Genomic DNA, 57671 nt, shown 5'->3' with positions numbered 1-57671 from the left:
CCAGATCCGTGCCGAGATCGAGAACAGCGACTCGGACTACGACCGCGAGAAGCTCCAGGAGCGCCTCGCGAAGCTGGCCGGCGGCGTGGCCGTCATCAAGGCCGGTGCCGCGACCGAGGTCGAGCTCAAGGAGCGCAAGCACCGCATCGAGGACGCCGTCCGCAACGCGAAGGCGGCCGTCGAGGAGGGCATCGTCGCCGGTGGTGGCGTGGCCCTGCTCCAGGCCTCCTCTGTCTTCGAGAAGCTCGAGCTCCAGGGCGACGAGGCGACCGGCGCCAACGCCGTGAAGCTCGCGCTCGAGGCCCCGCTCAAGCAGATCGCCGTCAACGGTGGTCTCGAGGGTGGCGTCATCGTCGAGAAGGTGCGCAACCTGCCCGTCGGCCACGGCCTGAACGCCGCGACCGGTGAGTACGTCGACATGATCGCCGAGGGCATCATCGACCCCGCCAAGGTGACCCGCTCTGCCCTGCAGAACGCGGCCTCCATCGCGGCGCTGTTCCTCACCACCGAGGCCGTCATCGCCGACAAGCCGGAGAAGGCGTCCGCGCCGGCCGGCGGCGGCATGCCGGGCGGTGACATGGACTTCTGATCGACCCGGTCGATCAACCGTCCTGACCGAGGGCGGCACCCCACTCCCAGGGGTGCCGCCCTCGGGCGCGTTCGGGCACGGCCCTGCCTCCTCGGACCGGTGGCTGTGACGCGGGTCACCCGGCCCGGTCATGCGAAGTCCGACCCTGCCTGCCAAGCCCGTCCTCTGCCCGGCACCAAGCTGCCAGCGCCCTGGCCCGGTTCACGTCGCGGCAGCGAGGATTCTGCCGATCGTTTGACCACTCCATTCAGAGAGAAAGGACGTGAACCATGACGAAGAAGGCGTTCTACGAGACTCCGGAGTTCGTTTCCGCCGGCTCCTTCCGCGGTGCCACCGGCTTCCTGGTGTTCTTCGGCAACGACGGTACCGGCCGCGGCTGGCTCTGACGGCACCCGGAGGAATCCGCGATGACCAGCCACGGCGCACCGCATTTCTTTGCGCTTCCCGACCGCGAGGAAGCGGGCGCCGTGGCCCGTCGCCTCCATGGCGCGGCACCCGGTCTGCGGGTGCTCCACCATCCCTCCGGCCGCCCCTGGATCATCGGTGAATGGGCCGACGAGGACATCGCCGTCGCCAGGGCCGGTACGGACGCCGTCGCGCTGATCGGCATGCTGCCGAAGCGGACGGGCGAGCTGTCCCGTCGGGCCGGCCGGCTGCACGGCAGGGCCGCACGGCTCGAGGGCCTGTCCTCGGCGATCCCCGGCAGCTTCCATGTCGTGGGCAGCGTCGGCGGCGCCCTGTACGTACAAGGCACCGCCTACGGCATGCGGCGGGTGCACCACGCCGTCGTGGACGGCTGCCCCGTGGCCGGTGACCGTGCCGTGGCGTTGGCAGACGTGGCCGGTGCCGAGGTCGACCTCACTTCCGTGGCGCTGCGGCTGCCCGAACCGCTGGCCGTCCAGCTGCCCCCGCGCCCCATGTGGCGCGGCGTGACGGACGTGGCGCCCGGTGCGTATCTGCTCGCCCCCGCCGACGGCGCCCCGCCCCGGCACGTCCTCTGGCACAGCCCGCCCGTCCCCGAGCGTACGAAGGCACAGGGCGCCGCGGACGTACGCGAGGCGCTGGCCGCAGCCGTCGCCGTACGGACGGCACGGGACGGCCTGCTGAGCGCGGACCTGTCCGGCGGACTGGACTCCACCTCGCTGTGCGCCATCGCGGCCGGACAGCTCGGCCCGGGTGAACTGATCGTCGGCGGCATTCCCGGCGACGAGTCGGTCAACGACGACGCGCACTACGCCCGTCTCGCCTCCGCGTCCTGGCCGCACGTCGAACACATGGAACTGACACCGGAACAGACACCGCTGTTCTACCAGGGCATCCTCGACGACGGCTGCCGCACCGACATCCCCGCGGGCGTCGCCATGAGCCGCGACCGTGCCACCGCGGTGATCTCCGTGATGGCGCGGCGCGGCTCCCGGCTGCACATGACCGGGCACGGCGGCGACCACCTCTTCTTCCAGTCCGGCGCCTACTGCCACGACCTGATCGCCCGCCGCCCCCTGCTGGCATTCCAGCGGATCCGCGGCTACCGCACGCTCTACGGATGGCGCTGGCGCCCCGTGCTGCGCCAACTCGCCGACCGGCGCTCCTACCGCCGGGCGGTGGCCGCCACCGATCTGACCGCTCCCGGCGACCTCGGCTTCAGCACCCCCCAACTGGCCTACGTCGCCCCGCCGGTGGTCCAGTCCTGGCTCACCCCCGAGTGCCGCGAACTGGTGGCCGCCGGGCTGCGGGAGGCCGCCCGCCACGCCGAGCCCTACGCACCCACACTCGGCCGCCACCGGGAACTGTCCGCCCTGTACTCCGGGACACAGGAGTGCGCGGCGATCGCCGAAGCCGGACGCCGTGCGGGGGTGCCCGTCACCATGCCCTACTTCGACGACGCGGTGGTCGACGCCGCGCTGTCGGTACGCCCCGAGGAGCGGGCCGACCCCTGGCAGTACAAGCCGGTGCTCAAGGAGGCGGTACGCGGCATCCTCCCCGAGCAGTGCCGGGCCCGCACCACCAAGTTCGAAGGCACCGTCGACGCGGTCGGCGGGCTCTACCGGCACCGCGACAAGATCCGCGCCCTGTGGGAGGACAGCGCCCTGGCCAAGGCCGGGCTCATCGACGCCGGCGCGCTCGCCCGGCTGACCGAGAGGCCCGGCACGCCCGACCTCAAGAACGGCGCCGTCGACTCCACCATCATCTGCGAAGCATGGCTGCGCGCAGTCGCCTGACGTGCCCGGCCGGAAGGAAGGAATGCGATGAAGCTGCGCAACCGCCCGTACCTGACCGTCACGGAGACCGAATACGGTGCGGTGCTGCTGGACACCAAGACCGGTGAGTACTGGCAGATGAACCCCAGCGCCGCCACGGCCGCCCAGGCACTGCTGGACGGCGGCGACGCCGATGACGCCGTGCGACGCGTCACCGACCACTTCGAGGTGGACACGGAGCGCGCCGCGAACGACGTGCGGGCCCTGATCGAGGCCATGTGGTCGGCCGGGGTGGTGCAGGAGTGAGCATCACCGTCGCCCTGGACAGAGACCGGGCCAGAAGGCCGCTGAAGCTACGGCTTCTCACCCGGCTGGCGATCTGTGCCGCCCGGTTGCTGGTCCTCCTCAAACCCCACCTGCTGACACGGGTGCTGACCCGGCTCAGCCGGAACGCCGCCGCCGCGGACAGCGCACAGGCGAACGCCGCCCGGGACTCGGTCCTGGCCGCCGGCCTCAGCCTCAACGGCCTGCGCTCCTGCCTGCCGCGCTCGGTATCCATCGCCCTGCTCTGCCGCCTCCAGGGTGTGTGGCCCACCTGGTGCGTCGGCGTGCGGGCGGCACCGCCGTTCGCCGCGCACGCATGGGTGGAGGTGGACGGTGAACTGATCGGGGAACGGGGCCGCTCCGACAGCCTCGCCCGCCTGATCACCGTGGCGCCGGCGAAGGGACGTACACCGGGCAGGAGTTGACGGGAACTCGGCAATGGGGCGCCGGCCCGAAGGGCCGAGGGGGGCGGGCCCCCACCCTGAAGAGACCTGCCCTGCCCCATGGGGGGCGAGCGCCCGTTCCGCGAGGGTCGTGACATGACGATTCCTCGCAGGCCCGGCGGTCGCCACCCCATCTCAGGCGCCGCGGCCCTCACCCTGCCCCTTTTCGCGACCACCCCTCCTCGTCCCCGCGGCACCGGCCGCAGAGGCGGCGACCCCGCGCCCGCATTCCGCCGTCCGTCGGGGGCCGTGCCCCGGCAGCGGGCTCGATCCGCGGCAGGAATGCGGCACTGTCCCGGTCCCGTTGGACCATGCCCGCCCTGGGGGCGCTCAGGATGCGTGCGTCGGCGACCGCGCCCGGATGGTGACCGTCGACGGGGTGGGCCACGGCGCCTACCGGGCGCACGGGGTACGGCGACGCGACCGTGACCCGATTCCTGCTCACGGGAGACCCCCGAGAAGGACCGCTACTGCGCCTCCTGACCCGCCGGTGCGGGGGCCGGCCGCGGTCGGCCCAGGGCGCCGGCCACCAGCAGGTAGGGCAGGCCCAGCAACGCGAAGACAGCGCCGTGCGACGCGTGCGGGGACAGCGCCGCGTAGGCGCCGTACGCCAGCAGGGAGGCGATGTTGGTGCCCAGGCCGGTCAGTGAGGTGATCGTCGCGCGGCTCGGGCCGTTGATCGCCGCCTGGAGGCGTACGTCGGCCAACACGTCCGCGAGCTGGAACACCCCGAACGCGGCGCCGAGCAGCACGAATCCGGCGAGCGTGCCGGACAGCGCGCCCGCGGCGAGAGCGACGGCGGCCACCGCGACCAGCGTGGCCGCCGTACGGTCGGTGAGCCGTTCGCCCGGCCCCACCAGCAGCGAGCCGAGTGTCACGCCCACCCACACCACCAGCACCAGCAGCGGTACGGTCTGCGTCGCGACGCCCGTGGACGCGGCCAGCAGCGGTACGTACTCGTCCAGGACGCCCCACACAGACGTGATCACGACGGCGAGGACCATGGCGCGGCGGACGGGCCTGCTGCCGCGTACCTCGTCAAGGCCGTCCCGCAACGTCGCGATGCAGCCGGGTCGTCGGGCCTTCCCGTGGTGGCCGGTGGCGCGGTGCTCGGGGAGCGTCGCGCCGACCGCCGCGCAGAGCAGGCACGCGGCGATGCTTCCGCCCCAGACCAGCGTCTCGCCGCCGAAGGCGAGCGCGGGCGCGGCGGCGGCGGTCGCCGTGGCGGTCGCGGCCATGCTGACGGCCGCCGCCCGGCCCATGACCCGCCCGTACCGGTCGGCCGCGCCGAGCCGTTCGAGCTCGTCGTGCACGAGGGCCTCCATGGAACCGGAGCGCAGCGATCCGCCGATCGCCCAGAGCGTGAAGCCCCCGGCATAGGCCGCGTACGAGGGAGTGAGGGCCCAGAGGGCGAATCCGCCGGCGGTCAGCACCGGTCCGATCACCATCAGCGCCTTGCGCGACACGACGTCCGCCCACACACCGGACGGCACCTCGACCAGCAGGCCGACGACGCACCAAATGGCGAACAGGGACGAGATCTCGGCGGTGGTCAGGCCGTGCTCGGCGAAGAGCAGGGCGTAGAGGGGATAGAGGAGGACGAAGTCCTCAAGTCCCGCGTAGGCGTAGAGCTTTCGCTCAAGACTGCGGACGCCGGAAGTGCGGGGGCCGAGCGGGCACGACGAAACGGTGAGCATGCGTGTGGTCCTTCTGCGGAACGGACGGGGGACGCCGGGTGCTCACCCGCGCGGCGGCCCTCGACAGCCCGTTCCCGGACCTGAGGCGGTGGATCAATGTCGTCGTCGGCTCATGCGGCCGAGTCTACGCCTGGGAGCAGTCCTTGAGCTTCTCCGTTTCGAGGGCGATGTCCGGTGGCGTACTGGCCGTAGGGCGTGGCAGTCGGCCATGGGATCGCCTCTGGATCGATCTCGTTGGTCGGGCCCGCAGGTGTGGGTAGCACATGGCGGGTTGTTCGTTCATCGGAACGCCAGAGCAGGATGACGCTGCGTGGCAACCCGATCGCGTGGTGTCAACCCGGTGGGGCTCGGGTGGGTTGAAACGGGACGCCCCCCAACATCGCTGTGAAGAGAGCTCGAATCCCGGAACTCGAGCTGAGGGAAATACGGCGACGTCGTCCCGGCCGCGCTCGAGACCGGCGACGAAGGCCGACCGGGCGCCATATGGGCTGCGACGCCCGGCGGTTCGCATTCCTGGAATGATCGTCGTACCACTCCAGGAAGGACGCAGGCGTGACATTCGGGGGACAGAATCCGTACCGGCGGAACGGGCAGCCGCAGCCGGGCCCGGGCCCGCATCCGGGCCCGCCGCCGTACCGTCCGTACGGTCCGCCTCCGTCGCTGTGGCAGCGGTTCCGGGACGACGAATGGCCGCCATTGCGGGAGTTGCTCGCCGAGGTGCGAAGGGTGCCCGGCTGCCTCTTGGCGCTCGGTATGTGCTGTGTGTGGCCCGCGCTGGCCGTCCTGGTGGGGTATCCGCTGGCAAGGTCGGCTCGTCGGCAGGCGCGTCGGCGGTTCCCCGTGAACAGCATCCGCCAGTACCACGACCCCGAGGTGTGGCGTGCGCAGAAGACACGGGCCTGGGTCGCGCTGGGCGCGTCCTTCCTGATCCTGGCCGCCTACGGCACGGAGGCGGACTGGAACGAGGTGCAGGAGCAGTACTTCATCCGGCTGGTGATCACCCCGTGGCTGCTGATGCTCACCGTGCCTCTTGTGCTGCTGGTCCTGTTCCGGCTCGCGCCGCCGTCGGCGCGGCCGGGGATGCGGGCCCGGCTGCGGCCCGCGGTCCGCTCGGTGCTCTGGTACTTCGGGGCGTTCACGTCGGTGCCGGTGCTGTACACGGGTGTGATGCTCCTCAGCGAGAGCTATGCGAACAGCCGCCTCAGCCCCCTGATCACGCTCGCGTTGCTGCTTCCGGCGCTGTGGGTGCTGTTCTTCGTGGTGTTCGCCTCCACCACCGTCGTCCGCACCGCGTTCAGCACGGCCGACGTGCACGCGGCGCTCCCGGCCCTGCTCACCGGCGTCCTGGTGTGGGAGCTCGCGGCCATCAATCTGGCCACGGCCGGGATGCCGCCGGGTCCGCCGATCGTCCAGGTGTGTGCGGTCGTCGGCGGCCCGGCGTCGGTCACCGCCATCGCGTGGTGGGAGCTCACCCGGCTGCGCACGCGGTACGGGGTGACCCTGCGCGGCTGAGTCAGAGGCCGCGCCAGAGCTGGGAGGCGTCGGACGTGTTGCAGCCGCTCGTGATCACGTTCGTGTCGGACATGGCCAGGCACCGGTCGGTGGAGGCGTTCTTGAGGGTGCTGCCGGCGGATGTCGTGGAGCCGATGCGCCAGAGCTGGTCCGAGGAACCGCTGCAGGAATCGAGGGACATGACGAAGTTGTTGGTGTCCGCCGCCAGGCATCTGCCCGAGCCGCTGACGAGGCGGAAGGTGCCGCCGGAGCCGGAGAGGTTCCAGTCGTAGTTGATCTGCCCGCCGTTGGACGACGGAGCGCCGCAAGTAGACGGTGCGGCCTGGACGAGGCCGCCGTTGATGTGCTCTGCCAGGCACTTGCCGTTGGCGGAGTTCGTGAGGCGCTGGTTGCCCTGCGGGGTGTCCGGTTCCGGGGGCTTCGGGGCCTGGCCGCCACCCGGGGTGTTGGTGCCGCCCCCCGAGCCGCCGGAGTCGCCGCCGGGGTCCGTGCCGCCGGTTGCGTCCGAACCTCCGCCGCCGCCTTGGGCAGGGCCGGGGGCCGGGACGCCCGGAGCCGGGCCGGCCGTGGTCGTGCCGGGGCTCGGGGAGCCCGAGGGGGAGAGGGAGGCGTTCGGGGACGGGGTGTTCGAGGGGGAGGCCGGCGGTGAGCCGGTGGGCGTCGGTGGGGCCGAGTTCGCACCGGGGCCCTTGGCCTCGGGGGTCGACTCGAACGGGGCGAGGGCCAGGGTCAGCGTCGTGCCGACGCCCACCACGATCGGGATGACGATGACCAGGGGGACGCGGATGCGGCGTTTCTTCTTCGCCCCTGTGGTGGCGGGAGGCGACTCGGGCTCCGCCTTACGGGGCTCCTCCTCCGGCTCCTCCGGTTCTTCCGGCTCTGCCGCGACCGTCGGCGGGGTCGCGGCGAACGCCACCCGCTCGGCGATCCGTTCGGCGACGGGTGAGGGCCACTCCCATGTCGCTTCTGCCTCGGCCGTCGTCCGTTCGTCGGCGAGGTCGAGCAGTTCCCCGGCCGTCGGCCGGTCCGCCGGGCTTTTGGCCAGACAGGACTTGACGACGTCGAACAGTTCCGGGTCCGTGTCCGGCAGGGTCCCGACGTCGGGTTCGGTGTGGACGATGCGGTAGAGCAGGCCCGGCCCGGAGCCGTCGCCGAACGGAGGACGGCCGTTCGCCGCGTACAGCATCAGACTGCCGAGCGCGAAGACGTCGGCCGCTCCCGTGAGCCGGCGTTCGGCCACGGCCTGTTCCGGGGCCATGTACGCGGGGGTGCCGATGACCATGCCGGTCCTCGTCAGCCTGGACTGGTCCGCCGCCCGGGCGACGCCGAAGTCGATCAGGGTGAGGCTGTCGGTGGTCAGCATGACGTTCGACGGCTTGAGATCCCGGTGCACCATGCCGGTCGCGTGGACACGCCGCAGCCCGGATGCCGCTTCGCGCAGCAGCAGCCAGAGCGCGTTGCCGGTCAGCGGTCCGCCGTTCACGCGCACGGCGTCGTTCAGGGTGATGCCGGGGATGTACTCGGTGGCGAACCACGGCGGTTGGGCGGTGCGGTCGCCGGCCAGCAGCGCTGCGCTGGCACCGGCGGGGAGTCTGGCCAGGTTGTCGAGCTCGTGCCCGAAGTGGCGCAGGAAGTCCCTGTCCTCTGCGAGGATGGGCAGCACCTGCTTGACCGCGGCGTAGCGTCCCGAGGCCGTCCCGAGGTAGACGCGGCCCATCCCGCCGGCTCCGAGTACCCCGAGCAGAGTGAAGGCGCCGATCCGTCGCGGGTCGCCCGGCTCACGGGGCGTGGCCCCGCTGCCGCTCAAACTGGAGTTTTCTTCTAATTCCCTGCTCACATCCGCAGGTTAGCGGAGACGGTACGGCTTCAGTAGGCTTCGATCAACTCCGGGCAACTTCCGTCAACTTGGGCCCACCTACTCCCGGGTGAAGGTGCCGAGTCCCGTCTCGTCGAGGCTCTCGACGCGGACCTTCGACGCCTTGCCGCCCGAGTCGACGGTGAACATGACGCCGGAGCGGCCGACCGCGTTCTCGCCCACGGTGACGAAGCTGAACGTGTTCCCGTCGTAGTGGGTCAGGGGGAAACGCAGCGGCTTCGGGCCGAGTTCCATGGTCAGCCCGCCGTTCGTGGCGGTGACCCTGAGCGCGCCGTAGTAGTCGTTGCGGTAGGTGCCCGTGTAGGTGTCGACGGGCTGTGCGTCGGCGGCGCCGGACGGCTGCCTGGCGTAGTCGGTGGGGGAGCGGGCCTCCTGCTCCTCCTGCTCGTAGACCTGGCCGATCCTGGTGAGCCAGTCGCCGGTCGGCTTCCCGTACTGGGCCGTGTCGTAGAAATTGAACGCGATGGAGTCCGCGAGGCCCACCGGCTCCCCGTTGGTGAGGACGACGATGCCCAGCTGTTCCGCGGGCAGCATGGTGACATTGGTGTTGGCGCCGAGGCCGAACGCGCCGGAGTGGCTGAGACGGAGCCGGCCCTGGTCGTCGTAGCCGACGTTCCAGCCGAGGCCGTAGAAGCCGGTGCGGTCCGCCGGGCCGGCCGGGGGCTGGGCGACGGACTCGGGCCAGTGGGTGCGGGTGAGCGGGCCGGCGGGGACGATCCGCTCGTCGCCGAGCCTGCCGTTCGCCAGTTGCAGGCGCATCCAGGTGGCCATGTCCTCGGCCGTGGAGCTGACGCCGCCCGCGGGGGACTGGGCGTCGGCGTCCCGTACGTACTTGGCCTGCCAGGCGTCGCCCTCCTTGACGTGGGTGACCGCCTTGTTGCCCGCCTTCTCGTAGTCGTCGAAGCGAGAACTGGTGGAGTTCATGCCCGCCGGTGCGTACAAGGTGTCTTCGGCCAGCTTCTCCCAACTGGTGTTCTTGGCCTCGGCCACGGCCATGGCGGCCGCGGTGAGACCGAAGTTGGTGTACGCGTACGAGGCACGGAACGGCGCCAAGGGCAGGTGGCGCAGGTGGGAGAGGATGTAGTCGCGGTCGTAGCCGAGGTCCTCCAGCAGGTCGCCGCCGTGGTCGGGCAGGCCGCTGCGGTGCGAGAACAGGTCGGCCACGGTGACGTGCTCGGTCACCCACGGGTCCTTCAGCGCGAAGCCCGGGACATGCTTCGCCACCGGATCGTCCCAGCCGATCGCCTTGTCGCCGACGGCGCCTGCGACCACGGTCGACGCCAGCGGCTTGGACAGAGAGGCGAGTTGGAACACCGTGTCAGGTGACACGGGACCCGGCTTGCCGGTCTCCCGTTCCCCGAAGCCCTTGGTGTGCACGACCCGGTCCTTGTGGACGACGGCGACGGCGACGCCCGGGACGCCGGTCTTCTCCATGCCGTCGCGGACGATGCCGTCGAGCTTGGCGACGGCGTCGTTCACCTGCTTGTCGGTGAGCTGGGGCGGTGGCGGTGGTGGGGGCTCTGCGGCGCCGGCGGCTGTGGCGCCGGTCGCCACGAGGACGGAGGCCAGGAGCGTCACTGCGGGAGCCCTGCGTCGGCGGTGGCCCACACGTCGCTGGAGAACCATGCTTCTCATTCAACGCCCGGGAAGCGACTCTGTCGCGGGGAGCGGCCCACCGGCGACCGGGACGGCCGTCGGCCGGGTCCGGCGCGTCCACAGCAGTGCGCCCACCAGCAGCGCCGCGGCGCCCACCAGCCACGGCAGCGGGCCGACCGGCAGGAAGCCGGCGACCAGGCCGGTCAGCGCGGCGACCGACTGGAGCGCGAGCGACTTCACCGACAGGGCGGTCGCGCGGACCGTGCTGTCGACGCGGTGGTGCAGCAGGTCGTTCTCGTTCGGGCCCGCCGCGCCGAGGCCGAGGTAGACAAGGCCGTAGCCGACGGCGGCGACTGCCGACGGGGCCGGGCCGCCGTCCCAGGCGGCCGTCACGCCGAGCAGCACCAGCCCGGTCGAGCCCACCCCGAGAGCGGCCAGGACCGCGTGCTCGCCGCTGCCCGTCAGCCGGGCCGCCAGTGGCGCGCAGTGGCTGCCGACGGCGGTGCACAGGAAGCCGGCGCAGGCGAGCGATGCGTACAGCACGGCACCGGACTCGGGCGCCCCGGTGAGCCGGGCCGCCCGCCCCGGGGTGAGGAGCTCGATGGCCGCGAGCGCCGCGCCGGCGGCGGCCGACGTCAGCAGAACCCGGCGGACCAGCGACTCCGTGACACCGAGCCGCAGCCCGTCCAGCATCGTCGCCGGGACGCCGCGCAGCACCCCGCGCAGCGTGGCGGGCGCTCGGGGCGGCTCCGGCAGGGCGGTCAGCACATACGCGACGTACCCGACGCCGACGGCCGCGCCCAGCAGGCCGGGGACCGAGAGCGGCAGCACGAGCCCGCCGGTCACGTCGGCCGGCCAGGCGACGGGGTCCGCGCCGAGGCTCAGCAGGAGCGGCAGGGCGCCGCCGACGAGGGTGCCGAGGGCGAGCGCGGCGGCGGCGGCCGTGCCACCGCGGGCGAGACCGGTGCGCAGTTCGGCGGCGAGTCCGGAGTGGGCCTGCACGGTGTCCACGTACCAGGCCTCCGCGGGGCCGCTGGACAGGGCGCGGCCCGAGCCCATCAGGAACATCGCGACGGCAAGTGCCCAGACCGTGGTGCCGAGCGCCATCATGGTCAGCGCGGACAGGTTGAGCAGGCCCGCGGCGGCCAGGACCGACCGGCGGCCGACGACGTCGGACAGTCCGCCGGTCGGCAGCTCCATCAGGGACACGGTGACCGAATGGACCGCGAACAGCCCGGCGACCACGGCGAGGCTCATGCCGCGCTCGGTCAGGAGCAGTACCTGGGACGGTATGTAGAGGCCGACCGGCAGCCAGAACAGGAAGGTGACGGCGACGAAGCGGTGGCGTGCGGCGCGCGGGTCCAACTGCCGTTTCACGAACGGTCCTCGGCATGGACGGCGAGGCCTGCGGCGAAGAGGACGACCTGCTCGGCGCGCGGATCGTCCTTGTCGCGGGCTGCCAGCTCGGTGACGGTTCGGTTGAAGGTCTCCCGCAGCTCCGTGAGCGCCTCGGGGGTCAGCCGCACCACCAGGTCGGTGAACCCGGACGGCTCCAGCCACTCGCCGCCGAGCCGTCCGGCGGCCAGGTCCTCCTGGTGCCTGGCGAGGGAACGCTCCAGATGGTCGAGCTGGGCGCGGCGTGAGACGTCGACGAACGCCCGTGCCTCCACGGAGCCGGCCATCGCGGCGTTGCTCCAGCTGGTGACCTCGTGCACCGCCTTCCACCGCCGCTCCCGGCCGTCGCGGTGCTCGGCCTCCTCGATGAACGCGTACTTGGCCAGCACCCGAAGGTGGTAGCTGGTCGACGCGGACGACTCGCCCGTCCTGACCGCCAGTTCACTCGCGGTCGCCGGGCCGTCCATGCGGAGCATGCCCAGCATGCGGATGCGCAGGGGGTGCGTCAGCGCCTTGAGCGCGGCGGCGTCCTCGCGGGGGTCGAGCACGCGGGCGCGATGCTCGTGGGGAAGGTCCTGGTCGGTCATGCGGTGAGCGTAGGGTGACCCACATACTTTGCCAAGAAGATTTTGCAAAAAATATTCGGTAGAGTCGGATCGACGCCCAGGAAGAAGGCGACGACACCGAGCAGAGCAACGACGGTCGTGATGGTCCAGGGCTTCGAGACGCTCGCCGCCTCCACCGTGGACAAGGTCGGCGAACGGTCATGGTGACGCACGACTCGGCGCCGGCACGGCGGGCGGAGAGGGTGGCGACCATCCGCAAGGGGCGCGTGACGGTGAAGCAGCAGACCCGGCTCTGAGCGGGCACCTGAAGACCGGGGCAGGGACCCGGCATCATCTTTGGTCCCTGCCCCGCCACTCAGCAGGACGGGAGGCCGAGGCCGCCGCGCTGACCCGGGTCGATCCAGACAGCGGAGAGGTAGCCGAAGCGGCCGTCGCTCCAGCGGACTCCGTACCAGAGGCGGCTCTCGGCCAGCTGCTCGTTGGTGTCGTCCGCCGAGTCATTGTCGTTGCCGTTGGTGGTACGGGCGCCCTGGGTGCGGCAGATGGCGGTCAGGTGGTCACCGGTGACCACCTCGGTGCCGGACAGGGCGCAGCCACGGGACGCGCAGAAGTTCTCCGTCACGGTGGACAGATAGGCCGGGGTGTCTTCCCGCATCCTGGTGCGGCCGTCCGTGACCTTGTTGAAGACCGTGAGCCGTTCCGCTCGGGGCTGCTGGGGCGGGGTGGCCGGAGATCCGCCGGACGTGCCGGAGCCGCCGGCAGCGGCCGTGCCGCCTGTGTTGCCTCCGCCCCCCGCGCCGCCTGCGTTCGCCCCGCGTTCCGAGCCTCCCGTGCCTCCCGTGCCGCCTGTGTTCGCCGAGCCTTCCGCGGGGCCTTTGGGCGGCGCCCCGATGGTGAAGAACGCCTCCACCGCGCGGCCGGTGCCGAGGTCGACGAGTTCGGTGCTGTACGTGCCGGGTGCGTCGCCCTTGCACGGCCACTTCCATGTCACCGAACCGTCCGCCCCGACCGTGCCGGTGTCCTTGCCCAGACGGTAGAAGGAGCCGTCGGGGCGGGCCGCCGACACCGAGTACTCCTCGCCGGGGGTGAAACCGGAGGAACGGTTGGACAGTTCGCCGCCGTCCGAGGTGCATGTGCCCGTCACCTCGAACCGCAGGGGCTCGGGCGGGGGCGCCGGTGGGTCGTTCTCGTGTCCGACGGAGGCGCACCGCGGGGTGTCCGGCGTCTGGTTGCGGACCAGATCGGACCACACCCAGCCCTCCTTGCCCGCATGGTCGCCCGAGGTGACCGTGACCTTGAACCACTTCGCCGACTTCTCGCCCGGAGGCGGTGTCGTGCTGACCCAACAGTTCATGGTCACGGTGGTGCCGTCGGTCAACTGCTCCAGCACGAGGCAGTCGAGGCCCCACGGGTTCTGCCCGACAGGCTTGTCCGCGCCTGCCTGGGGGCAGCTGCGGAGCATCACGGAGGTCGCGCCGTCCTTGGTGTCCTGTGGGCGGGTGTGGACCGAGGGAGTGGCTGCTGTGGCGTCGGCGGCCCGCTCGGTGCGGATCGGTTCGTCCGAAGCGCGGGCCGAGCATGCGGTGGCCGTCAGGGCCGCCAGCGCGGCCAGGCCCGCGAGGGTGGCGGTCGACCGCCGTCTGAGAGACATCGGGAACTCCTCGGGAGGCAGGGCGGGCGGGGCGGAGGGACGGCGCGCGGCCGGGTCAGCCGACGCTGTCGACGCGGAAGGTGGTGGTCACGGAACGGCCGGAGCCCTCATCGGTCGCGCGGGCCGTGTAGATGCCGGCCGTGTCGCCCTCCTGGCACATCCAGCGGGTGCGCAGGGAGCCCGCCGAGGTGGCGGTGTTCGAGTCACCGATCGTCAGCGGGTAGGGCCGGCCGTCCGGATCGGTGATGGAGATGGTGTACGTACCGCCGGGCGTGAAACCCGAGGAGCGGACGTCCAGTTGATCCCCGGCACGCGTACAGGTACCGGTGATGGACAGTTCGGGCGAGCCCTTGCCGTCACCGCCTCCGCCGTCGCCGGAGAGCAGTGCCGGTACGGCAGCGGCGGTTATGCCGCCGAGGGCCGCGACCATTGCCGCGACGACCGCGGGATGTCTCAGCCAGGGCCTTGGAACCGGCCGGGGGCCGGGCTCGGCGTCGTCGTCCGCGCCGGTCTCCTCGTCATCGGCGGTCTCCGTGGCGGGCGTGGTCGCACGCGCAACCGTCGGACGGCTGCCCGTGGCTCGTCCGGGTGCTGTCCTTGCGGCATGCTGCCCGGCAACGGTGCGGGCCCGGGTGAGGACGTCCGTGCCGCCCGTCACCGCGGCGGGCGCCGCCGGGGCACTTCCCAACTCGGCCCGCAGAAGGCGAAGCTCTTCGTCGTCGCAGCCCGGCACCGACAGCCAGGCGGCGGCCTCGAACCCCTTCCCCGGCTCCTTGACGGTCACGCGCACATAGGTGTGGGGATGAAGGGCAGGACGCTGTCGCACGAGTCCTTGGTAGAGGTCGTCAGGAATGATCAGTACCAGCGGGCGGTGCGGCAGCAGATCGAGTGCCCGGCGGCAGGGCTCGGAGTTCAGCAGACGCGCCACCGTGACCGGCGGTGCGCCGGTCAGGTTTCCCCTGACGATCTCGGAGTAGCCCTCGACCAGTGCCAGCCGCAGCTGCATACGGTACGGCTCGGCGAGGCGGCCGTTCTCCTGCTCCAGCTCGGTGCACAGCGCGGGGGCGTAACGCATGAGCAGGTCGAGTGCGGACGTGCCGTCGGCCCAGCGCATCAGCTCGCCGTCGCCGTGCCGCTGACGGAACACCTGCTCGCGCGACACCCGTCCGTCCCGGGCGGCACGGCGGCGGATGCCGTCCAGCGTCGTCAGGCTGCTCTCGTGGTCGTGGGGCTGGAGGCTGCTCCATCCGCGCAGGTCGTCCTGCGTGATCGGACGTGACGCCGGGCCCTCGTCGTACTGCTTGCTCATCGGCCGGTTTCCCCTCCTGTGGTGCGTACGCGGTCGAGAGGTGGGGGTGATGCATGGGCAGCCGGCACCAGGCGCGTGCTGCGTCGCAGCAGTATGGGCAGTGGGCGTGCGGATCGGGTGTTGCGGCCGTCAACTGACGGGATACGGAGGTGTGCAGGAGGCGGGATACGCGATGTCCCTGAGGCCCGGCAGGTCGCGCACCACCAGGCGGCGGGAGCCGGGATCGACGAGACCCAGTTCCCGCAGCGCGCGCATCGTCCGGTACGCGGTGCTCTCGCTTGCCCCTATCAGCGCACCCCATTCGACCTGGGTGAGGTCCACGCCGATGACCACGCTGTTGCCGTGGGACAGCCGCCCGTAGTCCTCCGCCATCTCCACGAGGACCCTGGCGAGTTTGACGCGGGAGCTCGAGCCCGTGTAGTCGACCCGCCGACGGGTCGCCGTGCGCAGCTTGCGCGCCACCGAGGCGGTGAGCGTCAAGGACACGGCGGGCAGGGCTTCCATGGTCCGCAGGAACGCGCCCCGTTCGAGCCTCAGGGCCACCAGCGGATCCCGGCCGCACACCTCGACGGTGGCGGTCCTGACCGCACCGTCGAGGGCGGCCAGCTCGCCGACCGCGTCACCCGCGACGCGCACCGCGAGCAGCGCGCGGCCGCCCCCGTCGGTGCGCGCACTGACCTTCGCGGTCGATGTCAGCAGCAGGTAGACGTCGCTCCCGTCGTCCCCCTCGCGGATGAGCGTCTCGGACCGGGCGAAGCGGACCACCGTCCCGGCGGTGGCGACGGTGTCCAGCTCGACGGAGTCCAGTTGGGCCAGAAAACTCGGGGCGGGCCAAGCGCTGCGGTACGTACGTGCGAAGGCGCGTACGTCCTCCACCGGGATCCGCTCCATGCTGCCCTCCGGCTGTCGGACCATACGACTTCAGCCAATGGAGCCATTGTCGCCGCCAGTTGCGGAGATGTCCCTGGATTTCCGTCATCACGGGCAGTTCCGCACCCGCGTCGGGCGCTGGTTACTCCTGTGTGGCGGAGAGCGCTGCGCGCAGGTGGCCCGAGGCTCGGGCGAGGAGCGTCGAGGCCGTCGAGGCGTCGACACCGCTGAGGATCACCAGGATCGCGTTCTTCACCTCGCCGTCCGTCGCCTCCAGCGCCGACTCGATCTCCTCGTCGGAGGCGCCCGTCGCCAGTGCCACGATGCGGCGGGACCTCGCGCGCAGCTTGTCGTTGGAGGCGCGGACGTCGACCATCAGGTTTCCGTAGGTCTTGCCGAGGCGGATCATCGTGATCGTTGAGATCATGTTGAGCACGAGCTTCTGTGCCGTGCCCGCCTTCAACCGGGTTGATCCGGTGAGGAGTTCCGGTCCGGTGACGACCTCGATCCCGTGGTCCGCGGCAGCGGCCAGCGCGCTGTCCGCGTTGCAGGACAGCCCGATGGTGAGCGCTCCAAGCCCGCGGGCGTGCTCCACCGCGCCGACCGCGTACGGCGTGCGGCCCGACGCCGAGATGCCGACGACCGTGTCGTCGGCGGTGAGCTCCAGCCCGTCCAGGTCGACGGCGGCGAGTTCCTTGCTGTCCTCCGCGCCCTCAACGGCCTCGACCATTGCGGTCGGCCCGCCCGCGATGAGACCCAGGACCTCGGACGGCTCGGTGTTGAAGGTGGGCGGGCACTCGCTGGCGTCCAGCACGCCAAGCCGGCCGGCCGTGCCGGCGCCCGCGTAGATCAGCCGGCCGCCGCGGGCCATGCGCTCCGCGGTGCCGTCGACGGCGGCGGCGATGGCGGGCAGCTGCGCGGCGACGGCGGCCGGGACGGTCTCGTCCTCGCCGTTCATGAGCCGCGCGATCTCGAGCGTCGGCAGCCGGTCGATGTCGGCGAGCTCGGGCCGGAACGCCTCGGTGGTCAAGCTGGCCAGCTGGGCGCGGAGTTCACCGTACGTGGAGGTCATGAAAGGCGGCTCGGCTTTCTCGGTGCGTGTGGGACTGGTTCAGCGGGTCAACGCCTGCGGGGGGTGTGGCGGTGCGCGAGGGCCTCGTAGGAGGCGGCGAGGGCAGGGGCCGCCGACTCGTACGTACGCTGGGCCACGCCTATGAACAGGCAGTCGACGACGAGCAGTTGGCTCGTCCGGGAGGACATGGCGGCGGGGCGGAGCTCGCTCTCGCGGGCGGTCGACGTGGTGAGGATGTGGTCGGCGTACTGCGAGACCGGGCCGTCGGGGCGGCCGGTGATCGCGATCGTCGTCGCGCCGCGGTCGAAGGCGACGCGCAGCGGCTCGATCACGTCACCCGTGGAGCCGGAGTGCGTGATCGCGATGGCCACGTCGCCGGAGCGCAGTTGTACGGCGTTGGTGACCGCGAGGTGCGGGTCGGTGTGGGCGTGCGCGATCAGACCGATCCGGAGCAGCTTCTGCGCGAGGTCCATGCCGACGAGGGAGGACGCGCCGGCGCCGTAGATGTCGATGCGGCGGGCCGTCGCCGCGGCGCTCACCGCGGCGCCGAGCTGGACGGTGTCGAGGCCGGCGGCGGTGTCGGCGAGGGTCTGCTGCTCGTCGTACGCGAGCTTGGCGACGACGTCCGCGATGGGGTCGTCGACGGCGATGTCGGTGGTGATGGCGGGGGCCCGCCCGGACTCCTGGTGCGCGGCGAGGCCGGCGAGTGCGAGGCGCAGGTCGCGGTAGCCGAGGTAGCCGAGCAGACGCGCCGTGCGGACCACGGTGGCCTCGCTGGTGCCGGTGAGCTCGGCTAGGCCGGTGACCGTGAGGGCCGCGCAGCCGGCCGGGTCGTCGGCGACGGCTTCGGCGACCCGCTGCATCGAGCGGGTCATGGACGGCGAGAGCGTGCGCACCTTGGCCGCGAGGGCGGCAGGGGCGGGAGCGTCGCCGATGAAACTTTCCTTCACTTGATTGGTCACACTTGAAAGGTATTTTCGCGTTTCGGCTGTCGTCAAGACCCGGAGACAATGGGTGCATGGACGACTCGAACCCCTTGGAGAAGGCCCTGCACACGGCCCGCGCACTGGTCCTCGCCGATCTGGCCGCCCGCGACGTCGCCGAGGCCACGGTCGTCTCCATGGTCGAGGACGCCGTCGCACACCGCCGCTGGTGGGTCGAGCAGTGGCCGGAGGGTGTGGCGTACGTCGCCGGTCTTGTCGCCCAGGACGTCCAGGACGCCCTGCTGGAGAAGCACGGCCGCTGGCCGCTCTGCCCCGTATGCGACGCGGGCGAACCGCATGCCCTGGACGTCGAACCGGAGCTCGGTCCCGACCCGCACTGGGTGTGCGCCAAGGCGGGTGTGGTGGTGGCCCCCATAGGCGGGCTGCGGTGACGGTCTACATCGACCCGCCGACCTGGCCGGGGCACGGCCGTATGTGGTCGCACCTGGTCAGCGACGTGTCGTTCGAGGAACTCCACGCCTTCGCCGCCGGGATCGGCTGCCCGTCACGCGCCTTCGAACGGGACCACTACGACGTCCCCTCGCACCGGTACGCGGACGCCGTTGCGGCAGGCGCGGTGGAGGTGTCGAGCCGTGACGTGGTCAGGCTTCTGACGGCGGCGGGGCTGCGCAGGCCCAAGGGGCGGCAGGTCTGACCGCGGTCGCGCGTGCGCCGTGCGCACGGGCCGGTCACCGGCGGCCGACCCGGCCACCACCCCGGTGACCTGCCGTGCAGCCGGGTCGCCACCATGGCGGCGGCGATCGCGACGGCCGTCGTTGCCGCACCCGCCCAGGCCGTCGAAGCGAAGCCGAGGTCCGCGTCGATTGGCCACGCCGCCGAGCCACGGACCTCCCGTGTTTTTGAGGTTGAAGGTTCCTCGTCCGGGCCGCCGGCTCAGGTCCGGCCTCCGCCCGGCTCAGGATGCCGCGAGCAGCTCCAGCTCGACCGTGATGTTGTGGCGTGCCCGCTCCTCCCACTCGCGCTGCCCGTGCGGCGTGCGGAACAGGTGCGGCAGCCCGAGCAACTGCCGGAGCACTCCGGCGCGGCCGTCGCGGAAGGTCTCCTCGGGGACGAAGGCGTACTCCTCGCGGACGGCCGCCGCGTATGCGGCGTACGCGTCCGGGGCGGCAGCCAGGACCGCGAGGTCGGCGTCGCACAGCACCTGGCCGTTGCGGTCGGCCGCGTCGGGGTCGTGGGTGACGGTGAGGCGGACCAGGCGGGCGACCTCGGCGGTGGCCCCGTCGCTCACACCGGCCTCGGGAAGCGCCCGCTCGGCGAGGCGGGCGGAGCGCTCCTCGTTCGCCGAGCGGTCGGGCAGGTAGACCGCGTCGTGGAACCAGGCGGCGAGGCGGACGAGCGCGGGGTCGTCCGCGTACTGCTCGAGCTCGTCGATCCGGTCCAGGACGGCGACGAGGTGATCGGTGGTGTGGTACTGGCGTTGGGGCTCGGCCCAGCGGGCGAGCAGGTTGTCGGCGTACGCGTACGGGTCGATCGCGCAGTCCTCGCTGTCCCGGGCGGCGAGCAGGGCGCGGAGCCAGCGGCTGCGGAGGTCCTCGTGAGCGGGGTGCTGCGGAACGGCGGCCATGCCACTCATTCTGCCTGCCGGCGGCCGGCACTCGGGCGGCCCCGGCCACGTGCGCACCGGGGCCGGAACCGGTCCGTCATCCGGCCTTGAAGCCGCGCAGACGCAGGGAGTTGCCGACGACGAAGACGGAGGAGAAGGCCATCGCGGCTCCGGCGATCATCGGGTTGAGGAGGCCGGCGGCGGCGAGGGGGAGGGCGGCGACGTTGTAGGCGAACGCCCAGAAGAGGTTGGAGCGGATGGTGCCGAGGGTGCGCCGGGAGAGGCGGATGGCGTCGGCGGCGGCGTTGAGGTCGCCGCGGACGAGGGTGAGGTCGCCGGCCTCGATCGCGGCGTCGGTGCCGGTGCCCATGGCAAGGCCCAGGTCGGCCTGGGCGAGGGCGGCGGCGTCGTTGACGCCGTCACCGACCATGGCGACGCTGCGGCCCTCGGCCTGGAGCTTCTTGACGACGTTCACCTTGTCCTCGGGCATGACCTCGGCGATGACCTCGTCGATGCCGACCTCGGCGGCGACGCTCTTGGCGACGGCCTCGTTGTCGCCGGTGAGCAGGATGGGAGTGAGGCCGAGGGCGCGCAGGCGGCGGACGGCTGCGGCGCTGGTGTCCTTGACGGCGTCGGCCACTTCGAGGACGGCGCGGGCCTCGCCGTCCCAGGCGACGGTGATCGCGGTGCGGCCGGCGGCCTCGGCGTCGTGCCTGGCGCGGCCGAGGTCGGCAGGCAGCTCCGTCGCCCAATCCTGGAGGAGTCTTTCGCGGCCGACGAGGACGGCGTGTCCGTCGACGACGCCCTGGACGCCGAGACCGGGGATGTTGGCGAAGTCCTCGGGGGCGGGCAGGGCGCCGACCTTGTCCATCGCCCCGGTGGCGACGGCCTGGGCGATGGGGTGCTCGGAGGCGTGCTCCAACGCGCCCGCCAGGCGCAGCACTTCGGTCTCGGTGGTGGTGCCGGTGGTGTGGACGGCGAGGAGCGTCATGCTGCCGGTGGTGACGGTGCCGGTCTTGTCGAGCACGATCGTGTCGACCTTGCGAGTGCTCTCGAGTACCTCGGGGCCCTTGATCAGGATGCCGAGCTGGGCACCTCGTCCGGTGCCGACCATCAGCGCGGTCGGGGTGGCCAGGCCCAGGGCGCAGGGGCAGGCGATGATCAGTACGGCGACGGCGGCGGTGAACGCGGCGGTCAGGTCGGAGCCGTTGCCGAGCCAGAAGCCGAGCGTGCCCAGCGCGAGCGCGATGACGACGGGGACGAACACGGCGGAGATCCTGTCGGCCAGACGCTGGGCGGCGGCCTTGCCGTTCTGCGCGTCCTCGACCAGCTTCGCCATCCGGGCGAGCTGTGTGTCGGCCCCGACCCGGGTGGCCTCGACGACGAGCCGGCCGCCGGCGTTCAGCGTCGCTCCGGTGACGACGTCGCCGACGGAGACCTCGACGGGCACGGACTCGCCGGTGAGCATCGACGCGTCCACGGCGGAGGAGCCTTCGACGACCGTGCCGTCGGTGGCGATCTTCTCCCCGGGGCGTACCAGGAACCGGTCACCGACCTGCAACTGCGCGGTCGGGATCGTCTCCTGCCGGTCGCCGCGCAGCAGGGTGACCTCCTTGGCGCCCAGCTCCAGCAGCGCCTTCAGGGCGGCGCCCGCCTTGCGCTTGGAACGGGCCTCGAAGTACCGCCCGGCCAGTATGAACGCGGTGACGCCCGCGGCGGCTTCCAGGTAGATGTTCCCCGCGCCGTCACTGCGGGCGATCGTGAACTCGAAGGGGTGCGTCATGCCGGGCGTGCCGGCGGTGCCGAAGAACAGCGCCCACAGCGACCACAGGAACGCCGCCGAGGTGCCAACCGAGATCAGCGTGTCCATCGTCGCCGCACCGTGCCTGGCGTTGGTCCACGCAGCGCGGTGGAACGGCCAGGCCGCGTAGGTGACGACCGGCGCGGCCAGGGTCAGGCTCAACCACTGCCAGTACTCGATCTGCAGCGCGGGGACCATGGCCGTCGCGATCACCGGCACGGCCAGGACCATGGCGGTGATCAGCCGCCGGCGGAGCGGCCGCAGCTCCTCATCCGCCTTGTCCTCGTCCCCCGTCTGCGCCTGCGCCCGGGCCTGCGGAGGCGGTGGGGGCGCGGGCTCGGCGGCGGTGTACCCGGTCGCCTCGACCGTGCCGATGAGGTCGGCGACCTGGACGCCTTCGGCGAAGGTCACCTTCGCCTTCTCCGTCGCATAGTTGACGGTCGCCTCGACGCCGTCCATGCGGTTGAGCTTCTTCTCGATACGGGCGGCGCACGAGGCGCAGGTCATGCCACCGATGACGAGCTCGACGGAGCGGGATTCGGTCGTGGTGGTTGTCTGCGGCATGACGCCCCTCCCTGAGATTCATACCCCTAGGGGGTATACATGACGCCTCCATGTATACCTCCGGCCCGTACAGGATGCAAGGCCGGTCATGGGGCAGGGATCACCATGTGGCTGTCGCCGTGCCCATGGAGCATTAGGCTGGCCATTGGACTAGACCTGTCGCAGCTGGAGGAATGGGTCCCATGAGCAGCAACCGTGCACTCCTGGAGGTGATCGCCCTCGACGCCGAGGACGCGGTCGCCGCCCGGTCCGGAGGGGCCGACCGGCTGGAGCTGGTCACCGACATGGCCGCGGACGGGCTGACGCCGCCGGTCGCCGCCTTCAGGGCGATCCGCGCGGCGGTCGACATCCCGCTGCGGACGATGCTCCGCCTCGCCGACGGCTTCTCGGCCGGCGGACCGGAGCAAGCGGACGCCCTCGTACGCGCGGCGGAAGCGCTGAGGGAGGCGGGCGCCGACGAGTTCGTGCTCGGCTTCCTCGACGACCACGGGCAGCCGGACCTCGTCACGGTCGAGCGGCTGCTGGCGGTGCTGGACGGCTGCTCGTGGACGTTCCACCGCGCGATCGACCGGGTGGCGGACCGGGACGCGCTGCGGAAGCAGCTCGCCGACCTGCCCGGGCTGGACACGTATCTGACGGCCGGGTCCGCGACGGGCGTCGACGACGGCCTCCCGACGTTGCTCGCGGAGGCGGCGCGGGCGGGCGAACCGGGCTACGAGCCCCGCCTCCTGGTCGGCGGCGGCCTCCGTCTCGAGCACGTGCCGCGCCTGATGGCCGGTGGGGTGACGGCCTTCCACATCGGGGGTGCGGCGAGGCCGGGCGGCTGGGCGGCGCCTGTGGACGCGGCGGCGGTCCGCGAGTGGCGCGAGGCGCTGGACGCGTAGGGCGCCTGTTCGAGCGGGCCGCGTCGAGTGGGCGCTGTACGGGTGTTCCCTCCCCGCCCCTTCCCGGCCCGTGGCTTCGCCCCGCCCCCTTCCCGGCCCGTGGCTTCGCCCCGCCCCCTTCCCGGCCCGTGGCTTCGCCCCGCCCCTCCCCGCCCCTTCCCGGCCCGGGGCTTCGCCCGGCCCGTACGCGCTGCGGGCGGGGCGGGCAGCACGTCGGGGCGGTCGGGGACGCCGCTGCCCGGAGCCTGTTCGCTCCCCCGCACCGTTCCGAACCGGGCTCCCCCTACGCGTGGCGGGATGGGGGAACCCTCAGGATCCGTACCGCCGCCGGGGCAGCTCTCCACGGCTGGGACACGGCTGGGACAGCTCGCTCGGCAGAGGCCGCGCATGCAGCACCGTGAGACCGGAGACCGCCCTCGTCAGCGCCACGTACAGCCGCCGCAGCCCCGTCCGCAGGTCCGGTTCCGCTGCCACGATCGACGACGGCTCCTCGAGGACCACGTAGTCGTACTCGAGACCTTTCGCCAGTGACGCCGGTACCAGCGTCAGGCGCGCGTCGGGGGTGGTCTCCTCGCCGGGGGAGAGGTACGGCAGGCCCGCCGACGCGAGTGCCGACGCGAGCGCCGGCACTCGTGCGTCCGCCGCGATCAGGCCGATCGACCCGTCGTGCCGGAGGGACTCGGCGCAGGCGGCGACGACGGCCCCGTCCAGATCGTCAAGGACGGAGCGGACGTCGAGGGAGCCGGGTGTCTCGCGGACGGACGAGACCGCCGCCAGGCCCGGTGACATGTGCGGCAGGAGGCGGGAGGCGTACGCGATCACCTCGCGCGGTACACGGAAACCGGCCGTCAGTTCCTCGACGGCCGCCTCGGGCTTGCCCAGATGGGACAGGGCCTCGGCCCAGGACGCCGTGGCCCAGGGCGTCGTGCCCTGCGCCAGGTCGCCGAGGACCGTCGCCGAGCCCGTCGAGCAGCGGCGGCCGACCGCGCGGTACTGCATCGGCGACAGGTCCTGCGCCTCGTCGAGGACGACATGGCCCAGCGACTGCGTGCGCCGTACCAGGTCCGTCGCCTCGTCGATCAGCACCGCGTCCGCCGCCGACCACTTCGCCGACTTCACGCTCCGGGGCGGCTTCGCGAAAAGGATCGTGGCCTGTTCCCCGGCGGACAGGAGGCCCTCCGCGTGCTCCGCGAGGAACTCCGCGTCGGACAGCAGACGCAGCACCACCTTCGCCGGGTCGACCGGGGGCCAGATCGCCTTGACCGCCTCCTTGACGGCGGCGTTGCGGGCAACCGAGTCCTGGACACGGTCGTCCGGCGCTTCCCCGGACTGCTCCATCCGCACCAGCACGGTGTGCGCGATCCGCTGGGGAAGGGCGTCGCGGGCGGCCCCGTAGCGGATGTCGCGGTCGAGCAACTCGCGGACGATGCCCTCCAGTTCGTACGCCGGGACCCGCCAGCGGCGGGAGCCGCGCACCACGACCACCGGCTCCGTCGGGATCGTGACGTGGGAACGGACCGCCCGCCGCAGGACCTGCGCCATCCTCGCGTCGCCCTTGACGACCGCGGCCGCCGCGGTGTCCTCGCCGCATACGTCGACATGCGCGACCAGGTCGTCGACCGTGGACTGCTTGACCTCCAACTCTCCGAGAGCCGGCAGGACCTGCTCGATGTAGTGGAGGAAGGAACGGTTCGGCCCGATGACGAGCGTGCCGGTGCGCGCCAGACGTTCCCGGTGCGCGTACAGCAGGTAGGCGACACGGTGCAGGCCGACCGCCGTCTTTCCCGTACCGGGACCGCCCTGCACGCACACCGTGCCGGACAGGCCGCTGCGGACGATCTCGTCCTGCTCGGGCTGGATCGTCGCGACGATGTCCCGCATGGGGCCGACGCGCGGCCGTTCGATCTCCGCCTGGAGGAGCTTCGACGTCTGCTCGGCCTCGGAAGGGTCGGTCAGATGCTCGTCCTCGTACGCGGTCAGATCGCCGGCCGTGTACCCGAAGCGCCGGCGCAGGCCGACGCCCTGCGGGTCCTTGCGCGAGGCCCGGTAGAAGGGCTGGGAGACCGGGGCGCGCCAGTCGATGACCATCGGGTCGCCCTCGGCGTCGTGGACGTGCCGGCGGCCGATGTAGAAGCGCCGGCCGTCCTGCGTGGTGGGCAGGTAGTCGAGGCGGCCGAAGAAGAGCGGGGTGTGCGAGAGGTCGGCGAGCGCCTTGATGCGGTCCTCGATCTGCGACTGGAGGACGGCGGCGCTGACCCGGTTCGCGGTGACGTCCTTGATGTCGAGCGACTGGACGTCCTCGCGCATCGCGCGCAGGGCGGACCGCGACGCGGCGAGGTGGGCGCGTTCGCGGGCGAGCGGGTCGTCCCCGTCCGTGGCGGCCGTGGTGGTGGCGGACACGTCGGGTACAGGGGCGTGCGCGGGCACGGGTTGCCTCCGGCTGAGCTGCGGGATCACGACATGGCGGACCGGCCGGTTTCCGTCCGGACGGCGGCGCTCCTCGAAGGCGTTCGAAGGAGGCGGGGAAGGCCCCGGTCGAGCCCGGGGCAAGCCCGCGAGTGTAGTGGGGCCGGTGAACGGGCGCGAACGGATTTCCGTGCGGGCGTCATCCCCGTAGGGGACGCCCCCTGCCGGAAGTAGTACGCGGGGAGCTGTCTGGTTCAGCCCCCAGCCCGATGCTCCGACCGGGTGATGCGCAGCACCATGAAGGCATGACCACAGCGACCTTCACTCCGGGAACCCACCCCCACCACGGCGCCGCGGCGAGCGGCGGGGGCACCCGCCGGCAGCACCGCGTCGGCAGTGCTCTGCGCGCGGTCAAGGTCTTCGCCGGCGCGGTCTTCAGCGTCGCCGTCCTCGGCGAGTACGCGGAAGAGGCCGGCGTCCGCCGCCGCTGAGCGCGGCTGCGCCGCCCGGAACCGGCCTCGTCAGCGACCCCGGACCGCCGGCCCGACCGCGCCCGGTTACGACCCCGCCCGGCTTCGGTTGCGTGCGGCCACGACCCGCTGCGGGTCGCCGCGTTTCGACGCGCTCTGGCTTCGGGGCCGCGCCCGCCACCCGGTCCGGCCGCCCGGCGTCCGGTCGCCCCGGGCGACCCCCCGCGGCCCCCGGCCCTCCGTGTCAGTGGACCGGGTCCTCGCCCGCCAGGAGTTCGTCCGCGTCGACGATCCGGTAGGCGTAGCCCTGTTCGGCCAGGAACCGCTGGCGGTGCGCCGCGAAGTCCTGGTCGATCGTGTCCCTCGCCACCACCGAGTAGAAGTGCGCCTTGTGCCCGTCCGCCTTCGGACGCAGCACCCGGCCGAGGCGCTGCGCCTCCTCCTGTCGCGACCCGAACGTGCCGGACACCTGGATCGCGATCGTCGCCTCCGGCAGGTCGATCGAGAAGTTCGCGACCTTGGACACCACGAGCACACTGATCTCGCCGCTGCGGAACGCGTCGAAGAGCTTCTCGCGCTGGGCGTTCGGCGTCTCGCCCTTGATCACCGGTGCCTCCAGGTGCTCGCCGAGCTCGTCGAGCTGGTCGATGTACTGGCCGATGACGAGGATCTGCTGACCCGCGTGCTTGTGCACCAGCTGCTCGGTCACCCGGCGCTTGGTCGCCGTCGTCGCGCAGAAGCGGTACTTCTCCTCCTGCTCCGCCGTCGCGTAGGCCAGCCGCTCGGAGTCGCTCAGGTTGACCCGTACCTCCACGCAGTCCGCGGGGGCGATGTACCCCTGTGCCTCGATCTCCTTCCACGGGGCGTCGAAACGCTTGGGCCCGATGAGGGAGAAGACGTCCGACTCGCGGCCGTCCTCACGTACCAGCGTGGCCGTGAGGCCGAGCCGCCTGCGCGCCTGGAGGTCGGCGGTGAACTTGAAGACCGGGGCGGGCAGCAGGTGCACCTCGTCGTAGACGACCAGGCCCCAGTCGCGGGAGTCGAACAGCTCCAGGTGGGGGTAGATCCCCTTCCGCTTGGTCGTCAGCACCTGGTACGTGGCGATGGTGACCGGGCGGATCTCCTTCTTCGTCCCGCTGTACTCGCCGATCTCGTCCTCGGTCAGCGTCGTGCGCCTCACCAGCTCGTGCTTCCACTGGCGGGCGGAGACGGTGTTCGTGACGAGGATCAGGGTGGTGGCCTTCGCCTGCGCCATCGCGCCCGCCCCGACCAGCGTCTTCCCCGCGCCGCACGGCAGCACGACGACGCCCGAGCCGCCGTGCCAGAAGCCTTCGACGGCCTGCTTCTGGTACGGGCGCAGCGCCCAGCCCGACTCGTCGAGGTCGATCCGGTGCGCCTCGCCGTCCACGTAACCGGCCAGGTCCTCGGCCGGCCAGCCGAGCTTCAGCAGCGTCTGCTTGATCTGGCCGCGCTCGGAGGGGTGCACGGCGACGGTGTCGGGGTCGATCCGGTTGCCGACCAGCGGCTGGATCTTCCTGGAGCGCAGGATCTCCTCGAGCACCGGCCGGTCGGTGGTGGTGAGGACGAGCCCGTGGGTGGGGTGCTTCGACAGGGTGAGCCGGCCGTAGCGGGCCATGGTCTCCGCGACGTCGACGAGGAGGGCGTGCGGCACCGGGTAGCGGGAGTACTCGACGAGCGCGTCGACGACCTGCTCGGCGTCGTGCCCGGCGGCGCGCGCGTTCCACAGGCCGAGCGGCGTCACCCGGTAGGTGTGGATGTGCTCCGGCGCACGCTCCAGCTCGGCGAACGGCGCGATCGCGCGACGGCAGGCGTCGGCCTGCTCGTGGTCCACTTCGAGCAGGAGTGTCTTGTCGCTCTGGACGATCAGCGGTCCGTTCACGCCACACCCTTTCCCCGGGTTTGCCTCGGGTTTTCGTCGGGCCGGTCCTTCCGTCCGGGACACGGCCAAACAACCAGTGTCCCGCATCGAGCGACTGTCCGGGGAGTGCTCGGGTAGCTGCGTTGTCATGAACACCGATGCCCGGTCCCGCTCCGCGTGGGGCAGAACGGTCCTCCGCGGGGGTCTGGTCGTCTGCGCCTTCGTCGCCCTCGTCGTCTTCTCCGCCGTCCTCGCCCGGCTGACGCTGGCGCCTTCGCACGCCTCCGAGGGCGTGGCGAGCGCGAACATGCGCCCCGGCGCCTCCCTGCGGCAGTACGTCACCGACTACACGTTCCTGGCGGCCGCCCGGCAGATCGGCGGCAACCTGCTGCTCGGCATGCCCTTCGGGGTGCTGCTGCCGGTGCTGGTGCCCCGGTCGCTGCGGCTGTTGCGGGTGATGGTGCTCACGATCGTGGTGATGGCCCTCGTGGAGCTGGCGCAGGGTGCGATCGTCCCCGGGCGGGCCTTCGACGTGGACGACGTGATCCTCAACACCACCGGTGCGCTGACCGGTTACGTACTGCTGGGCCGCCGACTGGGCCGCGCCTGGCGCAGGCGGCGCGGCGAGGCGGAGCAGCCGGACGAACCGGCCGCCCGCTCGTCGGGGTGGCGGCTCAAGTGGCGTCGTCGGCGAGTTCCGCCACGCCCGTGATGCGGTGCAGCGGATACGTCCGCACCTCGTCGGCGGTGTGGTCGTAGGCCGTCACGAAACCGCCCTCGACGCGGACCGGTGCGATGACGCGCTGGCTGGCGGTGCCTTCCGCGTTGACATAGCCGATCCAGAGCGCGGAGCCGGTGAGCGCGGCGGCCTGGACGGTGGCCAGGGTCTCGGCCGAGGTGGTGCGCGGCAGTTCACCGGGCCGGGGGCCGACCTGCTCGGCGGCCGGCTTGCGGGCGACGGTGGCCGCCATATCGCCCGCCCTGATCGCCTTCACGGCCGCGCCGAGCAGCGTCCGGTCCGGCACCGGAGGGCCCTCCGGCACGGGAGAGGGCGCTGTGCGCGGCGGGGTACGGCGGGCATGGGCACGGGTGATCAGCACATCGCCCTCCGCGGACTCGGCGGCCGGCGCGTAGCCCATGGCGCGCAGCCCTTCGAGCAGCGCCCCCGGGTCTGCCTGGGCGGCGAGCACGGTGGGCGCGAGGCGGCGCAGCCCGAGCCCATGGGAGCGCTTGTCGGCGAGGATCTCGCCGAGCACCGCGTCGTCGTCGCAGCGCACATAGGCCGACGCCGCGCCGATCCGCAGATGGCCGTGGCGGCGGGCCACGTCGTCGATGAGGTAGCTGAGCGGCTGCGGCACGGGCGTACGCGAGTGCGTGACCAGGAAGGTGTGCAGGTCCGACGCGGCCTTGCCGGCGTCGAGCGCGCGTCGCACCGACGCGGGCGTGAAGCGGTAGACGGTGGCGCCGCCCTTGGACTCGACGTCCGCGAGCACGGCGAGCGTCTCCGCGAGGGGGCGCTCCAGCGGACCGGGGGCGACGGCGGTGAGGTCCGCCTGGAGGAGGACGTGGTCGAGGGGCTCCGGCAGCAGCGGCGCGAGCGCCTTGACCGCGCGGGCGCGGCGGTCCGCGAGCGCGTCGCCGTCGGCGTGCGCGTCGCCGTCCCCGTCCACTGGTTCCCCGTCGAGCAGGGCCCGCCCGTGCGTGGAGAGCGCGCCGCGGCCGGTCACGCCCAGCAGCTCCGCCTCCGACAGCGTCCAGGTCGCGACCCGGGCCCGCAGGTCCTTGCCCGTGCCCGCCGTGTCACCGCGCAGCGGCCGCTCCCAGCGCAGCCGGGCGAGCAGCGTCTCCGGATCCGGTGCCGCGCCGTGCGGGAGGCCCGCCGCCAGCTTCAGTACGCGGTGGCGCACCTCTGCGGCGACACTGCGGTCCAGCTCCGGGCCGAGGGCGGACAGCGTGCGGCCCTTGGCGTCCTGACTGCCGACGAGTCCGGGCGTGCGGGTCGCCGTCAACCAGGCGACGGCCAGTTCACCCCACCGCTCCGCCGGCGGAAGCTCCAGCCACTCGTCGTACGCCGGGGTCGGCGCATACCGCTCGTCCGCCTCGCCGTCGGTGGCCAGCAGACCTGCGGAATAAGCCAGTTCGAGCCAGAACGCGGCGAGCTGCTCGCTGGTGTCCAGCGCCGCGGCCGTCCGCTTGAGGTCCCGTACGGCCAGACCGCCGGCCCGCAGCACCGCGGGGCCGCCCTCGTGCCAGTCCTTCAACAGGTCCTCGACCGTGGTGAGTGCCGTGAACGCCTGGCCCGCCGCCGTACTGTCCACAATCTGTGGACGGTGTTCCGCAGCCGGCACGACGGCCGGCGGAACCGGCTCCGGCGTCCGGTGAGCACGCCCCGCACGCAGGTGCAGTGCCACCTCCCGTGGCAGCACCACCGTGCGCGCCGAGGCCGGCAGCAGCAGTCCGCGGTCCCGCAGCCACCGCACCGGCGGCGTCGGATCGGCGGTCACCTCCCCGTACGGCGGCCCCCACACCAGCCGGTCCAGGACCGCCAGCGCGTCCGACGGAGCCGTGTCCAGCAGCGCCGCCATCCGCGTCCGGTCGGTGAACAGCGAGGTCAGCGCCGCGACCGCGGACACCGGGTCGTGCGTCGTCGGCAGGCCCGCCACCGCCAGGATCTCCTGGAGCCGACCCGGCGACATTCCGGCGGTGGCCTCCGTGACGGTCGGACCGAGACCCGTCGGCGATGGGCGTGTCGGGGACGGCGCCAGCAGTTCGCGCGCCGTGCGCACCAGCCGCAGCCGGTCGTCGCCGCCCCACACCAAGGCCTGCCGGCGCAACGTTTCGAGGGCCTGCGGAAGCGCCGCCTCCGTGGTCGCGTCACGGTCGTCGCCGGTCATCAGCGCGAGCAGTTCACCGTACGGCGCCGGGTCCGTGGCCACCGCCAGCGCCTCCGCGGTCTGCAGGGCGAAGCGGTCCAGCCGCTCCAGGGCCCGTACGACGGAGGCGCGGGTACCGGCCCGGGTGGCGAGCTGGGTGACGTCGTTCGGCACCGGGCTCAGCAGATCGGGGCGGGCGCGCAGCAGTGCGGCCAGCTCCTCGTCGTCGCGGGCGCGCAGCGCTTCCGCGAGGGTGCGCGGGCTGCCGCCGCTTCCTTCGGGCATGGTCCCCATCCGCCCCACGTTAGCCGCTGGAGCGCTACCGTCGGGGACGGGGCGGCCCGGGAAGGCGGGCGGCCCGTGGCCAGTGCAGGGGAACCGCCGGTGGGGATCGAGAGCGACCAGCTCGTCTACGACTATCTGAGCCGCGTCGGTGACCTGGCCCAGCAGGCCCAGCTCCCGTCCGGTACGCGGATGCGGCTCGTTTCGACACTGCGCAGTGAGATCGAGAAGCAGCGGTCGAAGGTCGGCGGCGACAGCCCGGCGGGCGTCCGCCGCATCCTGGGGCGGCTCGGTACGCCGGACGAGGTGGTGGCGTCGGCGGTGTCGGACGACGGCGGGCCGCCGGGGCGGGGGCCGGGCCCGGCCGCCACGGTCGCCGAGCCCGAACGCGAGCCCCAGCGCCCGCCCGCGGCCGCGCTGCCGCGCCAGCGGGGGTGGCGCCGTGTGCCCCGGCCCCGTAACGCCGACGCCCCGCCGGGGCCCGTGCCGCGCGAGGCCGCGTCGCCGCCGCACCTGGCCGGTATGGACGAACTGGGCCCCTCCGGCTCCGAACCGGACTGGTGGCGCATCGACCCCGGGGCGATGGGCGCGAGCGACGGCGTGGCCGGGTTCGTCGGGGGCGTCGAGATCCCCGAGATACTGAAGCCCCCGCCGGTGTCTTTCGAGGACCAGGAGCCCGAGGCGGAGGAGGAGGCGGAGGCCGGGCCCGACAGCCGCCGCCGTCTGCTGCCGCGTCTGCTGCGCCGCCGGGCTGCCGCCGCCCCTGCGGAACCGGCGCCGCGGGCGGGCTTCGGCAGCCCCGTGCTGCTCCTCGCCGCGGCGCTGCTCGTCGCGGGCGCGGCCCTCGGCCAGCTGATCGCCCTCGGCCTCGGCTGGCTCCTGGCCTACGCCTCAGGCCGTCTGTCCCGCACCGAGGCCAAGCTGGCCGTCCTCGGCATCCCCGGCACGGCCGCGGCGGCCGGCGCGTTGTGGCTGTGGGGCCGCGTCAACGGCCACTGGGGCGAGGCGATCTCGGAGGGCGGGATCCGGGACGCGCTGACGGGGACTTGGCCCTGGGTGCTGAGGGCGGCGGCGGTGGGCTCCGCGGTCTTCCTTGTGTGGCGGGCGCGGCGGACCCGGTAGCGCCTGCGGTGGGCCTGTTCCCCAGCCCGCCGCTTTCCGCTGTCTCGACGTGAGGCTCCGCCCCGCGGCGGTGGCGGAGCCCCCGGACCCGGTACCGCGCTCCGCGCGGTGCGCTCGAACTCCCCTGCGGCGTGGCGGGCCTGAAGGTCCCCCTACCCACGGCCTGGCTGCCGTGGGGACCTCCCACCCCCGCCAGGCCCAGGGGTAAGTGCCCCCGGGGCCGGTGCTGGATTGCGCGCCGCGAGATCGGCATCGCCGGCGTTGAGTCGCGGGGGCGGGGGCGAAGCCCCCGGGACACCGCGCGGAGCGCGGTGAACGGTCCTGCGGTCCCCCACGCCGCAAGGCGCAGAGGGAGAAGCCCGGTTCGGCAGCGGTGTGGGGGAAACGCCTCCGCGTCGGCGGCTGCGCCGCCCGGCTCAGCCCGCCAGATGGCCCTGGAGTTCGTCCAGGATCTCGTTCGCCGCCGTGTAGCCGATTCCCTGGATCCACAGCTCGTCGTCGACGCCGAACACCCTGTCGTTCTTCGCCGCCTTCATGCCCTTCCACAGAGCGCTGTCCAGCGTCTGCTTCTCCTTCGCCTTCTCCGGGTCGCCGTACGTCGAGTGGAAGACGACGTCCGTGTCGGCGAGGTCGATCTTCTCGGGGCTCACGTCGTACGAGAAGCCGTCCTTGGCCTTGTCGGTGATGGCCGGGCGGCCCAGGCCGACGTCGGCGAGGATCGTCGAGATGTAGTTCTGCTTGCCGTAGATGCGGATGTCCGCGCCCTCGACGAAGCGGACGACGTTGACCTTCGTGGCCGCCGCCTTCTCCTTGCCGCCGAGCGCCTCCGTGACCTTGCCTGCGTGTGCCTCGTAGTCGGCGACGGCCTTCTGCGCCTCCGTCTTCTTGCCGAGCGCGTCGGCGTGGAGCTGGAAGTTCTCCTTCCAGGGCAGGCCGGTGGTCTCGGTCATCACCGTCGGCGCGATCTTCTTCAGCTCGGCGTACTTGTCGCCGTGGCGGATCTTGCTGGTGAGGATCAGGTCCGGCTTGAGCGCGGCGATGGCCTCCAGGTTGGGGGTCATCATCTCGCCGACGTCCGTGATGCCCTCGAGCTTGTCCTTGGGCAGGTAGTTCAGGAAGCCGGATGCGGTACCGGTGTGCGTGGCGCCCACCGGCTCGACGCCCAGGGTGATCGCCGAGTCGAGTTCCGCGGTGTCGAGGACGACGACCCGCTTGGGCGCGTCGGGTACCTCGACATCGCCCATGGCCGTCTTCACCTTGTGGGTGCCGCCGGCCTTGCTGCTGTCCGAGGAGTCGGCGTCGTTCTTCGTGCCGCAGCCGCTCAGCGCCACGGCCGCGGTCAGGGCGAGGGAACCGGCGAAAAGGCCGCGTCGGCGAAGCGTGTTGTTCATGGACATGGAACCTTTCAGGCTGACTGCGGGGTGGGCGTGGGGGCTTGGGGAGCGGGGGAGTACGGGGCTCCCGGCACGACGAGCGGCGACCCGGTCACCGGGTCGGGGACGACGACCGACTCCATGCCGAACACCTCACGGACCAACTCGGCGTTGACGATGTCGTCGGGGTGTCCTTCCGCGACGATCCGGCCGGCCTTCATGGCGACGAGATGGTCCGCGTAACGGGCTGCCTGGTTGAGGTCGTGGAGGACGGCGACCACCGTGCGGCCACGCTCGTGGTTCAACTGCCGTACGAGATCGAGCACCTCGACCTGGTGTGCGATGTCGAGGAACGTCGTCGGCTCGTCCAGCAGGAGCAGATCCGTCTCCTGCGCGAGTGCCATCGCGATCCACACGCGCTGCCGCTGGCCGCCGGACAGTTCGTCGACGGGCCGGCCGGCGAGAGCGGTGACGTCCGTACGTTCCATGGCGTCCGTGACCGCGCGCTCGTCCTCCTGCGACCACTGCTGCCACCAGTGCTGGTGGGGCTGGCGGCCGCGGGCGACCAGGTCGGCGACGGTGATGGCCTCCGGCGCGACCGGGGACTGGGGCAGCAGCCCGATCGACCGGGCGATCTTCTTCGTCGGGATCTTCGCCAGCTCGGCGCCGTCGAGGAGGACCGCTCCGCCCTTGGGCTTCAGCAGCCGGCCGAGGGCGCGCAGAGTCGTCGACTTGCCGCAGGCGTTGGGGCCGACGATCACCGTGACCCGCCCGTCGGGGACGGCCAGGTCGAGCTCGTGCACGACCGTGCGGTCGTCATAGGCGAGCGTCAGCTCGCGAGCCGTCAGCCTGCTCACGACGTTCCTCCAGCGGTTCGGCTACGGATGATGAGCCAGATCAGGTACGGGGCACCGATGGCCGCCGTCAGCACGCCCACCGGCAGCTCGGTGGGCGAGAACATCCGGCGGGCCGCGAGATCGGCGAGGACGACGATCACCGCGCCGAGCAGCGCGGAGCACAGCAGCGGGATCTGTGCGGTCCGGGTCGTCCGGCGCGCGATCTGCGGCGCGAGCAGCGCCACGAAGTCGACGGGCCCGGCGGCACCGGTGGCGATCGACGCCAGTACGACCCCGAGCAGCACCAGCCCGAGCCGTACGCGGCCGAGCCGTACGCCCAGCGCGGTCGCGGTGTCGTCGTCCATCGACACCGTGCGCTGGGCCCGGGCCGCCCACAGCACGGCGGGCACCAGCGCCAGCAGCGTCCAGCCGAGCGGCGCGGCCTCCTCCCAGCCGCGGCCGTTCAGCGAACCCGTCATCCAGATCTGAGCCTGCTGGGCGACCAGGTAATCACCCTTGGTCATGAACAGGGTCGTGATCGAGCGGAGTGCGATCGCGAAACCGATGCCGATGAGGACGAACCGGGTGGCGTGCAGCCCGCCGCGCCAGGCGAAGACGTACACCAGGGCGGCGGCGAGGATGCCGCCGGTGACCGACAGATAGGGCAGAACGGTGTACGAGGTGACGCCGAAGGTCAGCACGCCCACGGTCACTGCGCTCGCGCCCTGGCTGATGCCGATGATGTCCGGGCTGGCGAGCGGATTGCGCGCGACGGTCTGGATCAGGGCGCCCGCGACCCCGAAGGCGGCGCCGACGAGCAGCCCGAGCACCATCCGCGGCAGCCGCAGCGTCCCGACGACGAGTTCGTCGGGCGACGGCTGACCCAGGACCACCTTGAGGACTTCCCCGGGCGCGACGAAGCTCTCGCCGACGCAGAGGTAGGCGACGCAGGCGGCGGCGAGCGTCGCGGCGAGGCCGAGGGCGACGCCGGCGGCGCGGCGGTGGAGCAGGAAGCTGCCGCGTCGGCCGGTCCGGACGAGGCCGTAGCCGGCGGGCCGGACGGTGGTGACGGTGTCAGCGCTCACGCGGCGCCCTCCTCGTGTACGGGTCGCCGCTGCGATCTGCGGGCGCCGCGTGGGGCCCGCCCCCACCGCACCCTCTGGGCGCCTGGTGGCGTGGGTGGGACCCCGTCCCGAACCGGGGCTCCGGCCACGGTCCCGCTGCTCCCCCCGGGCGCCGCGCATCGGCGGCGCTGGAAAATCCGGACCGTCCGGAGGTACTCCCCCTACGAGGTCCCCCCACCCACGGCCGCCAGGCCGTGGAAGAAGTTCGCGCGAAGCGCGGTACGCGGCCCGCACGGTGGAAACGCGGCCGCACCGAGCCCGGTATGCCGGCCGGAGGGCGGCACGGGGTACGGGGCCTGCCCCGGTCCGGAACGGGGCGGCTGGAGGAGAGGCTCACGCAGGCACCGCCTTGCGGCGGACCAGCCCGACCAGGAACGGCACGCCGATCAGCGCCGTCATCACACCCGCCGGCACCTCGCTCGGCGGGAAGACGATCCGGCCGATCACGTCGGAGACGAGCAGCATCACCGGGCCGATCAGCGCCGCCATCGGCAGCACCCAGCGGTGGTCGCTGCCGACGATCGCGCGGGCGATGTGCGGCACGGCCAGGCCGATGAAGGCAATCGGGCCCGCCGCGGCCACGCCCACACCCGTCAGCACCGTCGCGCCGACGCCGCCCGCGATCCGTACCGTCGCGACGTTCTGCCCGAGGCCCTTCGCGACGTCCTCGCCGAGGGCCAGCGCGTCGAGGCCGCGGGCGACCGCCATCACCAGGACGGCGCCCACGAGCAGGAACGGCCAGATCTGGTCCACCACTTCGGCGTCGCGCCCGGAGACCGATCCGACCTGCCAGAAGCGGAACTCGTCCAGCGCCGCAGCCTTCGTTGTCAGCACGCCCGTCGTCACCGACACCAGCAGCGCGTTGATCGCCGCACCGCCGAGCGCCAGTTTGACGGGGGTCGCGCCGCCCCGGCCGCGCGCCGCGATCGCGTAGACCGCGACCGAGGCGATCGCCGCGCCCGCGAAGGCGAACCAGACGTACCCGGCCAGCGTGTGCACCCCCGCGAAGGCGATGGCCAGCACCACTCCCACCGACGCGCCCTGGCTGATGCCGAGGATTCCGGGGTCGGCGATCGGGTTGCGAGTGATGCCCTGCAGGGCCGTGCCGGCGAGGGCCAGCGCCGCGCCGACCATCAGGCCGATCAGCGTGCGCGGCACGCGCAGTTCGCGTACGACTTCGGCGTCGGCGCTGTCTCCGCCGTTCAGTACGGCGTCGAGGACGGCGGACGGTGCGACCGGGCGCGCCCCGACCGCGAGGCTGAACAGCACCGCGAGCAGCAGGGCCGTGACGGCGGCGGCCGTCCACCCGATGCGGCGGGCCGCGAGCGCGCGTCTGGCTGACATGGGCACCAATCGGGGGCGAGGACCGGCGCGGTGGACCGGCAAGGTTGGTAAGGCTTGGCTAAGTCTATGCGTCCGAAAATGCGTACCCACGGGTGGGCACAATGACCCCCATGGCTCCTCACCCCGCCCCGCGCCCGCCCACCGCCGGGCCCATCGTCGGTTTCGACCTGGACATGACGCTCATCGACTCCCGGGCCGGCATCCACGCCGCCTACCGCGCGCTGTCCGCCGAGACGGGCGTATGGATCGACGCGGACCTGGCGGTCACGCGTCTGGGGCCGCCGCTGGAGCAGGAGTTGGCGTACTGGTTCCCGGACGAGCAGATCCGGGAGGTGGGCGACCGCTACCGCGAGATCTACCCGGTGCACGCGATAGGGCCGACGTCCGCGATGCCCGGCGCGCGCGAGGCCATAGCCGCGGTGCAGGAGCTGGGCGGGCGCGCGATCGTCGTCACCGCCAAGCACGAGCCGAACGCCGAGCTGCACCTTGCGCACCTCGATATCGCTCCCGACGAGACGATCGGCCGGCTGTGGGCGGAGGCCAAGGGGGAGGCGCTGCGCGAGCACGGGGTGAGCGTGTACGTCGGGGACCACCTCGGCGACGTACGGGGCGCCCGTGTCGCCGGCGCGCTGTCCGTGGCGGTGCCGACGGGGCCGTGCGACGCGGACGAGTTGCGTGCGGCGGGCGCGGACGTGGTCCTGGAGGACCTGACCGCGTTCCCGGCGTGGCTGCGCTCCTACAGCGCGGACCGGGCCGACCGGCTGGATCTGGCCTGACGTCGCTGGGCAGCGATCGACCGCAGCACCCCCGCGGCGGCGACCAGGAATCCGACGCCCATCAGCATGCTGACCGCGTACGCGACGGTCGGGAAGGGGTCGGTGCCCAGGAACAGTGGGGCCACCGTCACCAGTGTGGCCACCGCGCCGACGATGAAGACGATCGCGCCGGCGCGCACCAGCCCGTCACCCGGGGCGGGAGCGGCGGCCTGAGGAGTAGCAGTCATTCGGCCAGGGTAGTTCCCTTGCGCACAGGAACCGATCGGGGACGTCTTGTCACCAGCCTCTGGACCATTAGCCTTGGGGGTGGCGGGTCAGGCGACCCGCTGTAGTGCTATCAAGAGCCGTTTTTCGGCGCCCCAACTTGCGGTGCCCCAGCGCCCACCGAGTACGAGGACGAGGACAGACGTGCCTACCGGCAAGGTCAAGTGGTTCAACAGCGAGAAGGGCTTCGGCTTTCTCTCCCGCGACGACGGCGGCGACGTCTTCGTGCACTCCTCCGTGCTCCCCTCCGGAGTGGAGGCCTTGAAGCCGGGCCAGCGCGTCGAGTTCGGCGTGGTCGCCGGCCAGCGCGGCGACCAGGCGCTTTCCGTGATCCTGCTCGACCCGGCGCCGTCCGTGGCGGCCGCCCAGCGGCGCAAGCCGGACGAGTTGGCGTCCATCGTGCAGGACCTGACGACCCTGCTGGAGAACATCACGCCGATGCTGGAGCGCGGCCGCTACCCCGACAAGGCACAGGGCGCGAAGATCGCGGGTCTGCTGCGCGCGGTGGCCGACCAGCTCGACGTCTGATCGACCGGCTTCACACGAAGGTCAGCGCATCCGGGCCGAGGGGCGGTACGAGCCCCTCGGCCGCGGCGCGCGTCAGCAGTGCGCGGACGGCGGCATAGCCCTCGTCCCCCAGGTCGGCGGTGAACTCGTTGACGTACAGCCCGATGTGCTGGTCGGCGACCGCCGGGTCCATCTCCTGCGCATGCTCGAGTACGTACGGGCGGGAGGCCTCGGGGTCGTCCCATGCCATCCGTACGGACGTGCGCGCCGACTCGGCGAGCAGCCGCAGCGTCTCCTCGCCGAGCGACCGCCTGGCGATGATCGCGCCGAGCGGAATCGGCAGGCCGGTCGTCGACTCCCAGTGCTCGCCCATGTCGGCGAGGCAGTGCAGCCCGTAGTCCTGATAGGTGAAACGGGCCTCGTGGATGACGAGCCCGGCGTCGACCTTGCCGTCACGCACGGCCGGCATGATCTCGTGGAACGGCATCACGACGACCTCGCCGACACCCCCGGGGACGACGTCCGCCGCCCACAGCCGGAACAGCAGATACGCGGTCGAACGCTCGCTCGGCACCGCGATCGTCTTCCCGGTCAGGTCCCCGGAGTCCTCGGCCCGCGAGGTACCTCCCCGTCCCGCCGCCAGGGTCAGCACGAGAGGGCCGCAGCCGCGGCCCAGCGCGCCGCCGCACGGCAGCAGGGTGTACTCGTCCAGCACCCACGGCAGCACCGCGTACGACACCTTCAGGACGTCGTACCCTTCCCCGCGCTTCGCCGGGGAGGCCCCGCTGCGCTCCGCCCATCCGTTGGTGATGTCGATGTCCGCGAAGGTCACGTCCAGCGCGGGCGCGCCGGGCACCCGGCCGTGGGCCCAGGCGTCGAAGACGAAGGTGTCGTTCGGGCAGGGGGAGTACGCGATCTTCAGACTCACGGTTGCTCCTGGAGGACGGGGACCAGCTGGTGGAACGCGTCCCCCAGCGCGGCCAGCGCGTCGCCGATGCGCCAGGCGGCACGGTCACGGGGGCCGACGGCGTTGGAGACCGCGCGTATCTCGACGACGGGCACCCCGTGCGCGGCGGCGGCCTCCGCCACACCGAAACCCTCCATGGCCTCCGCGGCCGCTCGCGGATGCCGGCCCGCGAGCTCGGCGGCGCGGGCGGCGGTGCCGGTGACCGTGGACACGGTCAGCACGGGTGCGTGGGCGGCGCCCAGGGTCTTGGCGATGAGCGCCGACAGCTCGGGCGGCGAGGCGTGGACCGTACGGCCGAAGCCGAGCTCGTCGACCGGCAGATAACCGTCCGGGGTCTCGGCGCCGAGGTCGGCGGCGACGACCGAGTCGGAGACGACGAGCGATCCGACGCCCGCGTGCGGGGCGAAGCCGCCGCCGATGCCGGCGGAGACGACGAGGTCGTACGGCGCGACCGCGAGGGCCGTCGCCGTCGCGGCCGCGGCGGCCGCGGGACCGACGCCGCCGACGAGCACGTCGTACGCGGGTGTGCGGGTCAGCACGTACCCGCCCGGGAGGGCATTCCCGGCGGCCGTGCCCGCGCCCGCGACGGCGGCGGCCTCGGCCGCCACCGCTGTCACGACAAGCACGCGCACGGCGTCGGTCCTACTCCTTCTCGAACTGGAAGTTCCAGATGCCGACGACCTTCTTGCCCTTGGTCTCCATGACGCTGACGGCCGTCCTGGTCGTCGGCTCACCGGTCATCGAGGAGAAGAAGGCGTTGCCGGGGATCGTCCGGTACGTCTTGGTGAACGGCTCCTGCTCCACCGGCTGCGCGCCGAACAGCAGCGTCCAGCCGTTCTCCGCGATCTCCGGGTCGACGCCCATACGGACCTTGTCGTCCATGGCGACCTTGACGGTCTCCGTCGGCTTCTTGGTCAGGCAGTCCTGGATCTCGGACTCCTTGATCGCCTCACCGTCGTTGTAGCAGGCGGCCTCGGCGTGGACGGAGTCCGAACCGATCGTCACCGTGACGAGCGGCGTCGGCTTGTCGCAGGCGGAAAGGACGAGGAGCCCGGCGGAGACGGCACCGAGAGCGGCAGCGGCCCGGCGGCGCTTGCCCGAGAAGAACGCAACGGTCATGAGCCGAAGGCTATCGGGCGCGGTGCGCGCTGCCGCGCGGGGGTGCGCGGCGCGGCGGGTCCCGGTTACCCCGGCCGGGTCGCGCGCGGGGGCGGGCGGCCCCGCGCGTCAAGCACCGGCGGGGCTGCACGAGCAGGCCGCCCGGCGCCCCCGGACACCGCGCGGAGGGTCCGGGCAGAACCCGGTTTCGGGTGGGGTACCACCCACGCTGCGAGGCGCAGGGCAGGGCGGGGAACGGCCCGCCGCGGGCGCACCCGCCCCGTGGGCGCCTCCCCGGACGTAGCGCGCCGCGTGGGCGCCTCCCCGGACGTAGCGCGCCGCGTGGGCGCCTCCCCGGACGTAGCGCGCCGCGTGGGCGCACCCGCCCCGCAGGCGTGCACACCCCGGACGCAGCGCGCCCCGCGGCGCGCACCCGCTCCCGTCTAGGCCACCCGCGCCCGCGGCGCCCCGCCGCGGTGCCGGGCCGCGCCCAGCAGGCCGCGGCACGACGTGAGGGCGCCCGTCGCGACGATCGCCGCCGCCACCGACATGCCCAGCACGCCGTTCAGCGGCAGCACGATGCCGATCGCACCCCCCACCACCCACGCCATCTGCAGCAGCGTCTCCGACCGGGCGAACGTCGACGTCCGGACCTGTTCGGGCACGTCGCGTTGGATCACCGCGTCCAGGGAGAGCTTCGACAGCGCCTGCGACAGTCCCGCCATCGCGCCCAGCACCGCCACCATGCCCGTACCGAAGAAGATCGCCGCCGTGACGGCCGCCGCCAGGACCAGCGTCAGCATCGTGACGATGATCGCCTCCGGCGCACGGGCCTTCAGCCACGCACCGATCGCCGTTCCCAGCGCGTTGCCCACGCCCGCCGCGACGCCGACCATCCCCAGGGAGACCGCCGCCGACTGCCCGCCGAGCGGATGCTCGCGCAGCAGGAACGCCAGGAAGAAGATCAGGAACCCGGACAGCGCGCGGTGCGCCGCGTTCGCCTGGAGCCCGTGCAGTACCGACGGCCCGACCGTGCGCAGGGTCGGCTTCTTCTCACCGTGCGCGATCATCCGCACCGGCGTCTCGCCCTTCGCCGAGTCCACCTTGTGCGGCATCGTGAAGGCCCAGAACGTACCGAGGACGAACAGCGCGGACGCCCCGTACAACGGCCACTGCGGCCCGATCTTCTGCAGCCCCACCCCGATCGGTGCCGCGATGCCGGTGGCCAGCAGGCCGGCCAGCGTCACACGGGAGTTCGCCTTCACCAGGGAGAACTTCGGTGGCAGCAGCCGGGGCACGACGGCGCTGCGCACCACCCCGTACGCCTTGGAGGACACCAGCACGCCGAGCGCCGCCGGGTAGAGCTCCAGGCCGCCCGTCGCGACGGCGCGCGACATCATGAGCGCCAGCAGTGCGCGGGCGAGCATCGCGCCCGCCATGGCCGCGCGCCGGCCGTGCGGGATGCGGTCGAGGAGCGGGCCGATCACCGGAGCGAGCAGGATGAAGGGCGCCATGGTGACGGCGAGGTAGAGCGCCACTCGGCCGCGCGCCTCGTCGGTCGGTACGGAGAAGAACACCGTGGAAGCCAGCGCCACGGTGATCATGACGTCGCCCGCGCCGTTCACCGCGTGCAGTTCGATCAGTTTGCCGAGACCGGATTCCCCCGCGCCGTGCGCGTGCGTGGCCCTGCGGATGCCGCGCGCGGTGCCGGTGATCGGCAGATGCAGCGCGCGTCCGACCGCCCGGCCCGCCCTGCGGACCGGGCCGTCTGCATCGGACGACCTTGCGGCTGCCACCCCGTCATACTGCCCCAACGCCTGCCACCACGAACCGTGATCGAGGCCGCCCGGTGCGGCGTGTTTCCTTCTTGCCGCCTTTGTGACTGCCTGTGCGGGCGGGCCGTAACACCGCTCCGTCGCTGTCGGTTCGTCCCGTGTTGCGACGGGCAGGTGGGCGGCGGGCGTAGGAAGGGGTAGCGTGCGTAGCGCGCCACCGGCGGTTGTTCTCGGCCGCGCGCCTCTTCGGCATCCCGCAGAATGGATGACAATAGGTGTGCCCGGGATCAGGACGGTCCGGGTGTGTGGACGTCGATGCGGCCCTCCGGTCCGCTCCGTGCGCCGCCCTGCCCCGTACCTCTTCATCGGCCGAGCGCATCCGTGAGACGGCGTAGGAGAGAAGCGAGACTAGTGAGTGCTGCGACGACGCGAAGCCGTACCCCCGACCGCCTGTGCGCCGAGGCGGTAGACCTCGCCCGTGAGGCCGCCGAGGAGGCCGCCGCCCCTGGAGTGGTCGGAGAGCATGTGTCGCTCGTCTCCGAGGGGGACCGGGTCGTCACGCACTTCTTCGAGTGTCAGGAACCGGGCTACCGCGGCTGGCGCTGGGCCGTGACCGTCACCCGCGCCTCGCGCGCCAAGGTCGTCACGCTTGACGAAACCGTCCTCCTGCCCGGCCCCGACGCGCTGCTGGCTCCCGAGTGGGTGCCGTGGAGCGAGCGGCTGCGGCCCGGTGACATGGGGCCGGGGGACCTGCTGCCGACCGAGGCGGAGGACCTGCGGCTCGAACCCGGCTACAGCGGCGAGGACGAGCCGCCACCCAACTCGGTTCTCGCCGAGCACCCGCCGTCCCACGACCTGGTCGAGCGGGTCGAAGCGGAGGACGCGGAGCTCACGGACCGCAGGCCCGCGATCGAGGCCACGACGAACAACGGCCGCGGCCAGATCGCGGCGCTGGCCGAAGAACTGGGCATGCGCCGGGCGCGCGTGCTGTCCCGATACGGACTGCACACGGCGGCCGACCGCTGGGAGGAGTCCTACGGCGCCAAGACGCCGATGGCGCAGGCGGCGCCGGCGTCCTGCGTCTCCTGCGGCTTCCTGGTCCCGATCGCCGGGTCCCTGCGGCAGGCCTTCGGCGTGTGCGCGAACGAGTTCTCCCCGGCGGACGGGCGCGTGGTGTCGCTGGCGTACGGCTGCGGCGGGCACTCGGAGGCGGCCGTCATGCCGAAGCCGCCGACGCCGCCGCCGCCGGTGCACGACTCGATGGCGGCGGACGAGTTCGTCCTCCGGCCGGCACGGGACGGCGGCTCCGTCCCGACGGAGCCCGACGGCGAGTCGGAGGACCTGGGACACTCGTAGGCCGCGCGGCCGCCTGCGGCGGGCGTGTTCTGCACCCCGCCCTTCCCGAACCGGGGCAACCCCCGGACCCGGGCCGCGCGGGGCGTACCAGGCTTCGCCTCGTCCGTGCCGCGCCGGGTGCCGAGGCTTCGCCCTGCTGCGCTGGGGCACGGCGTACCGGGCTTCGCCTCGGTCCCGGGCCTCGCGCCGTGTCCTGGAGCTCACCCTGTGGCCCGGCAGCCGTGGGAGCCGCCTGCGCGCCGGACCGTCCCGGCCGGAGTCGGCCGGGCGGCCGCCTGCGGCGGGCGTGTTCCGCACCCCGTCGTCCACCCATGCGTGGCGGGGTGGGTGGTAACCCCGTCCCGAACGCGGGCGCGGAGCCCGTCCCGAGCCCGAGCCCGGGCGCGGAGCCCGTCCCGAGCCCGTCCCGAGCCCGAGCCCGTCCCGAGCCCGAGCCCGAGCCCGAGCCCGGGCGCGGAGCCCGGACACGTGCCGCGCTGCGCGGGGCGTACGGGGCTTCGCCTCGGTACCGTGCGCGCGCCGCGCGCCGTGTCCTCGAGGTCCGGCCCGTGGCCTGCCCGGCCGCGCGCCTGCCCTGCGCGGCGGCTCAGGCGGGGGTTGCGGCACGCCGGGAACGGGGGCCGGGGCGGAGCCCCGCATTCGGGAACGGGCGGTGGGGGAACACGCCCCGCGCAGCGGCCACACACCCGTCACCCGCCACACCCGCCCCGCACGCGGTACCTTCGGGCGCATCAGCAGTCGGGTGCGATCGAACGCCGCCGCCCGAGAGCCGTAAGAGAGCGGAGCACAGCGTGAGCGTCAGGACGACCGAGTGGGCCGACCCGTTCGGGACGGCGCGGCTGCGGCGCGGGGTGCTCGACGCGTGGGGCGCGAGCCCCGCCCGCTTCCGGGAGGACGCGAACGCCGAGGAGGACCTCGCCCTCGGCGGCTACCGGGACCGCCTCGTCGTCGAGCTCGCGCAGAACGCCGCCGACGCCGCCGCCCGCGCCGGTGTCCCCGGCCGGCTGCGGCTGACGCTGAGCGGGAACACGCTGGCCGCCGCGAACACGGGCGCCCCGCTGGACGCCACCGGCGTCGAGTCGCTGAGCACCCTGCGTGCCTCCGCCAAGCGCGAGGGCCATGAGGCGGCCGTCGGCCGGTTCGGTGTCGGCTTCGCCGCCGTGCTCGCCGTCAGTGACGAGCCCGCCGTCGTGGGCCGCCACGGCGGTGTGCGCTGGTCGCTGGCCGAGGCCAGGGAGCTGACCGCGCAGGTGGCGAAGGTCAGCCCGGGCCTCGGCGACGAGCTGCGCCGGCGTGACGGCCACGTACCGCTGCTGCGGCTTCCGCTGCCGGCCGAGGGCAGCGCGCCCGAGGGTTATGACACGGTCGTCGTGCTGCCGCTGCGTGACGGCGCCGCCGTCGACCTCGTCGAGCGGCTGCTCGCCGCGATCGACGACGCGCTGCTCCTGACCCTCCCCGGCCTCGCCGAGATCGTCGTCGAGACGCCGGGCTCCGTAAGGGTGTTGAAGCGCTACGAGCAGGAGCCGTACGTCCGTGTCGAGGACAGCGTGCACGGGGAGCGCCGCTGGCGGGTCGTCGGTCACGGCGGTCCGATCGAGCCCGCGCTGCTCGCGGACCGGCCCGTGGAGGAGCGTCTGCGGCCGCACTGGTCGGTCACCTGGGCCGTGCCCGTCGACGACGAGGGCGCGCCGGTCCGCCCGCTCACGCAGCCCGTGGTCCATGCGCCGACCCCGACCGACGAACCCCTCGGCGTACCGGCCCTGCTGATCGCGTCGCTGCCGCTGGACACGACCCGGCGCCATCCGGCCCCTGGGCCACTCACCGATTTCCTGGTGGAGCGCGCGGCCGACGCGTACGCCGAACTGCTGGGCGCCTGGCAGCCGGTGACGACAGGCGTCATCGACCTCGTGCCCGGCCCGTTGGGCAAGGGCGAGCTGGACGGGCAGCTGCGGGCGGCGATCCTGCAGCGTCTGCCCCGCACCGCGTTCCTGGAGGCCGCCGTCCCGCGCGACGTGTCGGACGAGGACACCGGTCTGCCGGACCGGGTGACCACCGGCGGCCTGCGGCCCGTCGAGGCGGAGGTGCTGGAGGGTGCGGGCACGGACACGGTGCGCGTACTCGCCGAGGTGATGCCCACGCTGCTGCCGGCCGGTCTGGAACGCCGTGTGGAACTGCGCACGCTGGGCGTGGCCCGGGTTCCGCTGGCCGAGGCGATCGACCGCCTCGCCGGCCTGGAGCGCGAACCGGTGTGGTGGCAGCGGCTGTACGAGAGCCTCGCCGGCGTCGACCCGGACCGCCTGTCCGGTCTGCCCGTGCCGCTCGCCGATTCCCGTACCACCATCGGCCCCCGCCAGACCCTGCTTCCGCTGGCCGACACCCCCGCGGACCTGGCCCGGCTCGGGCTGAAGGTCGTCCATCCGGACGCCGCCCACCCGCTGCTGGAGAAGCTGGGCGCCCTGCCCGCCACTCCGCGTGCCGTGCTCACGACGCCCCAGGTGCGGGCGGCGGTCGCGGCATCCCTGGACGAGGGCGAGATCTGGGACGAGGACGCGGACTCGCTCGACGCGGAGGAACTGGCGGAGACGGTCCTCGCCCTGGTCAGGGAGGCCGAGCTGGAGCCGGGTGACGAGCCGTGGCTCGGCGCGCTGGCGCTGCCCGACGAGGACGGCGAACTCGCCCCGGCCGGTGAGCTCGTCCTGCCCGGCAGCCCGTTCGCCTCGGTGATGCGGGAGGGTGAACTCGCCCTGTGCGATGCCGAACTGGCCGAACGTTGGGGCGAACAGCCCCTCGCCGCCTGCGGCGTCCTCGCCAACTTCGCCCTTGTCCGCGCCTCCGACGTCGTCCTCGACCCGGACGAACTGGAGCCGCGTGAAGGCGACTTCGCCGAGCCGGACGACGTGGGCCTGCTGGACGCGGTAGACGTGTGGTGCGAGGACCTCCTCGACCGGCTGCCGGACACGCCGGTGCCGCCGGTCGCCACGGAGATCGTCGCCGTGCGCGACCTGGACCTGGTCGACGACGAGCGCTGGCCGCAGGCCCTCGCCCTGCTGGCGCAGCCGCCGCTGCGGGACGCGCTCACCCAGAACGTACGCGTCCTGCTGCCCGACGGCACCACGGAGACCGTCCGCCCCTACACGGCGTGGTGGCTGCGCGACCATCCGGTGCTCGACGGCCGCCGCCCGGCCGGCCTGCGCGCCTCGGGCGCGGACCCGCTGCTGGAGGGCCTGTACGAGTCTGCCGACACGACCGGCTTCGAGGACGCGCAGGTGCTGCACGCGCTCGGCGTCCGTACGTCGGTGGCGGCGCTCCTCGACGAGCCCGGCGGTGCGGCGGAGCTGCTGTCCCGCCTCGCCGACCCGGACCGGGAGGTGACCGGCCGTCAGCTGCACAGGCTGTACACGGCCCTCGCCGACATGGACCCCGAGCAGGTCACGCTCCCCGACGAGCTGCGCGCGGTCGTGGACGGCGAGGTGCGGGTCGTGGACGCCGCCGACGCGGTCGTCGCCGACACCCCCGACCTGCTGCCCCTGGCCACCGGTCTCCCGCTGCTCCCGGTGGCCCCTACCCTGGCTGCCGACCTGGCGGAACTGTTCCAGGTCCGCCGGCTGAGCGAGACGGTCGAGGCGGACGTCACGACGGAGGGAGAGGAGCACGAGGTCCCGGAGTCCGTCCGCGTCCTGCTCGGCCCGGCCACCCCCAACTCGTACGTCGAGCACGAGGAACTCATGGCGGGCGGCACCGAGTTGGACTGGCGCTGCACTTCCGACGGCGTGCTGCACGCCGCGACGCTGGAAGGTGTGGCGGCCGGCCTCGCCTGGGCCGCGGGCCAGTGGCCCCGCCGGTTCGAGGTCGCGGCGCTGCTGGAGGACCCGTCCCGTACGGAGGAGCTGGCACGGGACCGCTGGTTCGACGCGTAGGGCCGTCGCCTTCGGAGTTCGGCCCGTCCGTTGCCGCCGGTCGACATCGTCGACACGGTGCTGCGCGACGGCGGCCGCCGTGGACGTTCCGCCCGCCCGTGGAGGGGGCCGTCTGCAACCGCGCGGTCCAGCGTGACCCCGTCCTGGGGGCAGTTGCTGCCCACACGCACTTGCGAGGGAATCGCACCTGGTCAGAGCGCGTACGACGGCTGTAGCCGCAATGTGATTCCTGTGCAACGGTGGGTTCCATGGCGGGGATTCGGCACACTCATCCGAACGGGCACCACCACCACGACCACGGTCCGGCGCGCGGCGGGTGGCGGCACCGCCTCGCCCATCTGCTGCGGCCGCACAGTCACAAGAGCGGCGACAAGGTCGACGCGGCGATGGAGACGTCCCGGGAGGGGATGCGGACCCTGTGGATCTCCCTCGTGGTCCTGGGGGCGACGACGGCCGTCCAGGCCGTGATCGTCGCACTGTCGGACTCCGTGGCACTGCTCGGCGACACCGTCCACAACGCGGCCGACGCGCTGACGGCGGTCCCGCTCGGGGTCGCCTTCCTGCTCGGGCGCCGCGCGGCGAACCGCCGTTACACATACGGCTACGGGCGGGCCGAGGACCTGGCCGGTGTCCTCATCGTGGCCACCATCGCGGCATCCGCGGGCCTCGCCGCCTGGATGGCCGTCGACCGGTTGCTGCACCCTCGGGACATCACGCATCTGTGGGCGGTCTCGGCGGCCGCGCTGGTCGGGTTCGTCGGCAACGAGTGGGTCGCCCGTTACCGCATCCGTACCGGTCGGCGGATCGGTTCCGCCGCGCTCGTCGCGGACGGGCTGCACGCCCGTACCGACGGCTTCACCTCGCTGGCCGTCCTGCTGGGGGCCGGCGGCGCCGCGCTGGGGCTCCGATGGGCCGACCCGGTCGTCGGCCTGCTGATCACGGTCGCCATCCTGCTGGTTCTGGCGGACGCGGCCCGGGAGGTCTGCCGGCGTCTGATGGACTCCGTCGACCCGGACCTCGTCGAGACCGCGGAGACCGCCCTGCGCGGCGTGGACGGCGTGCTGGACACCGGGCAGATACGGATGCGGTGGATCGGTCACGCCCTGCGTGCGGAGGCCGACATCGTGGTCGACCCGCAACTGACCGTCGTCCAGGCGCATTCACTGGCCGTCGCGGCCGAACACGCTCTGATCCACGCCGTGCCCCGGCTGACCGCGGCCACCGTCCACATCGACCACAGTCCCGTCGGGGGAGACCCGCACGCGGCACTCACCCACCATGGCGCTGTCAGTGCCGGCTGAAAGGCTGGGACGATGACCGACTCCCCATCGATCACCGCGTACTGGGACGCAGCCGCCGCCGACTTCGACGCCGAGCCGGACCACGGCCTGCGGGCCAAAGAGACCCGCGCCGCCTGGTCGGACCTTCTCACCTCCTGGCTGCCGTCGGGCCGGTCCCGCGTACTGGACGTCGGCTGCGGCACCGGCTCGCTCTCCGAGCTGCTGGCAGAGTCCGGGCACCGGGTCACGGGCGTGGACCTCTCGCCGCGAATGGTCGACCGGGCGCGCGCCAAGCTGTCGGCCGCCGGTCTTTCCGGCCGCTTCCTGGTGGGCGACGCGGCAGCCCCGCCCACCGGCGACGAGCGGTTCGACGTGCTGCTCTCCCGGCACCTCGTGTGGACCCTGCCCGACCCCGAGGCCGCCCTCGGCGAGTGGGTGGGCCGTATCCGCCCCGGAGGCACGCTGATCCTCGTCGAGGGCCGCTGGCGCGAGTCCGGCCGGTCCGGCGTGCCGTATGTGGCGGGCGCCGAGACCCTGCCCTGGCACGGCGGCGTCACCGCCGATGTCCTGTCGGCCGCCGTGCGCCCGCTCGTCACCGAGCTGTGCATCGAGTCCCTGGCCGGTGACGCCGCCCTGTGGGGCGGCCCCGTGACGGACGAGCGCTACGCCTTGGTCGCCCGGGTCTGACGGCACCGGCCCGGGGCCGCCTGTGCGGTCCCGGGCCGGTCAGTCACCTCGTATCAGGGGCGAGATCCCTGACGATGTCGGGTCAGCTCTCCATGGCCGTCTTCCTGCGGCGCATCCACCAGTAGAGGGCGGTCGGGGCCTTGGCATCCTGCCGCCGGATGAACTCGGCGGCGACGCGGGCGGTGTAGACGCAAGGAGTTCACTTGAGCGTCCCGTAAAGGACCCAGCGGGGTGGTTCTCGTGCGGCACCACGGGCCCCCGTGGTCGTGTGGTGCCGGCCAGCCAGCCAGCCGGCGAGCCAGCCAGCCAGCCGGCCAGCCAGCCAGCCGGCCGGCCGGCGAGCAGCAACCAACCATAAGGGCTCCCCCCCGCTCGGCGTCGCACCGATTCGGGATACGGCATGCGCCAACTCCTGTTGCACACGGCCGGGGCGCGGCCCAGGGCGGTCATCCCGTGCTCCGGGAAGCGAACTCACAGGTCCGAGCCGGGCGGCCGGGGCTGGCGCGTCCGCGCCGCGAAGCCGTCGGGCGCGACGCATTCCGGTTCAACTGCACCCCGACGCCCCAGGAAACAGACATCTGACGATATCTAGCGCCTCATTCCCCGTGGTTGGTCTCGTGTCTCGTTCACGACCGAAGAAGTGCACGTCAGTTGATGTTGTCGTGAAGAAGTATTCACCTTCAAAACCGGAACGTACGTTGCCGGTTGGTCCGTTGGCGTGATCTCATCCTGTCGTGCGGGGGTTGCGTCTTCGATACCCGCTCCGGGCGTCAGGCGAGCGTTGTGCGCCGGCCCGCATTCCTTTGGCGTGTGTTCGGGCCGACAGCCCCGGTATTTTCCGATGTGAAAAGGGAGAGAAAGTGCGTAACGACTTCACCTCTGTTGAGACCGCCGAGATTTCCGACAGCGAGCTGGACGGCATTTCCGGCGGCATCGCCAGCGCCCACGCCGGTGTCAACGGCTACGGTGCTGCCGCCAACGTCGGCGACGTCGTCGGTGCCGCCCAGTCCATCGCCTCCGTCGTGCCGGTCGCCGCGGTCACCGGTGCGGCCAGCGGTCTCCTCTCGGTGCAGACCACCGGCATCTGAGGAAGATCTGCCTCAAAGCCTTCTCGGCACGAGCATTTCTCGCCCCGTCCGCATATGAGCGGCCGTGACGGCGGGACGGGCCCTGGGACATCCAGTCCCGGGGCCTCATGTGCATGGTCCGGACCGTGGATCGGAACGCCTTCGACCGAATTCACGCGATGCGGAGATGCCTTTCGCGATGGGCGATCGTCAGCGTGTTGTCGGTGAACAGGTGCCCCTGCACAGCGCATGCCCGGCAGCCACGGCATTGTGCGTGTGTTCGACGTGACGTGCGCCCGAGTCCGGAACACTCCGCGCTTGCCGCCCTGGTTCTTCAGGGGAGTGCGTGGCCCCCGAACCCTCGGGCGAGGTTCCGGCGGGCCCGGACGTGCGGCCCGGGACCGGATACCGATGGACTCAGGACCGGTCGGCGGTCCTCAACTCGCCTATGAACGCGGCCCAGGAGGCGGGGGCGAAGGTGAGCGCCGGCCCGTGCGGAGCCTTGCTGTCACGTACCGGAACCAGGCCGGGGATGCCGTCCGCCACCTCGACGCAGTCGCCGCCCTCCTGATTGCTGTAGCTGCTCTTTCGCCAGGCGGCGTCGTGCGGACCGGGAAGGGAGATTCGCGCCACGGTAGTCGTCCTCCATCGCGGATCGGATCATGTCGAGCGACATGAACAGGGGCAGCGCCGCGGCCCCCAGCCGATCGTAGGTCACCGAAAACCGCTGCACATCGTCCGGATCCTCGAAGAGCCGGCCGTGGTGCGCTCCTTCCGTGTAGGCCACTTCGGAGCCGTTCGGCAGGGTCAGCACGGTGAGGGAGCCGCCCAGCATGTCGTGCGCCCCGGCGGCGAAGGGGAGGACCTGCACGGTGATGTGTGGTTCTGCTGCCGCCTTCACCAGGTGGGCGAGCTGGCGCCGCATGACGTCGTCACCACCGACCGGCCGCCGCAGCACCGACTCGTCGAGAACCACCCGCAGTTCGGGCCGCTTCGGTGAAGCGAGCCGCTTCTGCCGTTCGAGGCGGGCGGACAGCCGCTCCTCCAACTGTTCGTCGCTCCTGAGGGAAAGACCGAAGCTCAGCACGGCCCGCGCGTACTCCTCGGTCTGCAAGAGACCCGGCACGACGTGCGCCGTGTACTGCCGGATGGCGGCGGCCTGCGCCGAGTACGCCATGAACGTCCGCGACCAGTCCGGGAACGCCTCGCGGTAGACGTGCGGCCACAGGTCCACCAGCAGCCCGTCCGCGCCGAGCGCGGCGTCGAGCGCCCGCGCCAGCTCCAGCGTCGGCTTGGCGCCGGACGATCGTTCGACCTGGGTGATGCGGGTGCTGACCACATGGGTCCTGGCGCCGAGTTGGGCCTGCGTGAGACCGGCGGCGGTGCGCAGTCTGCGGACCTGCGAGCCGAAGAGGGCGGCCATCGAGGCCTCGGGCTCAATTGCTTTGGCCATGGGCTTACTTCCGTTCCTTACGGCCTGCGGTGTAAGGCTGCGTGCCCTTCCGAGCGTAGGTCCGCCCGGCGACTCTTGAACACGGAACGTCACGATCCGTACACCCGCGGATGGTGCCCGGATGTGAGAGAGCGAACGGGATGGGCGACGCAGTGCTGAAGACCACGGTCACATCGGGCGAGAGCCCCGACCAGGACACGGCGGCAGAGGAAGGGCTCGGCGAAAGCGAGGGGTTCGCGGCGATGTTCGCCTCGACACCCCGGGGTGCGCGGCTCGCCCGGCGGGTCGCCGTGCGGCACCTGACCGAATGGGGTCGTCCCTGCGACTCGGACCTCTCGTGCACCGTCGCTCTGCTGGTGGCCGAACTCGCCGGCAACGCCGTACGGCACGGGCGAGTGCCCGGCCGGGACTTCGAACTCCGGCTGGCCCTGGACGCAGGGCGGGTGCGTGTCGAGGTCTCGGACGCGTCCTCGGTGCATCCGCCGACCGTCGTGCACACTCCCGCCGCCGACGACGTGTCGGGGCGCGGCCTGGTCCTCGTGGACGTCCTGGCGGATCGCTGGGGTGTGGAGCCCCGCCCCGACGTGGGGAAGACCGTCTGGGCGGAAGTGGCCGTGGAGCCTCCGGCCTGATCGCCCTTGTGTCATGCTCCTGTCCATGCGGGAGGGACATTCGAGGGGGCGTCGCGTGGCGCGAGCGGTCGGCCTCTGGTCGGGGCTGTGGCTGCTTCTGCAGGTGGCGGCAGTGCTCGCGGTGCGGTTCGTGGCCGCTGACCCCTGGCGGGGTGCCTTGGTGACCGGGCCGCTGTGCGGGACCGCCGCATGGCTGGCCATGGTCGGGTTCGCCGGGTCGGACCGGAGGCGGAACCGACGGTCCAAGGCCCTGTGGGAGCAGATGGGCCCGCCCCCGGTTCCCGTATTCCCCGAGGAACCTCCGCAGGCTCCCCAGCCACTGTCCGGCGTGCTCGGCACGACGCCGTTCGACCTCGCGCACCGGGAAGGGCAGACAGTGCTGAGAGTCGGGGACCGGGAGATGGTGATCGAGCCGGACACCCACGTCCGGCACAGGGCACATCTGCTGTGGAAGACGTTCTCGGTCGCGCAGCCCCATCGCCCCGCGTTCGTCCTCCGCTATCACCTGCCGTGGGGACTCCAGGTGTTCGCCCGGCACGAGCCGGACTTTTTCGTCGCGCAGATGGACGACCCCGGCCTGGAACTGACCGCCGAGCTGGGTGGCGACACAGGCTGGGTCTCTGCCTACGTGGCGCGCTGAGCGCTCGTGCCCGTGCCGGCGCCATCGACGGCACGGGCGGCGCGCTGCCTCAGAGCGAGGTGTCGCGGAGGAGGAAGAACCGGCCGCGCTGCTCGGCACCGTCCGGCCGGCGCCAGCCGGCGGTGACATGGCCCCGGGACCCAGCCGGGTCGGAGCCGGTGGAGTCCGGCTCCGGGCGGCGGGTGACCGTGAGGGTCAGGGACGGGTCGCTTCCCGCACTGCCCAGCGACACGTCCGTGCCGTCGGGCCCGTCGGTGACGGTCACCGACGCGACCTCCGCCGGGAGGCCTGGACCGGTGAAGTGGCCCGTCACGGACGGATCGGGGGTGTTCGACACGCCCTGGGCCTGCGCCTCGGCGCGCCCTTGGACGAAGGCGAGCAACTGCGCGACGACGACCGGATCGTGGGCCCCGTCGTAGATCCACCGCTTGCCCAGCACTCCGTGCTCGCTCGTGCCGATGAGCGCCGCCTCATCGGCACCGTCGAGCGGTGCGCCCCGGTAGCCGAGCGGCAGGTGGTACGAAACCGGCTCGTCGCCCGACGTGTCCGTGACCACCATGAACTCGATCCCCACCTCGCCCTGCGGGTCGTCGAGCCGGAAGCCGCCGGCCTTGGTCAACTCCGGCTCACCTGCCGTGCCGAGGTACCACGGCTGCGCGGGAAGCCAGGCTGCGAGCAGCTCCAGCTTGCCGGGCGCCATTGTTGCCGTGTGGATGACCGCCATATCCGGTGAACTCCCCTCGGCCGTCCACGATTCCCTTCCTCCCGCCCGCGGCCGTCCGGTCCTTCCGGGGCCCTGCTCCCTGACCTCGGATGTCCGTCATGGCCGAAGCCCGGGGGCCGGCGAAGAGCGAGGCCAGGTCGCCGTTGCGGGTCATGTCGAGGATCAGACGGGGGCTCTTCCGCGAGGTGGCGGTCAGGCGGAGGGTGTGCGTCGATCCCGAGCCGGTGACCACGTCGACCTCGGTCTTTGTGAGCAGGTCGCGCCACGGGACGCGTTCGCGGTGCGGCCGGTCCCGAGCCGTTCCCGCACGGCCTCCGCGGCGAAGCCCCCGCGACGACGGACGCCGATGGGCCGGACGTGACGATTCCGGTACGGCGCACGGACCGAACGCACACGCCCCGGCGGCCGGAAGTCGATTGCCGAGCACGAGGCGGGCGGCTAGCGTCGGTGACGTGACTGCCGGGTCGGCCATGGGCCACGCACGAGTGAGGCGCCCGGCCTCGGCGTGAGCGCGGGGCGGGCCAGAGCCCCGCCGTTCCCTCTCCACCTCCGACCTGTCCCTTGCGGAACGAAGACCTGGAGAGTCACCACACCATGCCGCACCAGCAGTCCGTCACCACCGTCCAGCTCAACCACACCGCCGTGTACGCCAAGGACCGGCAGCTGTCCGCCGAGTTCATCGCCACGATCCTCGGCCTCGAAGTCGGCGCGCCCTTCGGGCCGTTCCTGCCCGTCGACCTCGGCAACGGCGTGACCCTCGACTACTACGAGATGGCCGACGAGCCGATCCAGTCGCAGCACTACGCGTTCCAGGTGCCCGACGACCGGTTCGACGCCATGATCGCCCGTCTGGAGGCGGTGGGGGTCACGTACTACGCCGATCCCGGCCACACCGAACCCGGCGCGATCAACCGCCTCTTCGGCGGCCGGGGTGCGTACTTCGACGATCCCGACGGCCACAACATGGAGATCATGACCCGGCCCTACGCCCGGCCGTAGGCGGGGCGTCGCGGGGGCCGGGACATCGGCCCCCGCGCGGCGCCGCAATTCCGCGGGGCGTGACCTGGAAATCCGCGGTCGAGGCCGCCCCCGGGAACTCTCTTTGAGCTGTCGGTGGCGCATGCGAAGATCTCCTGCACTCGACACAGCCCTGGGGGGGCCATGCCTGGACCGGCACGTATTCCGCGTACCCCGCATACGCATCGAAGACCAGCACCGACAGCACTCGTGACACTGGTGCTCGCGACGCTCATGTCGCTCCTGCTGCCCGTCACCTCGGCCCAGGCCGACGACCCGGCGCCGGCCCCCTGTTCCGCGCTCGCCCTAGCGCCGTTCGGCGACCCGGGCGACGCCGTGGCGAGCGGGACGCTCGCCGCCGGCACCCAGCAGTGCTTCACGGTGCAGGCCGAGGCCGGCGAGCACCTGTTCACGATGCGCGACACCAGGAACCTGATCACCGGCAGCATCGAAGGCCCTGACGGCGCGCTGGACTGCTACGCGAGCAGCTCCAACGTGGGCCGTTGCGTCGTCCCCACCGCCGGCGCCTACACGGTCCGGGTCCGCAACGACCAGGTGGACCCCAGCGACTTCCGGCTCTTCGTCGTCCCGCTCACCCGGACGGAGCGCTGCGCGCCCGCGATCGGTACGGCCTGGGACCAGCCGGTACCGGTCCGTACCACTGCCGGCCACTTCCAGGTCGACTGCCAGTGGATCGACGCCAAGCCCGGCGAGCGGATCATCCCCTTCGCCAGCACGATCGTCTCCGGTCATGTGACCCGCTGGATCACCGACGAGACCGGCACGGAGATCTGCGTCAGGGACTTCGACAGGCCGGGCTGCGTGCTGCCGGGCGACGGACCCTACCGGGTGCTGTCGTACGCGTACGCCGACGAGGAGCCGGTCAACTACCGTCTCCAGCCCGTCAGACTGGACAACCCCCAGGGCTGCCCGACCGTCACCGTCGGACGCTACGGCGCCGCGCCCGCGTCCCCGCCCGGCACGGTCCGCTGCCGCGTCATGGAGGTGCCCGCGGCCGGGCGCTACCTCGTGGCGCCGGTCGACGACCGCAACAGCGTCCACTGGTCGTACGTCTACGACGGCGAGTCGACCGAGGTCTGCCCGGCAGGCTGGTGCACCTTCCCCGCCGCCGGTTCCTACACGCTCGTGGTCGGCGACCCGACCAGGGTGTTCGACCCCGAGACCGCCTACGGCACGGCCTTCCTCGACCGGTCCGGCTCCGAGGGCTGTGAGCGCGTTTCCGAGGGGCTCCACGAGGGCCTGCTCGTCGCCTCCGGCCAGTACGACTGCCTCGAACTGCCCATGCCGCAGGGCTCCCGGATCTCCGGGCAGGCACGCACCGGTACCGGACCGCGTCTTGACACCGAGGTGCTCGACGCCGCCGGAGCGCTGCAGTGCGGCGAGACCGCGCTGCGCGAAAGCAACTGCTCGCTGTCCGGCGTCGCGCCGTACCGGGCGATCGTCCACGCCGAGGAGGGCGAGGAGCCGGGCCCGTACGCGATCAACTTCCTGCGCACCGACGCCCCGCCGCCGGGCACCTGCGCCGTGATGCCGCGCAGCACCTTCAGCGACGCGAGCAACGCGGCCGAGCTCACCACCGGCAACGGTGACTTCACGCACTGCCTGACCGTCCCGGCCGCCGACCATTCGGCCTCCGAGCTCTTCGAGCTGCGGACCGTGTCGGGGACCGCGTCCGCGAACTTCTCCGTCACCGACGAGTCGGGCGAGCTGAAGTGTGAGCGGACCGCGGTGAAGAACGGGTGGTCCGTCTGCCCGCTCACGCCGGGCAAGGCCCACACGGTCGTCTTCACCGGCCAGGACACCGCCGCGTCGTACACCCTGAGCCGGCGCGACGTCACCTCGGCGGCGTGGGGCTGCACGAAGAGCGCGGCCACCGCGGTCGGCGGACCGTCGCAGCCGGGCTTCTACGGCGGTACCGCCGGGGAGCTGCGCTGCCACAAGGTCACCACCACGGCGGCCACCGATCGCGTCCGCATCGACGTCCGTGACCCGAAGGGCACCCTCAACATCCTGGCCCTGGGCGCCGACGGGCAGAGCGCGGACTGCTCCTTCCGCAACCGGTCCTGTGTGGTCACCGGTTCCACCAGCTACCAGGTGCTGATGCAGGTGCCGCTCGGTCTCGAGGCGTCCGACACCTACCACCGCCTGGACGCCTGGCGGGTCGCCACAGCCGACGGCCCGGCCGCCGAATGCCCCCGTGCCGCTTCCGCTGCCTACGGTCACGCTCCGCTGACGGGGACGCTCACGGAGGAGCGCACGGCCGTGTGCGCCGTACTGCCCACCGTCAGCAACGACATGCTCAAGGTGACGGTCACGAACCCCTCCGGCGGAACGGACCGGGCCACCGTCTCGGTGTACGACGGCAGCTGGGCCGGCAACTGCATGAAGTCCGGCGACGAGTACACATGCAGTGTGCGCTCCTCCGGGACGGGCGAGGCGGCCCCGGCGGTCCTGGTCGTGTCGCTGCCCGAGAAGGCGTCGCAGGTGGCCTACCGGGTGGAGACCGCGTGCCACTCGGGCGTGTGCGGCGGCGAGCAGTTCGACGTCGATTCGGTGACGCCGGGTTCGGCGCCCGCCGGGACCACGGCCGAACTCACGGTCAACGGCGAGGCCCTCCACCTGAGCGACCGGGTCGAGCTCCTCGTCAACGGCACGCGGCACGCGGCCGAGGTCACCGGCGTCTCCGCGGACTGGCGGACGCTGAAGGCGTCACTCGACCTGAAGGGCGTGCCCGAGGGCACCTGGACGGTGAGCGTCATCTCCCACCGCGGGTTCGAGCAGCACCCGGCGACCTTGACGGTAACGCCCCCACTGCCGAAGGTCACCGGCACGTTCCAGCCGGTGCAGCCGACGCGGTTGATGGACACGCGCACGGGTCTGGGTGTGC

General features: G+C 72.6%; 50 protein-coding genes and 1 pseudogene (1 of these 51 running past the window's edge). 24 read left to right on the top strand and 27 right to left on the bottom strand.

All coding sequences use genetic code 11. From position 1 onward, the window contains the following. From groL to IE198_RS21480, 5 genes are all read left to right on the top strand, one after another. A protein-coding gene (groL, locus tag IE198_RS21495; RefSeq protein ID WP_189889050.1) for a chaperonin GroEL crosses the window boundary here: on the top strand, positions 1-589 show its 3' end. It extends 1034 nt beyond the left edge of the window; 589 of the gene's 1623 nt are visible here — the last part of the coding sequence; the start codon falls outside the window, past its left edge; it ends in the stop codon at positions 587-589. A 269-nt stretch (positions 590-858) separates the two neighbouring features. Then, positions 859-975: a keywimysin-related RiPP gene (locus IE198_RS35435; protein ID WP_229834189.1), complete on the top strand. Its 117-nt coding sequence runs from the start codon at positions 859-861 to the stop codon at positions 973-975. 21 nt (positions 976-996) lie between these two features. Beyond that, positions 997-2808, top strand: a complete 1812-nt coding sequence (locus IE198_RS21490) for an asparagine synthase-related protein (protein WP_189889048.1) — start codon at positions 997-999, stop codon at positions 2806-2808. A 27-nt stretch (positions 2809-2835) separates the two neighbouring features. Then, a complete protein-coding gene (locus IE198_RS21485; RefSeq protein ID WP_189889046.1) occupies positions 2836-3093 on the top strand; it encodes a lasso peptide biosynthesis PqqD family chaperone in 258 nt (85 codons plus the stop codon). Beyond that, the gene (locus IE198_RS21480; RefSeq protein WP_229834188.1) at positions 3090-3536 is read left to right on the top strand and encodes a lasso peptide biosynthesis B2 protein; all 447 of its coding nucleotides are present in this window, start codon (positions 3090-3092) and stop codon (positions 3534-3536) included. Before IE198_RS21485 ends, IE198_RS21480 begins: the two co-directional genes overlap by 4 nt. 485 nt (positions 3537-4021) lie before the next feature. On the opposite strand, the gene IE198_RS21475 is transcribed toward IE198_RS21480, so the two are convergent. Further along, positions 4022-5251 carry an MFS transporter gene (locus IE198_RS21475; RefSeq protein ID WP_189889044.1) on the bottom strand — a complete coding sequence of 410 codons (1230 nt, stop codon included), beginning with the start codon at positions 5249-5251 and terminating at the stop codon, positions 4022-4024. 840 nt (positions 5252-6091) lie between these two features. Between IE198_RS21475 and IE198_RS21470 the strand changes: the two genes are divergently transcribed. Beyond that, positions 6092-6763: a hypothetical protein gene (locus IE198_RS21470; RefSeq protein ID WP_229834185.1), complete on the top strand. Its 672-nt coding sequence runs from the start codon at positions 6092-6094 to the stop codon at positions 6761-6763. Position 6764: 1 nt separating this feature from the next. Here IE198_RS21470 and IE198_RS21465 read toward each other — a convergent pair whose 3' ends face one another. From IE198_RS21465 to IE198_RS21450, 4 genes are all read right to left on the bottom strand, one after another. Next, the gene (locus tag IE198_RS21465; RefSeq protein WP_229834184.1) at positions 6765-8570 is read right to left on the bottom strand and encodes a serine/threonine-protein kinase; all 1806 of its coding nucleotides are present in this window, start codon (positions 8568-8570) and stop codon (positions 6765-6767) included. Between the two features lie 108 nt (positions 8571-8678). Further along, positions 8679-10265: a serine hydrolase gene (locus IE198_RS21460; RefSeq protein ID WP_189889038.1), complete on the bottom strand. Its 1587-nt coding sequence runs from the start codon at positions 10263-10265 to the stop codon at positions 8679-8681. A 9-nt stretch (positions 10266-10274) separates the two neighbouring features. Further along, a complete protein-coding gene (locus IE198_RS21455) occupies positions 10275-11612 on the bottom strand; it encodes an MFS transporter (protein WP_229834183.1) in 1338 nt (445 codons plus the stop codon). Then, entirely contained in the window at positions 11609-12217 is a 609-nt protein-coding gene (locus IE198_RS21450) for an ArsR/SmtB family transcription factor (RefSeq protein ID WP_189889036.1), read from the bottom strand. Before IE198_RS21450 ends, IE198_RS21455 begins: the two co-directional genes overlap by 4 nt. Before the next feature lie 170 nt (positions 12218-12387). Here IE198_RS21450 and IE198_RS21445 point away from each other — a divergent pair. Continuing rightward, positions 12388-12492 (top strand): annotated as a pseudogene (locus IE198_RS21445) (ABC transporter ATP-binding protein); the annotation flags it as partial. Between the two features lie 59 nt (positions 12493-12551). Here the strand turns inward: IE198_RS21445 and IE198_RS21440 are convergent. The 5 genes from IE198_RS21440 to IE198_RS21420 form a co-directional block, all read right to left on the bottom strand. Beyond that, positions 12552-13847 carry a hypothetical protein gene (locus IE198_RS21440; protein ID WP_189889034.1) on the bottom strand — a complete coding sequence of 432 codons (1296 nt, stop codon included), beginning with the start codon at positions 13845-13847 and terminating at the stop codon, positions 12552-12554. Between the two features lie 55 nt (positions 13848-13902). Beyond that, complete coding sequence (locus IE198_RS21435) at positions 13903-15156, bottom strand: hypothetical protein (protein WP_189889032.1); 1254 nt, start codon at positions 15154-15156, stop codon at positions 13903-13905. A 129-nt stretch (positions 15157-15285) separates the two neighbouring features. Continuing rightward, positions 15286-16071 carry a Crp/Fnr family transcriptional regulator gene (locus IE198_RS21430; protein ID WP_189889030.1) on the bottom strand — a complete coding sequence of 262 codons (786 nt, stop codon included), beginning with the start codon at positions 16069-16071 and terminating at the stop codon, positions 15286-15288. 97 nt (positions 16072-16168) lie between these two features. Then, on the bottom strand, positions 16169-17098 hold the full coding sequence (gene murQ, locus IE198_RS21425; RefSeq protein ID WP_189889028.1) for an N-acetylmuramic acid 6-phosphate etherase: 930 nt from the start codon (positions 17096-17098) through the stop codon (positions 16169-16171). A gap of 47 nt (positions 17099-17145) precedes the next feature. Beyond that, the gene (locus IE198_RS21420) at positions 17146-18060 is read right to left on the bottom strand and encodes a MurR/RpiR family transcriptional regulator (RefSeq protein ID WP_189889026.1); all 915 of its coding nucleotides are present in this window, start codon (positions 18058-18060) and stop codon (positions 17146-17148) included. 56 nt (positions 18061-18116) lie between these two features. Here IE198_RS21420 and IE198_RS21415 point away from each other — a divergent pair, with 56 nt between their 5' ends. Continuing rightward, a complete protein-coding gene (locus IE198_RS21415; protein ID WP_189889024.1) occupies positions 18117-18473 on the top strand; it encodes a DUF8819 family protein in 357 nt (118 codons plus the stop codon). Continuing rightward, complete coding sequence (locus IE198_RS21410) at positions 18470-18736, top strand: DUF4031 domain-containing protein (protein ID WP_189889022.1); 267 nt, start codon at positions 18470-18472, stop codon at positions 18734-18736. Before IE198_RS21415 ends, IE198_RS21410 begins: the two co-directional genes overlap by 4 nt. Positions 18737-18997: 261 nt before the next feature. On the opposite strand, the gene IE198_RS21405 is transcribed toward IE198_RS21410, so the two are convergent. Beyond that, positions 18998-19666: an HD domain-containing protein gene (locus IE198_RS21405; protein WP_189889021.1), complete on the bottom strand. Its 669-nt coding sequence runs from the start codon at positions 19664-19666 to the stop codon at positions 18998-19000. A gap of 76 nt (positions 19667-19742) precedes the next feature. After that, entirely contained in the window at positions 19743-22010 is a 2268-nt protein-coding gene (locus IE198_RS21400) for a heavy metal translocating P-type ATPase (RefSeq protein WP_189889019.1), read from the bottom strand. 182 nt (positions 22011-22192) lie between these two features. Between IE198_RS21400 and IE198_RS21395 the strand changes: the two genes are divergently transcribed. Further along, positions 22193-22894 (top strand): copper homeostasis protein CutC, encoded by a 702-nt coding sequence (locus tag IE198_RS21395; RefSeq protein WP_189889017.1) that lies wholly within the window; start codon positions 22193-22195, stop codon positions 22892-22894. A 309-nt stretch (positions 22895-23203) separates the two neighbouring features. Here the strand turns inward: IE198_RS21395 and IE198_RS21390 are convergent, their stop codons facing one another. Then, entirely contained in the window at positions 23204-25294 is a 2091-nt protein-coding gene (locus tag IE198_RS21390) for a HelD family protein (RefSeq protein WP_229834182.1), read from the bottom strand. Between the two features lie 311 nt (positions 25295-25605). Here IE198_RS21390 and IE198_RS21385 point away from each other — a divergent pair, with 311 nt between their 5' ends. Further along, entirely contained in the window at positions 25606-25791 is a 186-nt protein-coding gene (locus tag IE198_RS21385; protein ID WP_189889015.1) for a hypothetical protein, read from the top strand. Between the two features lie 223 nt (positions 25792-26014). On the opposite strand, the gene IE198_RS21380 is transcribed toward IE198_RS21385, so the two are convergent. Further along, positions 26015-27670, bottom strand: a complete 1656-nt coding sequence (locus IE198_RS21380; RefSeq protein WP_189889013.1) for a DNA repair helicase XPB — start codon at positions 27668-27670, stop codon at positions 26015-26017. A gap of 127 nt (positions 27671-27797) precedes the next feature. On the opposite strand from IE198_RS21380, the gene IE198_RS21375 reads away from it, so the two are divergent. Further along, entirely contained in the window at positions 27798-28361 is a 564-nt protein-coding gene (locus IE198_RS21375) for a VanZ family protein (RefSeq protein ID WP_189889011.1), read from the top strand. Here IE198_RS21375 and IE198_RS21370 read toward each other — a convergent pair. Next, positions 28324-30807 carry a helicase C-terminal domain-containing protein gene (locus IE198_RS21370; RefSeq protein WP_189889278.1) on the bottom strand — a complete coding sequence of 828 codons (2484 nt, stop codon included), beginning with the start codon at positions 30805-30807 and terminating at the stop codon, positions 28324-28326. The genes IE198_RS21375 and IE198_RS21370 overlap by 38 nt on opposite strands. A gap of 99 nt (positions 30808-30906) precedes the next feature. Between IE198_RS21370 and IE198_RS21365 the strand changes: the two genes are divergently transcribed. Then, entirely contained in the window at positions 30907-31926 is a 1020-nt protein-coding gene (locus IE198_RS21365) for a hypothetical protein (protein ID WP_189889276.1), read from the top strand. Between the two features lie 416 nt (positions 31927-32342). On the opposite strand, the gene IE198_RS21360 is transcribed toward IE198_RS21365, so the two are convergent. From IE198_RS21360 to IE198_RS21345, 4 genes are all read right to left on the bottom strand, one after another. After that, on the bottom strand, positions 32343-33317 hold the full coding sequence (locus IE198_RS21360) for an ABC transporter substrate-binding protein (protein ID WP_189889009.1): 975 nt from the start codon (positions 33315-33317) through the stop codon (positions 32343-32345). 14 nt (positions 33318-33331) lie between these two features. Beyond that, positions 33332-34156 carry an ABC transporter ATP-binding protein gene (locus IE198_RS21355; protein WP_189889007.1) on the bottom strand — a complete coding sequence of 275 codons (825 nt, stop codon included), beginning with the start codon at positions 34154-34156 and terminating at the stop codon, positions 33332-33334. Next, positions 34153-35220, bottom strand: a complete 1068-nt coding sequence (locus IE198_RS21350) for a FecCD family ABC transporter permease (protein ID WP_189889005.1) — start codon at positions 35218-35220, stop codon at positions 34153-34155. Before IE198_RS21350 ends, IE198_RS21355 begins: the two co-directional genes overlap by 4 nt. A 372-nt stretch (positions 35221-35592) precedes the next feature. Next, positions 35593-36603, bottom strand: coding sequence for a FecCD family ABC transporter permease (locus IE198_RS21345; protein WP_189889003.1), 1011 nt, complete (start codon positions 36601-36603; stop codon positions 35593-35595). A 110-nt stretch (positions 36604-36713) separates the two neighbouring features. Between IE198_RS21345 and IE198_RS21340 the strand changes: the two genes are divergently transcribed. Beyond that, positions 36714-37379, top strand: a complete 666-nt coding sequence (locus IE198_RS21340; RefSeq protein WP_373299918.1) for an HAD family hydrolase — start codon at positions 36714-36716, stop codon at positions 37377-37379. Here the strand turns inward: IE198_RS21340 and IE198_RS21335 are convergent. After that, positions 37340-37606 carry a hypothetical protein gene (locus tag IE198_RS21335; protein ID WP_100107809.1) on the bottom strand — a complete coding sequence of 89 codons (267 nt, stop codon included), beginning with the start codon at positions 37604-37606 and terminating at the stop codon, positions 37340-37342. The genes IE198_RS21340 and IE198_RS21335 overlap by 40 nt on opposite strands. Positions 37607-37787: 181 nt before the next feature. Between IE198_RS21335 and IE198_RS36385 the strand changes: the two genes are divergently transcribed. After that, positions 37788-38171, top strand: a complete 384-nt coding sequence (locus IE198_RS36385; RefSeq protein ID WP_189888999.1) for a cold-shock protein — start codon at positions 37788-37790, stop codon at positions 38169-38171. 10 nt (positions 38172-38181) lie between these two features. Here the strand turns inward: IE198_RS36385 and IE198_RS21325 are convergent, their stop codons facing one another. The 4 genes from IE198_RS21325 to IE198_RS21310 all read right to left on the bottom strand — a co-directional run bounded on the left by IE198_RS21325 (position 38182) and on the right by IE198_RS21310 (position 42011). After that, positions 38182-39078 (bottom strand): 1,4-dihydroxy-6-naphtoate synthase, encoded by an 897-nt coding sequence (locus IE198_RS21325; RefSeq protein ID WP_189888997.1) that lies wholly within the window; start codon positions 39076-39078, stop codon positions 38182-38184. After that, positions 39075-39749: a futalosine hydrolase gene (locus IE198_RS21320; protein ID WP_189888995.1), complete on the bottom strand. Its 675-nt coding sequence runs from the start codon at positions 39747-39749 to the stop codon at positions 39075-39077. Before IE198_RS21320 ends, IE198_RS21325 begins: the two co-directional genes overlap by 4 nt. A gap of 10 nt (positions 39750-39759) precedes the next feature. Further along, positions 39760-40236: a DUF2771 domain-containing protein gene (locus tag IE198_RS21315; protein WP_189888992.1), complete on the bottom strand. Its 477-nt coding sequence runs from the start codon at positions 40234-40236 to the stop codon at positions 39760-39762. Positions 40237-40658: 422 nt separating this feature from the next. Further along, entirely contained in the window at positions 40659-42011 is a 1353-nt protein-coding gene (locus IE198_RS21310; protein ID WP_189888990.1) for an MFS transporter, read from the bottom strand. Positions 42012-42401: 390 nt separating this feature from the next. Between IE198_RS21310 and IE198_RS21305 the strand changes: the two genes are divergently transcribed. The 5 genes from IE198_RS21305 to IE198_RS21285 all read left to right on the top strand — a co-directional run bounded on the left by IE198_RS21305 (position 42402) and on the right by IE198_RS21285 (position 50318). Continuing rightward, the gene (locus tag IE198_RS21305) at positions 42402-43346 is read left to right on the top strand and encodes a DUF3027 domain-containing protein (RefSeq protein WP_189888988.1); all 945 of its coding nucleotides are present in this window, start codon (positions 42402-42404) and stop codon (positions 43344-43346) included. Between the two features lie 791 nt (positions 43347-44137). Then, a complete protein-coding gene (locus IE198_RS21300; protein ID WP_189888986.1) occupies positions 44138-47263 on the top strand; it encodes a sacsin N-terminal ATP-binding-like domain-containing protein in 3126 nt (1041 codons plus the stop codon). Positions 47264-47511: 248 nt separating this feature from the next. Then, the gene (locus IE198_RS21295; RefSeq protein ID WP_189888984.1) at positions 47512-48564 is read left to right on the top strand and encodes a cation diffusion facilitator family transporter; all 1053 of its coding nucleotides are present in this window, start codon (positions 47512-47514) and stop codon (positions 48562-48564) included. Positions 48565-48576: 12 nt separating this feature from the next. After that, a complete protein-coding gene (locus IE198_RS21290) occupies positions 48577-49230 on the top strand; it encodes a class I SAM-dependent methyltransferase (RefSeq protein ID WP_189888982.1) in 654 nt (217 codons plus the stop codon). A gap of 860 nt (positions 49231-50090) precedes the next feature. Further along, complete coding sequence (locus IE198_RS21285; protein WP_189888979.1) at positions 50091-50318, top strand: hypothetical protein; 228 nt, start codon at positions 50091-50093, stop codon at positions 50316-50318. A 396-nt stretch (positions 50319-50714) separates the two neighbouring features. Here IE198_RS21285 and IE198_RS35420 read toward each other — a convergent pair whose 3' ends face one another. Continuing rightward, positions 50715-50843, bottom strand: coding sequence for a DUF397 domain-containing protein (locus IE198_RS35420; RefSeq protein ID WP_229834181.1), 129 nt, complete (start codon positions 50841-50843; stop codon positions 50715-50717). Further along, positions 50806-51720 (bottom strand): helix-turn-helix domain-containing protein, encoded by a 915-nt coding sequence (locus IE198_RS21280; protein ID WP_189889274.1) that lies wholly within the window; start codon positions 51718-51720, stop codon positions 50806-50808. The genes IE198_RS35420 and IE198_RS21280 overlap by 38 nt, the downstream gene beginning before the upstream one ends. A gap of 170 nt (positions 51721-51890) precedes the next feature. Here IE198_RS21280 and IE198_RS21275 point away from each other — a divergent pair, with 170 nt between their 5' ends. Together IE198_RS21275 and IE198_RS21270 are read left to right on the top strand one after the other, a co-directional pair. Next, a complete protein-coding gene (locus IE198_RS21275) occupies positions 51891-52382 on the top strand; it encodes an ATP-binding protein (RefSeq protein ID WP_189888977.1) in 492 nt (163 codons plus the stop codon). Positions 52383-52437: 55 nt separating this feature from the next. Further along, on the top strand, positions 52438-53022 hold the full coding sequence (locus IE198_RS21270) for a hypothetical protein (RefSeq protein ID WP_189888975.1): 585 nt from the start codon (positions 52438-52440) through the stop codon (positions 53020-53022). A gap of 49 nt (positions 53023-53071) precedes the next feature. On the opposite strand, the gene IE198_RS21265 is transcribed toward IE198_RS21270, so the two are convergent. Next, positions 53072-53746 carry a maltokinase N-terminal cap-like domain-containing protein gene (locus IE198_RS21265; protein WP_189888973.1) on the bottom strand — a complete coding sequence of 225 codons (675 nt, stop codon included), beginning with the start codon at positions 53744-53746 and terminating at the stop codon, positions 53072-53074. A gap of 594 nt (positions 53747-54340) precedes the next feature. On the opposite strand from IE198_RS21265, the gene IE198_RS21260 reads away from it, so the two are divergent. Together IE198_RS21260 and IE198_RS21255 are read left to right on the top strand one after the other, a co-directional pair. After that, positions 54341-54745, top strand: coding sequence for a VOC family protein (locus IE198_RS21260; protein ID WP_189889272.1), 405 nt, complete (start codon positions 54341-54343; stop codon positions 54743-54745). 228 nt (positions 54746-54973) lie between these two features. Continuing rightward, a partial coding sequence (locus tag IE198_RS21255; RefSeq protein ID WP_189888971.1) for a Tat pathway signal protein occupies positions 54974-57671 on the top strand: 2698 nt, incomplete at its 3' end.

The sequence above is a fragment of the Streptomyces xantholiticus genome (assembly GCF_014651015.1).
In the GTDB taxonomy this organism is placed as follows: domain Bacteria; phylum Actinomycetota; class Actinomycetes; order Streptomycetales; family Streptomycetaceae; genus Streptomyces; species Streptomyces xantholiticus.
This window is presented reverse-complemented; position numbering and strand designations above follow the sequence as displayed.

Excerpts from the sequence above, each read along its gene's own strand:
- IE198_RS35435 (WP_229834189.1), top strand. The coding sequence starts at position 859 with ATGACGAAGAAGGCGTTCTACGAGACTCCGGAGTTCGTTTCCGCCGGC.
- IE198_RS21490 (WP_189889048.1), top strand. The coding sequence starts at position 997 with ATGACCAGCCACGGCGCACCGCATTTCTTTGCGCTTCCCGACCGCGAG.
- IE198_RS21485 (WP_189889046.1), top strand. The coding sequence starts at position 2,836 with ATGAAGCTGCGCAACCGCCCGTACCTGACCGTCACGGAGACCGAATAC.
- IE198_RS21475 (WP_189889044.1), bottom strand. The coding sequence starts at position 5,251 with ATGCTCACCGTTTCGTCGTGCCCGCTCGGCCCCCGCACTTCCGGCGTC.
- IE198_RS21460 (WP_189889038.1), bottom strand. The coding sequence starts at position 10,265 with ATGGTTCTCCAGCGACGTGTGGGCCACCGCCGACGCAGGGCTCCCGCA.
- IE198_RS21450 (WP_189889036.1), bottom strand. The coding sequence starts at position 12,217 with ATGACCGACCAGGACCTTCCCCACGAGCATCGCGCCCGCGTGCTCGAC.
- IE198_RS21440 (WP_189889034.1), bottom strand. The coding sequence starts at position 13,847 with ATGTCTCTCAGACGGCGGTCGACCGCCACCCTCGCGGGCCTGGCCGCG.
- IE198_RS21435 (WP_189889032.1), bottom strand. The coding sequence starts at position 15,156 with ATGAGCAAGCAGTACGACGAGGGCCCGGCGTCACGTCCGATCACGCAG.
- IE198_RS21430 (WP_189889030.1), bottom strand. The coding sequence starts at position 16,071 with ATGGTCCGACAGCCGGAGGGCAGCATGGAGCGGATCCCGGTGGAGGAC.
- murQ (WP_189889028.1), bottom strand. The coding sequence starts at position 17,098 with ATGACCTCCACGTACGGTGAACTCCGCGCCCAGCTGGCCAGCTTGACC.
- IE198_RS21415 (WP_189889024.1), top strand. The coding sequence starts at position 18,117 with ATGGACGACTCGAACCCCTTGGAGAAGGCCCTGCACACGGCCCGCGCA.
- IE198_RS21405 (WP_189889021.1), bottom strand. The coding sequence starts at position 19,666 with ATGGCCGCCGTTCCGCAGCACCCCGCTCACGAGGACCTCCGCAGCCGC.
- IE198_RS21400 (WP_189889019.1), bottom strand. The coding sequence starts at position 22,010 with ATGCCGCAGACAACCACCACGACCGAATCCCGCTCCGTCGAGCTCGTC.
- IE198_RS21395 (WP_189889017.1), top strand. The coding sequence starts at position 22,193 with ATGAGCAGCAACCGTGCACTCCTGGAGGTGATCGCCCTCGACGCCGAG.
- IE198_RS21385 (WP_189889015.1), top strand. The coding sequence starts at position 25,606 with ATGACCACAGCGACCTTCACTCCGGGAACCCACCCCCACCACGGCGCC.
- IE198_RS21375 (WP_189889011.1), top strand. The coding sequence starts at position 27,798 with ATGAACACCGATGCCCGGTCCCGCTCCGCGTGGGGCAGAACGGTCCTC.
- IE198_RS21370 (WP_189889278.1), bottom strand. The coding sequence starts at position 30,807 with ATGCCCGAAGGAAGCGGCGGCAGCCCGCGCACCCTCGCGGAAGCGCTG.
- IE198_RS21360 (WP_189889009.1), bottom strand. The coding sequence starts at position 33,317 with ATGAACAACACGCTTCGCCGACGCGGCCTTTTCGCCGGTTCCCTCGCC.
- IE198_RS21345 (WP_189889003.1), bottom strand. The coding sequence starts at position 36,603 with ATGTCAGCCAGACGCGCGCTCGCGGCCCGCCGCATCGGGTGGACGGCC.
- IE198_RS21340 (WP_373299918.1), top strand. The coding sequence starts at position 36,714 with ATGGCTCCTCACCCCGCCCCGCGCCCGCCCACCGCCGGGCCCATCGTC.
- IE198_RS21335 (WP_100107809.1), bottom strand. The coding sequence starts at position 37,606 with ATGACTGCTACTCCTCAGGCCGCCGCTCCCGCCCCGGGTGACGGGCTG.
- IE198_RS21315 (WP_189888992.1), bottom strand. The coding sequence starts at position 40,236 with ATGACCGTTGCGTTCTTCTCGGGCAAGCGCCGCCGGGCCGCTGCCGCT.
- IE198_RS21295 (WP_189888984.1), top strand. The coding sequence starts at position 47,512 with ATGGCGGGGATTCGGCACACTCATCCGAACGGGCACCACCACCACGAC.
- IE198_RS21290 (WP_189888982.1), top strand. The coding sequence starts at position 48,577 with ATGACCGACTCCCCATCGATCACCGCGTACTGGGACGCAGCCGCCGCC.
- IE198_RS21280 (WP_189889274.1), bottom strand. The coding sequence starts at position 51,720 with ATGGCCGCCCTCTTCGGCTCGCAGGTCCGCAGACTGCGCACCGCCGCC.
- IE198_RS21275 (WP_189888977.1), top strand. The coding sequence starts at position 51,891 with ATGGGCGACGCAGTGCTGAAGACCACGGTCACATCGGGCGAGAGCCCC.
- IE198_RS21265 (WP_189888973.1), bottom strand. The coding sequence starts at position 53,746 with ATGGCGGTCATCCACACGGCAACAATGGCGCCCGGCAAGCTGGAGCTG.
- IE198_RS21260 (WP_189889272.1), top strand. The coding sequence starts at position 54,341 with ATGCCGCACCAGCAGTCCGTCACCACCGTCCAGCTCAACCACACCGCC.